The 54,080-nt window shown below is 65.0% G+C and carries 57 protein-coding genes (2 of these 57 running past the window's edge); 31 read left to right on the forward strand and 26 right to left on the reverse strand.

The window, feature by feature from the left end:
- From ACU8HS_RS03195 to ACU8HS_RS03205, 3 genes are all read left to right on the forward strand, one after another.
- A protein-coding gene (locus ACU8HS_RS03195) for a methyl-accepting chemotaxis protein (protein WP_112573447.1) crosses the window boundary here: on the forward strand, nt 1-675 show its 3' portion. Its footprint begins 432 nt before the window's first position; 675 of the gene's 1,107 nt are visible here — the last part of the coding sequence; its start codon lies beyond the left edge, outside the window; the stop codon is at nt 673-675.
- Nucleotides 676-859: 184 nt separating this feature from the next.
- A complete protein-coding gene (gene pepN / locus ACU8HS_RS03200; RefSeq protein ID WP_113412478.1) occupies nt 860-3,508 on the forward strand; it encodes an aminopeptidase N in 2,649 nt (882 codons plus the stop codon).
- A 204-nt stretch (nt 3,509-3,712) separates the two neighbouring features.
- Nucleotides 3,713-6,028, forward strand: a complete 2,316-nt coding sequence (locus ACU8HS_RS03205) for a PAS domain-containing sensor histidine kinase (RefSeq protein ID WP_112706328.1) — start codon at nt 3,713-3,715, stop codon at nt 6,026-6,028.
- A 235-nt stretch (nt 6,029-6,263) separates the two neighbouring features.
- On the opposite strand, the gene ACU8HS_RS03210 is transcribed toward ACU8HS_RS03205, so the two are convergent.
- The 4 genes from ACU8HS_RS03210 to ACU8HS_RS03225 all read right to left on the reverse strand — a co-directional run bounded on the left by ACU8HS_RS03210 (nt 6,264) and on the right by ACU8HS_RS03225 (nt 13,109).
- The gene (locus tag ACU8HS_RS03210) at nt 6,264-9,221 is read right to left on the reverse strand and encodes a bifunctional [glutamine synthetase] adenylyltransferase/[glutamine synthetase]-adenylyl-L-tyrosine phosphorylase (RefSeq protein WP_447015385.1); all 2,958 of its coding nucleotides are present in this window, start codon (nt 9,219-9,221) and stop codon (nt 6,264-6,266) included.
- An 81-nt stretch (nt 9,222-9,302) separates the two neighbouring features.
- Nucleotides 9,303-10,709, reverse strand: a complete 1,407-nt coding sequence (locus ACU8HS_RS03215; protein WP_112573455.1) for a sensor histidine kinase — start codon at nt 10,707-10,709, stop codon at nt 9,303-9,305.
- The gene (locus ACU8HS_RS03220) at nt 10,706-11,452 is read right to left on the reverse strand and encodes a response regulator transcription factor (protein WP_447015386.1); all 747 of its coding nucleotides are present in this window, start codon (nt 11,450-11,452) and stop codon (nt 10,706-10,708) included. The genes ACU8HS_RS03215 and ACU8HS_RS03220 overlap by 4 nt, the downstream gene beginning before the upstream one ends.
- Nucleotides 11,453-11,549: 97 nt before the next feature.
- Nucleotides 11,550-13,109: a Do family serine endopeptidase gene (locus ACU8HS_RS03225; RefSeq protein ID WP_447015387.1), complete on the reverse strand. Its 1,560-nt coding sequence runs from the start codon at nt 13,107-13,109 to the stop codon at nt 11,550-11,552.
- 242 nt (nt 13,110-13,351) lie between these two features.
- Between ACU8HS_RS03225 and ACU8HS_RS03230 the strand changes: the two genes are divergently transcribed.
- The 4 genes from ACU8HS_RS03230 to ACU8HS_RS03245 all read left to right on the forward strand — a co-directional run bounded on the left by ACU8HS_RS03230 (nt 13,352) and on the right by ACU8HS_RS03245 (nt 15,080).
- Entirely contained in the window at nt 13,352-13,699 is a 348-nt protein-coding gene (locus tag ACU8HS_RS03230; protein ID WP_112706325.1) for an ArsR/SmtB family transcription factor, read from the forward strand.
- Between the two features lie 96 nt (nt 13,700-13,795).
- A complete protein-coding gene (locus ACU8HS_RS03235; protein WP_113500837.1) occupies nt 13,796-14,272 on the forward strand; it encodes an SRPBCC domain-containing protein in 477 nt (158 codons plus the stop codon).
- A gap of 5 nt (nt 14,273-14,277) precedes the next feature.
- The gene (locus ACU8HS_RS03240) at nt 14,278-14,694 is read left to right on the forward strand and encodes a VOC family protein (RefSeq protein WP_113500838.1); all 417 of its coding nucleotides are present in this window, start codon (nt 14,278-14,280) and stop codon (nt 14,692-14,694) included.
- The gene (locus tag ACU8HS_RS03245; protein WP_112754258.1) at nt 14,691-15,080 is read left to right on the forward strand and encodes a DoxX family protein; all 390 of its coding nucleotides are present in this window, start codon (nt 14,691-14,693) and stop codon (nt 15,078-15,080) included. Before ACU8HS_RS03240 ends, ACU8HS_RS03245 begins: the two co-directional genes overlap by 4 nt.
- A 38-nt stretch (nt 15,081-15,118) precedes the next feature.
- Here ACU8HS_RS03245 and ACU8HS_RS03250 read toward each other — a convergent pair whose 3' ends face one another.
- The 8 genes from ACU8HS_RS03250 to ACU8HS_RS03285 all read right to left on the reverse strand — a co-directional run bounded on the left by ACU8HS_RS03250 (nt 15,119) and on the right by ACU8HS_RS03285 (nt 22,631).
- On the reverse strand, nt 15,119-15,616 hold the full coding sequence (locus tag ACU8HS_RS03250) for a cytochrome c-type biogenesis protein (RefSeq protein WP_447015388.1): 498 nt from the start codon (nt 15,614-15,616) through the stop codon (nt 15,119-15,121).
- Nucleotides 15,617-15,931: 315 nt separating this feature from the next.
- Nucleotides 15,932-17,926, reverse strand: coding sequence for a heme lyase CcmF/NrfE family subunit (locus ACU8HS_RS03255; protein WP_447015389.1), 1,995 nt, complete (start codon nt 17,924-17,926; stop codon nt 15,932-15,934).
- On the reverse strand, nt 17,923-18,465 hold the full coding sequence (gene ccmE / locus ACU8HS_RS03260; RefSeq protein WP_447015390.1) for a cytochrome c maturation protein CcmE: 543 nt from the start codon (nt 18,463-18,465) through the stop codon (nt 17,923-17,925). The genes ACU8HS_RS03255 and ccmE overlap by 4 nt, the downstream gene beginning before the upstream one ends.
- Nucleotides 18,462-19,616, reverse strand: coding sequence for a c-type cytochrome biogenesis protein CcmI (gene ccmI / locus ACU8HS_RS03265; RefSeq protein WP_447015391.1), 1,155 nt, complete (start codon nt 19,614-19,616; stop codon nt 18,462-18,464). Before ccmI ends, ccmE begins: the two co-directional genes overlap by 4 nt.
- Nucleotides 19,617-19,715: 99 nt before the next feature.
- Nucleotides 19,716-20,144, reverse strand: a complete 429-nt coding sequence (locus tag ACU8HS_RS03270; RefSeq protein WP_112573156.1) for a hypothetical protein — start codon at nt 20,142-20,144, stop codon at nt 19,716-19,718.
- Between the two features lie 120 nt (nt 20,145-20,264).
- Nucleotides 20,265-21,668, reverse strand: coding sequence for an ATP-binding protein (locus ACU8HS_RS03275; RefSeq protein ID WP_112573158.1), 1,404 nt, complete (start codon nt 21,666-21,668; stop codon nt 20,265-20,267).
- Complete coding sequence (locus ACU8HS_RS03280; protein ID WP_112573160.1) at nt 21,658-22,329, reverse strand: response regulator transcription factor; 672 nt, start codon at nt 22,327-22,329, stop codon at nt 21,658-21,660. Before ACU8HS_RS03280 ends, ACU8HS_RS03275 begins: the two co-directional genes overlap by 11 nt.
- Before the next feature lie 53 nt (nt 22,330-22,382).
- Nucleotides 22,383-22,631, reverse strand: a complete 249-nt coding sequence (locus ACU8HS_RS03285; protein WP_112573162.1) for a hypothetical protein — start codon at nt 22,629-22,631, stop codon at nt 22,383-22,385.
- A 274-nt stretch (nt 22,632-22,905) separates the two neighbouring features.
- On the opposite strand from ACU8HS_RS03285, the gene ACU8HS_RS03290 reads away from it, so the two are divergent.
- Nucleotides 22,906-24,120, forward strand: coding sequence for an MFS transporter (locus ACU8HS_RS03290; protein ID WP_447015392.1), 1,215 nt, complete (start codon nt 22,906-22,908; stop codon nt 24,118-24,120).
- 434 nt (nt 24,121-24,554) lie between these two features.
- Here ACU8HS_RS03290 and ACU8HS_RS03295 read toward each other — a convergent pair whose 3' ends face one another.
- Complete coding sequence (locus tag ACU8HS_RS03295) at nt 24,555-24,866, reverse strand: Dabb family protein (protein WP_112705397.1); 312 nt, start codon at nt 24,864-24,866, stop codon at nt 24,555-24,557.
- A gap of 133 nt (nt 24,867-24,999) precedes the next feature.
- On the reverse strand, nt 25,000-25,647 hold the full coding sequence (locus ACU8HS_RS03300; RefSeq protein WP_447015393.1) for a hypothetical protein: 648 nt from the start codon (nt 25,645-25,647) through the stop codon (nt 25,000-25,002).
- 157 nt (nt 25,648-25,804) lie between these two features.
- On the opposite strand from ACU8HS_RS03300, the gene ACU8HS_RS03305 reads away from it, so the two are divergent.
- Nucleotides 25,805-25,939, forward strand: a complete 135-nt coding sequence (locus ACU8HS_RS03305) for a hypothetical protein (RefSeq protein ID WP_377313128.1) — start codon at nt 25,805-25,807, stop codon at nt 25,937-25,939.
- 82 nt (nt 25,940-26,021) lie between these two features.
- Here the strand turns inward: ACU8HS_RS03305 and ACU8HS_RS03310 are convergent, their stop codons facing one another.
- The 4 genes from ACU8HS_RS03310 to ACU8HS_RS03325 all read right to left on the reverse strand — a co-directional run bounded on the left by ACU8HS_RS03310 (nt 26,022) and on the right by ACU8HS_RS03325 (nt 29,423).
- Nucleotides 26,022-26,588, reverse strand: a complete 567-nt coding sequence (locus ACU8HS_RS03310) for a TetR/AcrR family transcriptional regulator (protein ID WP_112573171.1) — start codon at nt 26,586-26,588, stop codon at nt 26,022-26,024.
- 16 nt (nt 26,589-26,604) lie between these two features.
- Nucleotides 26,605-27,066, reverse strand: coding sequence for a nuclear transport factor 2 family protein (locus ACU8HS_RS03315; RefSeq protein ID WP_112757892.1), 462 nt, complete (start codon nt 27,064-27,066; stop codon nt 26,605-26,607).
- 207 nt (nt 27,067-27,273) lie between these two features.
- Nucleotides 27,274-27,642 carry a DUF983 domain-containing protein gene (locus ACU8HS_RS03320; RefSeq protein ID WP_112573175.1) on the reverse strand — a complete coding sequence of 123 codons (369 nt, stop codon included), beginning with the start codon at nt 27,640-27,642 and terminating at the stop codon, nt 27,274-27,276.
- Between the two features lie 377 nt (nt 27,643-28,019).
- A complete protein-coding gene (locus tag ACU8HS_RS03325; RefSeq protein ID WP_447015394.1) occupies nt 28,020-29,423 on the reverse strand; it encodes an aminotransferase-like domain-containing protein in 1,404 nt (467 codons plus the stop codon).
- 400 nt (nt 29,424-29,823) lie between these two features.
- On the opposite strand from ACU8HS_RS03325, the gene ACU8HS_RS03330 reads away from it, so the two are divergent.
- The 9 genes from ACU8HS_RS03330 to ACU8HS_RS03370 all read left to right on the forward strand — a co-directional run bounded on the left by ACU8HS_RS03330 (nt 29,824) and on the right by ACU8HS_RS03370 (nt 37,786).
- A complete protein-coding gene (locus ACU8HS_RS03330; RefSeq protein WP_113427328.1) occupies nt 29,824-30,306 on the forward strand; it encodes an MSMEG_0572/Sll0783 family nitrogen starvation response protein in 483 nt (160 codons plus the stop codon).
- A 61-nt stretch (nt 30,307-30,367) separates the two neighbouring features.
- Entirely contained in the window at nt 30,368-31,408 is a 1,041-nt protein-coding gene (locus tag ACU8HS_RS03335) for a Nit6803 family nitrilase (RefSeq protein ID WP_447015395.1), read from the forward strand.
- Nucleotides 31,335-32,453, forward strand: a complete 1,119-nt coding sequence (locus ACU8HS_RS03340; protein ID WP_112568736.1) for an MSMEG_0568 family radical SAM protein — start codon at nt 31,335-31,337, stop codon at nt 32,451-32,453. Before ACU8HS_RS03335 ends, ACU8HS_RS03340 begins: the two co-directional genes overlap by 74 nt.
- A complete protein-coding gene (locus ACU8HS_RS03345) occupies nt 32,450-32,992 on the forward strand; it encodes an MSMEG_0567/Sll0786 family nitrogen starvation N-acetyltransferase (protein WP_112568734.1) in 543 nt (180 codons plus the stop codon). Before ACU8HS_RS03340 ends, ACU8HS_RS03345 begins: the two co-directional genes overlap by 4 nt.
- Entirely contained in the window at nt 32,992-33,969 is a 978-nt protein-coding gene (locus ACU8HS_RS03350; RefSeq protein ID WP_447015396.1) for a sll0787 family AIR synthase-like protein, read from the forward strand. Before ACU8HS_RS03345 ends, ACU8HS_RS03350 begins: the two co-directional genes overlap by 1 nt.
- Nucleotides 33,966-35,360 (forward strand): MSMEG_0565 family glycosyltransferase, encoded by a 1,395-nt coding sequence (locus ACU8HS_RS03355; protein ID WP_447015397.1) that lies wholly within the window; start codon nt 33,966-33,968, stop codon nt 35,358-35,360. Before ACU8HS_RS03350 ends, ACU8HS_RS03355 begins: the two co-directional genes overlap by 4 nt.
- Nucleotides 35,353-35,640, forward strand: coding sequence for an MSMEG_0570 family nitrogen starvation response protein (locus ACU8HS_RS03360; RefSeq protein ID WP_112568728.1), 288 nt, complete (start codon nt 35,353-35,355; stop codon nt 35,638-35,640). The genes ACU8HS_RS03355 and ACU8HS_RS03360 overlap by 8 nt, the downstream gene beginning before the upstream one ends.
- 14 nt (nt 35,641-35,654) lie before the next feature.
- Nucleotides 35,655-36,926 carry an MSMEG_0569 family flavin-dependent oxidoreductase gene (locus ACU8HS_RS03365; RefSeq protein WP_112568726.1) on the forward strand — a complete coding sequence of 424 codons (1,272 nt, stop codon included), beginning with the start codon at nt 35,655-35,657 and terminating at the stop codon, nt 36,924-36,926.
- 2 nt (nt 36,927-36,928) lie between these two features.
- Entirely contained in the window at nt 36,929-37,786 is an 858-nt protein-coding gene (locus tag ACU8HS_RS03370) for a Pnap_2097 family protein (RefSeq protein ID WP_447015876.1), read from the forward strand.
- On the opposite strand, the gene ACU8HS_RS03375 is transcribed toward ACU8HS_RS03370, so the two are convergent.
- Complete coding sequence (locus ACU8HS_RS03375) at nt 37,764-39,203, reverse strand: aminotransferase-like domain-containing protein (RefSeq protein WP_447015398.1); 1,440 nt, start codon at nt 39,201-39,203, stop codon at nt 37,764-37,766. The two genes, ACU8HS_RS03370 and ACU8HS_RS03375, sit on opposite strands and share 23 nt — an antisense overlap.
- 88 nt (nt 39,204-39,291) lie before the next feature.
- On the opposite strand from ACU8HS_RS03375, the gene ACU8HS_RS03380 reads away from it, so the two are divergent.
- From ACU8HS_RS03380 to ACU8HS_RS03395, 4 genes are all read left to right on the forward strand, one after another.
- Entirely contained in the window at nt 39,292-40,155 is an 864-nt protein-coding gene (locus tag ACU8HS_RS03380) for a DMT family transporter (RefSeq protein WP_447015399.1), read from the forward strand.
- A gap of 106 nt (nt 40,156-40,261) precedes the next feature.
- Nucleotides 40,262-40,945, forward strand: a complete 684-nt coding sequence (locus ACU8HS_RS03385) for a glutathione S-transferase family protein (protein ID WP_447015400.1) — start codon at nt 40,262-40,264, stop codon at nt 40,943-40,945.
- On the forward strand, nt 40,945-41,289 hold the full coding sequence (locus ACU8HS_RS03390) for an ArsR/SmtB family transcription factor (protein WP_112568716.1): 345 nt from the start codon (nt 40,945-40,947) through the stop codon (nt 41,287-41,289). Before ACU8HS_RS03385 ends, ACU8HS_RS03390 begins: the two co-directional genes overlap by 1 nt.
- On the forward strand, nt 41,289-41,750 hold the full coding sequence (locus ACU8HS_RS03395) for an SRPBCC domain-containing protein (protein ID WP_112705410.1): 462 nt from the start codon (nt 41,289-41,291) through the stop codon (nt 41,748-41,750). Before ACU8HS_RS03390 ends, ACU8HS_RS03395 begins: the two co-directional genes overlap by 1 nt.
- Here ACU8HS_RS03395 and ACU8HS_RS03400 read toward each other — a convergent pair.
- Nucleotides 41,737-42,357: an ABATE domain-containing protein gene (locus ACU8HS_RS03400; protein ID WP_112568712.1), complete on the reverse strand. Its 621-nt coding sequence runs from the start codon at nt 42,355-42,357 to the stop codon at nt 41,737-41,739. The two genes, ACU8HS_RS03395 and ACU8HS_RS03400, sit on opposite strands and share 14 nt — an antisense overlap.
- A 161-nt stretch (nt 42,358-42,518) precedes the next feature.
- Here ACU8HS_RS03400 and ACU8HS_RS03405 point away from each other — a divergent pair, with 161 nt between their 5' ends.
- Genes ACU8HS_RS03405 through ACU8HS_RS03420 form a run of 4 tightly spaced genes read left to right on the forward strand, consistent with a single transcriptional unit; the run spans nt 42,519 to nt 45,548 of the window.
- The gene (locus ACU8HS_RS03405) at nt 42,519-43,229 is read left to right on the forward strand and encodes an alpha/beta fold hydrolase (RefSeq protein ID WP_112757904.1); all 711 of its coding nucleotides are present in this window, start codon (nt 42,519-42,521) and stop codon (nt 43,227-43,229) included.
- A 25-nt stretch (nt 43,230-43,254) separates the two neighbouring features.
- Nucleotides 43,255-43,857 carry a TMEM175 family protein gene (locus tag ACU8HS_RS03410; protein ID WP_447015401.1) on the forward strand — a complete coding sequence of 201 codons (603 nt, stop codon included), beginning with the start codon at nt 43,255-43,257 and terminating at the stop codon, nt 43,855-43,857.
- A 55-nt stretch (nt 43,858-43,912) separates the two neighbouring features.
- Entirely contained in the window at nt 43,913-44,752 is an 840-nt protein-coding gene (locus ACU8HS_RS03415) for an alpha/beta fold hydrolase (protein ID WP_447015877.1), read from the forward strand.
- A 25-nt stretch (nt 44,753-44,777) separates the two neighbouring features.
- A complete protein-coding gene (locus ACU8HS_RS03420; protein ID WP_113413650.1) occupies nt 44,778-45,548 on the forward strand; it encodes an SDR family oxidoreductase in 771 nt (256 codons plus the stop codon).
- Nucleotides 45,549-45,552: 4 nt separating this feature from the next.
- On the opposite strand, the gene ACU8HS_RS03425 is transcribed toward ACU8HS_RS03420, so the two are convergent.
- From ACU8HS_RS03425 to ACU8HS_RS03435, 3 genes are read right to left on the reverse strand one after another with little or no spacing between them, the layout of a single operon-like run.
- Complete coding sequence (locus ACU8HS_RS03425) at nt 45,553-45,927, reverse strand: VOC family protein (protein WP_447015402.1); 375 nt, start codon at nt 45,925-45,927, stop codon at nt 45,553-45,555.
- A 7-nt stretch (nt 45,928-45,934) separates the two neighbouring features.
- Nucleotides 45,935-46,348: a DUF1801 domain-containing protein gene (locus ACU8HS_RS03430; protein ID WP_447015403.1), complete on the reverse strand. Its 414-nt coding sequence runs from the start codon at nt 46,346-46,348 to the stop codon at nt 45,935-45,937.
- 11 nt (nt 46,349-46,359) lie between these two features.
- Entirely contained in the window at nt 46,360-46,800 is a 441-nt protein-coding gene (locus ACU8HS_RS03435; protein WP_113500515.1) for a DUF1801 domain-containing protein, read from the reverse strand.
- 166 nt (nt 46,801-46,966) lie between these two features.
- On the opposite strand from ACU8HS_RS03435, the gene ACU8HS_RS03440 reads away from it, so the two are divergent.
- Entirely contained in the window at nt 46,967-48,589 is a 1,623-nt protein-coding gene (locus ACU8HS_RS03440) for an ABC-F family ATP-binding cassette domain-containing protein (RefSeq protein WP_112705417.1), read from the forward strand.
- A gap of 272 nt (nt 48,590-48,861) precedes the next feature.
- Here the strand turns inward: ACU8HS_RS03440 and ACU8HS_RS03445 are convergent, their stop codons facing one another.
- Entirely contained in the window at nt 48,862-49,818 is a 957-nt protein-coding gene (locus tag ACU8HS_RS03445) for an SDR family NAD(P)-dependent oxidoreductase (protein ID WP_447015404.1), read from the reverse strand.
- Nucleotides 49,819-49,919: 101 nt separating this feature from the next.
- On the opposite strand from ACU8HS_RS03445, the gene ACU8HS_RS03450 reads away from it, so the two are divergent.
- Nucleotides 49,920-50,840, forward strand: coding sequence for an AraC family transcriptional regulator (locus ACU8HS_RS03450; protein WP_447015405.1), 921 nt, complete (start codon nt 49,920-49,922; stop codon nt 50,838-50,840).
- Between the two features lie 146 nt (nt 50,841-50,986).
- The gene (locus tag ACU8HS_RS03455; RefSeq protein WP_112568784.1) at nt 50,987-51,892 is read left to right on the forward strand and encodes a S1C family serine protease; all 906 of its coding nucleotides are present in this window, start codon (nt 50,987-50,989) and stop codon (nt 51,890-51,892) included.
- 22 nt (nt 51,893-51,914) lie between these two features.
- On the opposite strand, the gene ACU8HS_RS03460 is transcribed toward ACU8HS_RS03455, so the two are convergent.
- Together ACU8HS_RS03460 and ACU8HS_RS03465 are read right to left on the reverse strand one after the other, a co-directional pair.
- Nucleotides 51,915-52,643, reverse strand: coding sequence for an esterase family protein (locus ACU8HS_RS03460; RefSeq protein WP_447015406.1), 729 nt, complete (start codon nt 52,641-52,643; stop codon nt 51,915-51,917).
- Complete coding sequence (locus ACU8HS_RS03465) at nt 52,640-53,608, reverse strand: acetylxylan esterase (RefSeq protein WP_447015407.1); 969 nt, start codon at nt 53,606-53,608, stop codon at nt 52,640-52,642. Before ACU8HS_RS03465 ends, ACU8HS_RS03460 begins: the two co-directional genes overlap by 4 nt.
- A gap of 197 nt (nt 53,609-53,805) precedes the next feature.
- Here ACU8HS_RS03465 and ACU8HS_RS03470 point away from each other — a divergent pair, with 197 nt between their 5' ends.
- Nucleotides 53,806-53,958, forward strand: coding sequence for a hypothetical protein (locus tag ACU8HS_RS03470; protein ID WP_162706916.1), 153 nt, complete (start codon nt 53,806-53,808; stop codon nt 53,956-53,958).
- A 1-nt stretch (nt 53,959) separates the two neighbouring features.
- A protein-coding gene (otnK, locus tag ACU8HS_RS03475; protein WP_112705422.1) for a 3-oxo-tetronate kinase crosses the window boundary here: on the forward strand, nt 53,960-54,080 show its 5' portion. It continues 1,142 nt past the right edge of the window; 121 of the gene's 1,263 nt are visible here — the first part of the coding sequence; it begins with the start codon at nt 53,960-53,962; its stop codon lies beyond the right edge, outside the window.

The following is a 54,080-nucleotide window of genomic DNA, read 5'->3' on the forward strand; positions in this document are numbered from 1 at the left end:
CTGTGGCAGGCGCTGCAGGAGCCGGAGAAGGATCGGATCGCCTTTGCGGCCGAACGGCTCGGCGTCATCAACCGCTTCTACACGGTCTATCTCGATCTCGTCATGACCGACCTTTCAGGCCGGGTGATCGCATCGGCCAACCCGAATTTCCAGCGCAAGATTTCCGGCGCCTCGCTGGCCGGCGATCCCTGGTTCCGGGCCGCGGCCGGCTGCGCTTCCGGCGACGACTATATTGTCGACGAAGTCAAACCCAGCCTTCTGCACGACCAGCGCCACGCGCTGGTCTATGCGACCGGCATCCGCCAGGGCGGCAAGGTGGACGGCAAGCTCATCGGCACGCTCGGCGTCTATTTCGACTGGCAGAACCAGGGCCAGGCGATCGTCGAGAAGGAGGCGAACCTGCCGCCGCAGCTGGCGGAAAAGACCACCGTCATGCTGCTCGACGGCGCAAGCCGGGTGATCGCCTGCACCAATCCGGCCATGCTCTTTACCCATTTCGCGCTTGCCAATCCCGCCGGCCAGGCCAAGGGCAGCTATTACGACAATAGCGGCTCGATCGTCGCTTTCGCCCGCACGCTCGGCTACGAGGATTATGACGGGCTCGGCTGGTACGGCGTCGTGGTGCAGCAGACCGAAAGCGATGTTGCGATCAAGAACGCCCTCAATCTCAAATAGCAATCTTCCCGCCTGCGCTGCGGCGCCGGCAATAGGGCGACAATAAATTGGCTGTGAACTTCGCGTTCGCGGCCAATTTGCTTTAACTTTAGTTCAGACTTTAATGTAATTATGGCGGCCAGATTTCAGCAGAGCGCGCCCGCCTCTGTATTCGGCCATTGTCTAATAAAGGTCTTCAGGCAACATGCGAACAGATACCGGCCAGGTCATCAATCTGGCAGATTACCGCCCAACCGATTTTGTGCTGGAACGCGTCGACCTGACCTTTGAACTGGACCCGACGGAAACGAAGGTGGAAGCCCGGTTGATCTTCCACCGCCGCGAAGGCGCCGACGCAGCCGCCCCGCTCGTCCTCGACGGCGACGAACTCACCCTTTCCGGCCTTCTCTTCGACCAGACCGAAATGGCGCCGGAACGCTATACGGCGACGGCCGAAAGCCTCACGATCCGCGACCTGCCGGAAACGGCGCCCTTCGAAATCACCGTTACCACGCTCATCAACCCCGAGGCCAATACGCAGCTGATGGGCCTTTACCGCACCGGCGGCATCTATTGCACGCAGTGCGAGGCCGAGGGCTTCCGCCGCATCACCTATTTCCCCGACCGGCCGGACGTGCTGGCGCCCTTTACAGTCAACATCATTGCCGACAAGGACGCCAACCCGCTGCTTCTGTCGAACGGCAATTTCCTCGGCGGCGCGGGCTACGGCCCCGGCAAGCATTTCGCCGCCTGGTTCGACCCGCATCCGAAGCCGAGCTATCTCTTCGCGCTGGTGGCCGGCGATCTCGGCGTCGTCGAAGACACGTTCACCACCATGTCCGGCCGCGAGGTCACGCTGAAAATCTATGTCGAGCACGGCAAGGAGCCGCGCGCGGCCTATGCGATGGACGCGCTGAAACGCTCGATGAAGTGGGACGAGGAGGTGTTCGGGCGCGAATACGATCTCGACATTTTCATGATCGTCGCCGTCTCCGATTTCAACATGGGGGCCATGGAGAACAAGGGCCTCAACATCTTCAACGACAAATACGTGCTTGCCGATCCCGAAACGGCGACCGATGCCGACTACGCCAATATCGAGGCGATCATCGCGCATGAATATTTCCACAACTGGACCGGCAACCGCATCACCTGCCGCGACTGGTTCCAGCTCTGCCTCAAGGAAGGGCTGACGGTCTATCGCGACCACGAATTCTCCTCCGACCAGCGCTCGCGCCCGGTCAAGCGCATTGCCGAAGTGCGCCACCTGAAATCCGAGCAGTTCCCGGAAGACGGCGGCCCGCTCGCCCATCCGGTGCGCCCGACCAAATATCGCGAGATCAACAATTTCTACACGACCACGGTCTACGAGAAGGGCAGCGAAGTCACGCGCATGATCGCGACCCTGCTCGGGCGCGAGACCTTCAAGAAGGGCATGGACCTCTATTTCGACCGCCATGACGGGCAGGCCGTCACGATCGAGGATTTCGTCAAGTGCTTCGAGGATGCGAGCGGGCGCGACCTCACCCAGTTCTCGCTCTGGTACCATCAGGCCGGCACGCCGCTCGTCACCGCCTCCGGCAGCTATGACGCGGCGGCCAAGACCTTCAGCCTGTCGCTGGAACAGATGATCCCCGCCACGCCCGGCCAGCCGAACAAGGAGCCGATGCATATTCCGCTCAGCCTCGCGCTCTTTGCCGAGGACGGGGCGAAGATCGAGCCCGCCTCCGTCGACGGCGCCGAATATGCCGGCGAGGTGCTGCACCTGACGGCGCGCGCGCAGACGGCCGTCTTCCACGGCATCGCCTCGCGCCCGGTCGTGTCGATCAACCGCAGCTTCTCGGCGCCGATCAACCTGCATTTCGACCAGAGCCCGGCCGACCTGGCGCTGCTTGCCCGCCACGAGACGGACCATTTCGCCCGCTGGCAGGCGCTGACCGATCTGGCGCTGCCGAACCTGCTGAAAGCGGCGCGCGACGCCCGCGAGGGCGGCACGATCGCCTGCGAGCAGACCTTCGTCGATACGCTGGTTGCGGCCGCCGCCGACGAAAGCCTCGAACCGGCCTTCCGCGCCCAGGCGCTGGCCTTGCCGAGCGAATCCGACATTGCCCGCGAACTCGGCAGCAATATCGATCCCGACGCCGTCCATGCCGGCCGCCAGGCCATCACCAGGCAGATTGCCGAGGCCGGCAAGAAGACCTTCGCCGCGCTCTACGACGCGATGGTCACACCGGGCGACTTCAGCCCGGATGCGAAGAGCGCCGGCCGCCGGGCGCTGCGCAACGCGGCGCTGACCTACCTTTCCCATGCCGAGGGCACGCCGGCGCGCGCCAAGGCCGCCTTCGACGGCGCCAACAACATGACCGATCTCAGCCATGCGCTGACGATCCTCGCCCATCGTTTCCCCGACAGCGCGGAAGCGAAGGCGGCGCTCGAAACCTTCCGCGGCCGGTTCGCCGAAAACGCGCTCGTCGTCGACAAGTGGTTCGCCATCCAGGCCGGTATTCCGGGAGCCGGCGCGCTCGACCGCGTCAAGGCGCTGATGGAAAACCCGCTGTTCAAGCACACCAACCCGAACCGCGTGCGCTCGCTGATCGGCACTTTCGCCTTCGGCAATCCGACCGGCTTCGGCCGCGCCGACGGCGAAGGCTACCGCTTCCTCGCCAGCCAGATCCTCGACATCGACCAGCGCAACCCGCAGCTTGCCGCGCGCCTGCTGACCTCGATGCGTTCCTGGCGCGCGCTGGAATCGATGCGTGCCGACCACGCACGTTCGGCCCTTGTCGAAATCGAGCGGGCGGCCAACCTTTCGACCGACGTTCGCGACATCGTCGAGCGCACGCTCAAGGGGTGATTTGCCGCCGGTGATTTGCCGCCCGGCTGTTCCCAGACTGCGGGACGGCCGGGGGCGGCACCGGCGAATCCCTTTGAAAAACCAGCAATCACAAATGGTTAACAAATTTTTACCATCAGCTCTGGACAAGGCGAATCACGCATGATTCCATATGTGTAATTCGAGCGAGCGGCGCGCGAATCACACGAGGGACAAGGTTCAGGCATGATGGACGTGCGGCGGGCAACCGCGGCCGAAGGGCGGCTGCGTGTCGATTTTGGCGGGCTCAAAGCCTGGCGCGACAGCCTGTCCGGTCAGGCTGCGAAGGCGCCCGAGCCCTTGCTGCGCCATCTGCCCAAGGCAGAGCTTCTCTTGAAGCGGACGATCCCGGTTCTCATCGTCGCCTTCCTTGCCGTCGTGGCGGCCTCGCATTTCTTCGGCATGGTCAGCGAATATAGCCGCATGGAGGCCTCGGCCCGCCATGCGACGGCGCTTTCGGCGGCGACGGCTGCCGCCGTCTTTGCCGATGCGAGCGATCTCTTCGACGGCGGCAATGCGGCGGAAGCGCAGGCGCGGCTTGCGAAATTCCTGCCGCAGGACCGGCTGGAAAACGGCGCCTTCGTGCTCCTGGTGCAGGCGAGCGGCAAGGTGTTTGCGGCAACGGCGGCGGGTGCGGCCTATGTCGGCGCCGACGTCTCGGCCCTCTTCCCGGAAATCTCGGCGATCCGCCGCTTCGGCGACCGCACGGACGTGATCGAAACGAGCATCGGCGGCGAGCTGCACTATGCCGAAATCTCGCTGATGGGCACGGCCGGCGGCTATATCGTTTCGGCCACCTCGCTCAACGAGATCAACCGCCTGTGGCGCGAGGAGCTGACGCTCAACGTCACGCTGTTTGCCGGCATTTCCTCGATCCTGCTCGTCATCCTCTACGCCTATTACATGCAGGTGAAGCGGGCGCGCGATGCCGACGACATCTTCCTGGAATCCAATCTGAGGGTCGAGACGGCGCTGTCGCGCGGGCGCTGCGGCCTCTGGGATTTCGATTTCCACAGCCGCGAATTCTTCTGGTCGCGCTCGATGTACGACATGCTCGGCCTTGCCGGTTCCGACAAGACGATGAGCTTTGCCGACGCGGCCCGCCTGATGCATCCGGAAGACAACGGGCTGCACGAGATCGCCCGCGCCATCGCCAAGGGCGATTCCGGGCAGGTCGACCAGATCTTCCGCATGCGCCACGCGGCCGGCCACTATGTCTGGATGCGCGCCCGCGCCCAGGTGATCCGCAGCCATTCCGGCCGCGTGCACATGATCGGCATCGCCATGGACGTGACCGAGCAGCATCGGCTCGCCCAGCGCTACGCGGAAGCCGACCAGCGTCTGGCCGACGCCATCGAATGCACGTCCGAAGCCTTCGTGCTGTGGGACAAGAACGACCGGCTGGTCATGTGCAACGCCCATTTCCAGCAGGCCTACGGGCTGCCCGACAGCGTGCTGGTGCCCGGCACCGAACGCTCGGTCGTGCATGCGGCCGCGGCCCGACCGGTCATCGAGCGGCGCATCGCCGATGCCGACGGCTCCGGCTATTCGCGCACGACCGAAGTGCAGCTTGCCGACGAGCGCTGGCTGCAGATCAACGAGCGGCGCACCCGCGACGGCGGCCGCGTCTCCGTCGGCACAGACATCACGCCTTTGAAGCGGCATCAGGAGCGGTTGCGCGAATCCGAGCGTCGCCTGATGGCGACGATCAACGATCTCTCCGCCTCGCGCCAGACGCTGGAAACGCAGAAGGCGGAGCTTTCGACCGCCAATTCCAACTATCTCTTGGAGAAGGAACGCGCCGAAGCCGCCAACAAGGCGAAATCGGAATTCCTGGCCAACATGTCGCACGAGCTGCGCACGCCGCTCAACGCCATTCTCGGATTCTCGGAAATCCTGCTGAACCAGATGTTCGGCCCGCTCGGCTCGGCCAAATACAACGAATATGCGCGCGACATCCACGACAGCGGCAAGCATCTCTTGAACGTCATCAACGACATTCTCGACATGTCGAAGATCGAGGCGGGCCACATGCCGCTGTCGCGCGAGCGCATCGACCTTGCGCCGCTTATCGAGGAGAGCCTGCGGTTCACCGCCATTCCGGCGGCCGAGAAGAACATCGTGATCGAGCAGCGCATCTCCTCGGGCATGACGCTGATGGCCGACCGCCGCGCCATGAAACAGGTGCTCCTGAACCTGCTGTCCAATGCCGTGAAATTCACCAACGAAGGCGGGCGCATCGCCGTGCGCACCCGCCGCGTCGCCGACGGCGTGACGGTGACGATCGCCGATACCGGCATCGGCATCCCGCGCGGGGCGCTGACCAAGATCGGCCAGCCCTTCGAGCAGGTGCAGAGCCAATATGCCAAGAGCAAGGGCGGCTCCGGCCTCGGCCTTGCCATTTCCCGCTCGCTGACGGCCCTGCACGGCGGCAGCATGAAGATCCGCTCGCGCGAGAGCGTCGGCACCGTGATCTCGCTGCGGATTCCCGACCACGGCTGAGGCAGGCAACATCTTTTGTTCCGGCGCAATTCCGGACGCAAAACCGCTTCACACTTTTGCTGGAATTGCTTTCTTTCTCCGCAATTCCGAACGCAAAACCGCTTCACACTTTTGCTGGAATTGCTTTCCTTCTCCGCAATTCCGGGCGCAAAACCGCTTCACACTTTTGCTGGAATTGCTTTCTTTCTCCGCAATTCCGGACGCAAAACCGCTTCACACTTTTGCTGGAATTGCTTTATGCCTTCACCACCGTCTGGAAGACCTTGCGGACGGCTTTGGACAGCCGTTTCACCTCGCCCTCCAGGGTCTTGATATCGGGGCAGTCTCCCGCGCGGCACACGAGTTCGGTCAGGCCGGCCGGCGCGTCCTTCGGATCGAAGAGGCCGTCGATGCACAGGCGGATGAGCTGCGAAAGCTCCGTATAGAGCGTGAAAGCCTCCAGGCAGGTATCAAGGTCGGCAGGGCTCATCAGCCTGTCGCCGAGCGCTTTCAGGGCCGCGCCCGTGGCAAGGCCGTTGACGCCGCTGTCGACGCCCTTTGCCGGCGCGATCAGCGCGAGATACTGGGCGATGAACTCGATATCGATGACGCCGCCGGCAATGAGCTTCAGGTCCCAGCCGTTGTCGGGCGCCTTTTCCTTCTCGATCAGCTCGCGCATTTCGGCGACGTCATGGGCCACCTTGGCGATATCGCGCTTCTTCGAGAGCACGTCGGCAATGATGTTTTCGGCCTCGCCGATCAGGCTTTTGTCGCCGCAGACCAGCCGGGCGCGGGAAAGCGCCATATGCTCCCAGGTCCATGCCTCCTCGCGCTGGTATTTGCCGAAGGCGTTGATGCGGGTGGCGACCGGTCCCTTGTTGCCGGAGGGGCGCAGGCGCATGTCGACGTCGTAGAGTATGCCCTCGGCGGTGGGGGCGGAGAAGGCGGCGATCAGACGCTGGGTGATGCGGGTGAAATAACGCGTCGCATCGAGCGGCCTGGCGCCGTCGGATTCGGCCGATGCGTCGTCGTAGTCGTAGAGCAGGATGAGGTCGATATCCGAGCCTGCCGTCAGTTCGAAACTGCCGAGCTTGCCCATGCCGGCAATGGCGATGCGCCCGCCGGGATAGTTACCGTGGGCCGCGCGGATCTCGGTCAGAACCGCGTCGAGGGCGGCTTCGATGATGAGATCGGCAAGATGGGTGAAGGCGCGCGCGGCCATATCGCCGTTGATGGCGCCGGTCAGCAGGCGGATGCCGATCAGGAAGCGCTGTTCGGCGGCGAAGATGCGCAGCCGGTCCAGCAGCTCCTCATAATGCCTGGCCTGCAGCAGCGAGGCTTTCAGCCGCTCGCCGAGATAGGCGCGGGTCGGCAGCTCGGCCATCAGGCCGGGGTCGAGCATGCCGTCGAAGACATGCGGGCGAGCGGCGATCACTTCGGCAAGCTTCGGCGCCGAGGACATGATGTTGACGATGAGAAAGAGCAGCGCCGGGTTGCTGCCGAGCAACGAGAAGAGCTGGATGCCGGACGGCAGGCCGGAGAGGAAACTGTCGAAACGCAGCAGCGCCTCGTCGGCCCGCTTGCTCTCGCCGAAGACGCGCAAAAGCTCCGGTATCAGCTCGGTCAGCCGTTCGCGCGCCTCGACCGACTGGGTGGCGCGGTAGCGGCCGTAATGCCAGGTGCGGATGATGCGGGAAATATCCGAGGGCCGCTCGAAGCCGAGTTTCTTCAGCGTCTCCAGCGTATCGGGATCGTCGCCCTGGCCGGTGAAGACGAGATTGCCCGAACCGACGGAAAGCTTGGTTTCCTGCTCGAAGAGATCGGCATAGTGCCGCTCGACCTTGCGCAGAACCTCGACCAGCCGCTCGGAAAAACTCGGCGTATCGGTAAAACCCGACAGGAAGGCGATGCGCTTCAGTTCCAGGTCGGTCTCCGGCAGGAGATGGGTCTGTTCGTCGCGCACCATCTGGATGCGGTGCTCGACATCGCGCAGGAACCAGTAGGCCTCGGTCAGCTCGTCGCGGGTTTCAGCGTCGATCCATTTGGCCTTGGCAAGCTCGGCCAGCGTCTCCTCGGTAACGCGCGAGCGCAGCGCCGGCATGCGCCCGCCGGCGATCAGCTGCTGGGTCTGCACGAAGAATTCGATCTCGCGGATGCCGCCGCGCCCGAGCTTGACGTTATGGCCCTTGACGGCGATGGCGCCGTGGCCCTTGTGGGCGTGGATCTGCCGCTTGATGGAGTGAATGTCGGCAATGGCCGCGTAATCGAGATATTTGCGGAAGACGAAGGGAACGAGGCCGCGCAGGAACTGTTCGCCGGCGGCGAGATCGCCGGCGACGGGACGGGCCTTGATGAAGGCCGCCCGTTCCCAATTCTGCCCCCTGCCCTCGTAATAGATCATGGCGGCATCGACGGGGATGGCGAGCGGCGTCGAGCCGGGGTCCGGCCGCAGCCGGAGATCGGTGCGGAAGACGTAACCGTCGGCCGTGCGCTCCTGCAGGATACGCACCAGCCGCCGCATCATGCGCGGGAATATCTCGATCGCGTCGTCGGGATCGGGCACGATGCCGGCCTCCTCGTCGAAGAAGACGACGAGGTCGATATCGGAGGAATAGTTGAGCTCGCAGGCGCCGAGCTTGCCCATGCCGAGCACGATCAGGCCGGAACCTTCGCTGGGGGCGGCGGCATTCTTCAGTTTCAGCTTGCCGCTCTCATGCGTCGCAAGCAGCAGGTGGTCGATGGCGGCCTTGACCGAAGCCTCGGCAAGCGCGCTCAGCCAGGCGGTCGTCGCGCGGCCGTCGAAGATGCGGGCGAGATCGGCAAGGGCGACCAGGAAGGCCACCCGGCGCTTGACGATGCGCAGCCTGCTCATCACCTGGCTTTCGCCCGGCACGTTTCCGTCGCTGTCCGGTTTCCAGCAGTCGCGCGCCTCGGCAATCAGCGCCTCGATCTGCGGCTCCAGCGGATCGCTGATAGCCGACGCCAGGATGGCCGGATCGAGACTGGCGATTTCGCGCAGGTAGGGAGAGAGTGTGAGGACCGCGGCGACGAAATCGCGAAGCGGCCCTTCGGCCTTCAGCATGCCGGCGACGGCGGGCTCGCTCCTGCCGATATCCTGCAGGTCGGCGAGCGCCGATTTCAGTTCCGTCTGGTTCAGCGGGCGCAGAAGCCCTTCCGCAACATCCTTCAGGCCGTGCTTCGATCTGGTCAGCATCTGCTCTCCCTGCCATGCCGCATTGCGACAGTAAACTAGGGCCTCAAGGCAAAAGCGCCAATATGAAAATCATCAGGAAAATCAGGCCGCGCGTGCAGGGAATACCATGCTGACGGTGAGGCCGGGGCGTTCGGCATGGCCGGGCTCGGTGTCGGAAAGCTCCAGCGTGCCGCCATGCAGTTCCATGATCGCTTCCACCAGCGAGAGGCCGAGGCCGGTGCCTGGCTTCGAGCGGCTTTCGTCCAGGCGCACGAAACGCTTCAGCACGTCCTCGCGCCGGTTGGCCGGCACGCCGGGGCCGTGATCGGCGACGGAAAGGCAGATGCCGTCGGGGCGGCGGGCGAGCCTGACCGAGACGGAGCCCGCCCCTTCGGCATCGGCGGAATATTTGATGGCATTGTCGAGCAGGTTGAAGATCGCCTGGCCGATCAGTTCGCGATTGCCCTGGATCTCGATGCCGGGCTCGATCTCCGAGGTCAGCGCCATGCCGGCCTCGTCGGCGACGGGCTCGTAGAGTTCGGCGCTGTCGGCGACGATGGCCGACAGTTCGATCGGCGACATTTCGGCGGCGACGGAACCGGCTTCCACGCGGGAGATCATCAGCAGCGCGTTGAAGGTGCGGATCAGCTGGTCGGATTCGGAAATGATGCCTTCCAGCGCGCTGCGCCGCACCTCGCCGTCCTCGATATCGAGCGCATCGGCGGCCTTGTTGCGCAGGCGCGTCAGCGGCGTCTTCAGGTCGTGGGCAATGTTGTCGGAGACCTGGCGCAAACCTTCGTTCAGCTTTTCGATGCGTTCCAGCATGTTGTTCAGCGAGACGGAAAGCCGGTCGAACTCGTCGCCCGAGCCGCCGACCGGCAGGCGCTGCGAGAGATCGCCGGCCATGATCTTCTTGCCGGCATCAGACATGCGATCGATGCGTTTCAGCGCGTTGCGGCCGATGCCGAACCAGATGATGATGGCGCCGAGACCCATGATGGCGAGCGCGATCATGAGCGCCTGGCGCACCAGCACGCGGAAACGCTCGGGCTCGCCGAGGTCGCGGCCGATCAGCACCCGCAGGCCGTTGTCGAGGACGAAGATGTTGGCGATCGCCATATGCCGCACGACGCCGCTATCGGTGTAGCGCTGATACATGAAGGGCACCGAGGTCCAGCCCTGCTCCTCGAAAACGCCGGGCTGCACGGAGGCGACGTTGCCGGCAAGGATATCGCCCGAAGGGCCGGCGATGAGATAGAGATTGGCGCCCGGCTGGCGGGCGCGGCGTTCCATCGTGCGCAGGAGCAGGTTCATGCCGCCGGCATCATAGGCGCGCTGGACCTGCGTGACTTCCTGGGCGACGGCATCGCGGATCTGGCCGGAGAGCAGCCGCTCGGACATCGCCGTCACGTAGAAGACGAGCGTGGCGGCGCAGATGGCGAAAAGCAGGATATAGAGGGCCGAAAGGCGGACTGCGGTGGATTTGAAGAGAACCCAGAAACGGCTCATCCCTCATCCTTGATCATGTAACCCGCGCCGCGGATCGTCTTCAGCAGCGGCTGGCTGAAGTCCTTCTCGATCTTGGAGCGCAGGCGCGAGACATGCACGTCGATGACATTGGTCTGCGGATCGAAATGGTAATCCCAGACATTTTCCAGCAGCATGGTGCGGGTGACGACCTGGCCGGCATTCTTCATCAGATATTCCAGCAGGCGGAACTCGCGCGGCTGCAGCGGGATTTCCTTGCCGCCGCGGCGCACCTCATGCGAGAGGCGGTCAAGCTCGAGATCGCCGACGCGGTAGATCACGTCCTGATCCGGCGTGCCCTTGCGGCGGCCGAGCACTTCGACGCGGGCGAGCAGCTCGCTGAAGGCATAGGGCTTGGGCAGGTAATCGTCGCCGCCGGCGCGCAGGCCCGTCACGCGGTCGTCGACCTGGCCGAGGGCGGAAAGAATGAGGACGGGCGTGTGGATGGCCTTGCGGCGCAGCTCGCTGATGACGGAAAGACCGTCGCGGCGCGGCAGCATGCGGTCGATGACGATGACGTCATAGGTATTTTCCGAGCCCATGAAGAGACCGCTTTCGCCGTCGCTCGCATGGTCGGCGACGATGCCCGCCTCGCGAAAGGCTTTCGTGAGATAGACCGCCGCTTCCAGATCGTCTTCGATGATGAGAATCTTCATGCTGCCGACATTACCCGCCGGCTGCGTTTCGGCAAGGCTCAAAGCGTCTTCCTGGTGTGCGGAGGTCATTGCAGGCGTCCTTCGAAGGTGAAGAATTCAGCAGGCTTGCGGAATTGAGCCGCGCGGGTCCTGCCCGCGCGGCTCCTGCCTTTGTTCAGGCGAAGGCTCAGCCCTGGCCGTTGATCGGCAGGGCGACGAAGCGGCTGCCGTCCTTGGACTGGATCTGGAACAGCGCGCGGGTGCGGCCGTCCTTCTTGGCCTGGTTGATGACGCGCACGACATCGTCGGCGCTGGAGACTTCCTGGTTGTTGACCGAGGTGATCGTCTCGCCTTCCTTGATGCCCTTGTCGGCGGCATCCGAATTCGGATCGATGGCGGTGATGGCAAGACCCTTGCCGTCTTCAGCCGGGCCGACCGTCAGGCCGAGATCGGCCAACGCCTTTTCGGAAGCCGGCGGCTGGGCCTGATCCTGCTGGTCGCCGTCATCGCCGGCGGAAGCCTGCTGGTCGGCCGGCAGCGTGCCGAGTTCGACGGTCACGGACTGGGCCTTGCCGGAGCGCCATACGGAAAGCTCGACCTTGCTGCCCGGCGCCATGGCGCCGATGCGGCGGCTGAGATCGCGGGCATCCTTGACCGGCTCGCCGTTGACGGCGGTAACGACGTCACCGGCCTTCATGCCGGCCTTCTGGCCGGGCGTGCCATCCTGGGCGGAGACGACGAGCGCGCCATTGGCTTCCGAGAGGCCGAGCGAATCGGCGATATCCTTGGTGACGGGCTGGATCTGCACGCCGAGATAACCGCGCGAAACCGTACCGTCCTTCATCAGGTCGGCCACGACATCCTTGGCGGTGGAAGCAGGGATCGCGAAGGCGATGCCGACGCTGCCGCCCGACGGCGAGAAGATCGCGGTATTGATGCCGACGACCTGGCCGTTGAGGTTGAAGGTCGGGCCGCCCGAGTTGCCGCGGTTCACGGCTGCGTCGACCTGCAGGTAATCGTCATAGGGGCCGGAGCCGATATCGCGGCCGCGGGCCGAGACGATACCGGCCGTGACCGTGCCGCCGAGGCCGAAGGGGTTGCCGACGGCGACAACCCAGTCGCCGACGCGGACCTTGTTGTCGTCGGCCCAGTTGACATAGGTGAACTTGCGGCCCTTGCCGTCGACCTTCAGGACGGCAAGATCGGTGCGCGGGTCCTTGCCGATCAGCTTGGCGTCAAGCTCGGTGCCGTCGTTCAGCACGGCCACGAAGGCCGAACCGTCGGACACGACGTGGTTGTTGGTGACGATATAGCCGTCCTCGGTGATGAAGAAGCCCGAGCCCTGGGCGACCGGACGCATGCGGCCGGGACCGCCCGGCTGGCCGAAGCGGCGCTGCTGGTTCTGGCCCTGGTGGCCCTGTTCGCCGAACTGGCGGAAGAAGGGTTTCAGCGCATCCGGCAGGTCGTCAAAGCCGCGGCCGTTGAAATCGAAGGAGAAACCGTCGCCATCGTCGGAGGCCGGCTTGACGCGGCTTTCGACGCGCACGGAAACGACGGCCGGGGAAACGGCGTCGACGACATTGGCGAAGCTCGGAACCGAGGGGGACTGGACATTGACGGCTTCGGCGTAAGAACGGGAGATCTCGACAGGGATGCCGGTTGCGAGTACGGCGGCTGCCAGACCGGCAACGGTGGATGCCTGAAGCACCGTTTTGAGGGACGGACGTCCGCGGAAATTTTTCAGCATAAGAGCACCTTCTCTTCTTGTTCAGACCTTCGTTCCGGCGGTGCCGGATCAGTGATGACCGAGATATAGGACGCCGCACCTTACTGCGAACTGTCCAGCCCATGAAAAATTCGTAATGTGCGAATAATCTTTGACCACTCGCCACATGGGCGAGGCCGGCAGGCTGCGCCTTATTTAACCGATCGGTTGACAGACGGGTTTACAGCCTGTATTTAACCAGCAAGTTACATACGAGGCCGACCATGGAAACCGACAGGCTGAGCGCCGCCCTTGCTGCCCTTGCAGACCCCACGCGCCGGGCGATCATCGCGCGGCTGGCCGAAGGCGAGGCTTCGGTCAACGAGCTGGCCGCCCCTTTCGAAATGAGCCTTCCGGCCGTTTCGAAACATCTGAAGGTGCTGGAAAAGGCCGGCCTCATCAGCCGGGGCAAGGAAGCCCAGTGGCGGCCGGCGAGGCTCGAACCGCTGGCGATGAAGAGCATTGCCGACTGGCTGGAGCAATACCGGCGCTTCTGGGAATCGAGCTTCGACCGGCTGGACGGCTATCTGCAGAACATCCAGAGGGCCGACGACAGCGGCCCGCGCAACTGAGCGTCAGCATCGGACCGGAAAGCGTGACGCGGTTTTCGGAACATCCGATGCCGGAAGAGACCGACCACGCAATTTCAACCGGACAGGGGGAGAAACATGGCCGATCAGCTGTCGCGCCCCACATTGCATATGCAACGGATTTTCGATGCGCCGCGCGCGCTTCTATGGGCGGCCTGGACGCGACCGGAGATGGTCGTCGCCTGGCTCGGCCCGGTGGAATGGCCGGCGGTCAGCGTCGTGCAGGACCTGCGTGTCGGCGGCGCCTATCGCGCCTGCCTGAAGAATGCCGAGGACGGACGGCTGCTGTGGCAGAGCGGCGTCTACAGGGAGATCGAGGAGCCCGCGCGCCTTTCCTTCACCTTCCAGTGGGAGGGATCGCACGAGGATGGCGAACCGGTCGTGACCCTCGTGACCGTTCTCTTCGAGGAACTGGCCGACGGGCGCACGCGGATGGATTTCACCCATGCGGAGCTGAAATCCGAGGAGAGCCTTGCCGGGCATCGCTACGGCTGGGAAAGCACGTTCGGCAGGCTGGAAAGCTGGATTGCACGTCGGGCACAACAAAGGGAGTGAGGATCATGAAACTGGTGACGAATCTCGTTTTCAAGGGCGAATGCCGGCAGGCTTTCGAATTCTACGCCAAGGTGCTCGGCGGCACGCTGACGGGCATGCACACGTTCGCCGAGGCGCCCGGCGACATGCCGATCGATCCGTCCTTCAAGGACAAGATCATGCATGCTTGGCTCGATGTCGGCGACCAGTCGCTGATGGGCTGCGACGCGCCTCCCGGATACCAGGAGGACATGGGCGGCTTCAGCGCCACCTATCACAGCCAGGATGCGGCGGAAGCAAAACGCGTCTTCGAGGCGCTGTCGGAAGGCGGCAAGGTGACGATGCCCTTCAACGCCACCTTCTGGTCGCCGGGCTTCGGCATGTTCACCGACCGTTTCGGCACGCCCTGGATGGTCAACACGATCCCGGCGGGCCAGCCATGACGGGCGGCGCCATGATCTGGACCGGCCGCGTCCTGACCGGGCTTTTCGCGCTCTTCATGCTCGGCGCGTCGATCGCCCCCAAGCTGCTTGGCCTGCCGGTCGCCGAGGAAACGATGACCGCACTCGGCTGGCCGAACGGCTATGTGCCGATGATCGGCCTGATCGAGCTTGCCTGCCTCGTGCTCTACCTTATCCCGCAGACGAGCGTTTTCGGCGCGGTGCTGATGATGGGGCTGCTCGGCGGGGCGATGGCAACGCAGATCCGGGCGGGAAGCCCGCTCTTCAGCCATATATTGTTCAGCATCTATCTCGGGCTGTTCATGTGGGGCGGGCTGTGGCTGCGCGATCCGGCGGTCCGGGCGCTGTTTCCCTATCGCAAGGCCTGAGCATCGGCCGATCCGCCGTGAATGCGGCGGAACGGTTTCTATTTCTCCAGAAGCTCGGCAAGCCGTGCCTGCTCTTCGTCGGTGAGCTTGCTGCCGGTCGGCTTGCCGGCGCGCCTGCGGGCAAAGACGATGAGGGAGACGCCGCCGGCAAGGATCAGCAGCACCGGGGCGCCCCAGAGCAGCAGCGTGCGCAGGCTGACGCGCGGCTTCAGGAGCACGAACTCGCCGTAGCGCGAGACGATATAGTCCAGCACCTCCTCGTCCGTATCGCCGTCGGTGATGCGCTCGCGCACGAGAAGGCGCAGGTCTCTGGCAAGATCGGCATTGGAATCGTCGATCGACTGGTTCTGGCAGACCATGCAGCGCAGCTCCGCCGACAGCGCCCGTGCCCGGGCTTCAAGGGCCGGGTCGGCAAGCACCTCGTCCGGGTTGACGGCGAAGGCGGACATTGGGGCGAAAAGGACGACCAGGATGAGGAGGAGCCGGGAGAGCAGCTGCAACGCTAGCGGGGCACGCCGAACCTCTCCTCTCCTCATTCCTGTCCTCGGACTTGTTCCGGGGATCGTCACAGGAATCCAGTCACGGCGCGTCTGCGGCGTGACTGCATCATGCGATGCAGAGGAAGAGTCTCCCGTGCCCAAGGACTTGGGCACGCTGGATTCCTGTGACAGGCACAGGAATGAGGGAAGTTGGGGGAAGCGCCTCATTCCACCGGCTCCATTGTCGGTGCTGCGGCCTTGGCTTCGCCCCCCTGCCCGGGGCGCCCACAGACAGGCGCCGAACCTCTCCTCCTCATTCCTGTCCTCGGACTTGTTCCGGGGACAGGAACGAGGGAAGTTGGAGGAAGCGCCTCATTCCGCCGGCTCCATTGTCGGTGCTGCGGCCCTGGTCTTCGCCTTCCGGCTCGGGGCGCCGACCCGCAGGCGCCGGTCGCTGAGCGAGACGAAACCGCCGAGCGCCATGACCAGCGCCCCGCCCCAGATGCACAGGATGAACGGCTTCCACCAGATGCGCACGACGATGCCGCCGTCATGGGTGGCGTCGCCGAGCGAGACATAGAGCTGGCTGAGGCCGAAGGTCAGGATGCCGGCCTCCGTCGTCGGCATCTGCCTTGCGGTATAGAGCCGCTTGGCCGACCAGGTATCGGCGACTTGCGCGCCGCCGCGGCGGATCGAGAAATGGCCGCGGTCCTCGGTATAGTTCGGGCCGGTCGCCGGCTGCATGCCGTCGAAGACGATGCCGTAGCCGCCGGCCTCCGCCGACTGGCCGGGCTTCATCTCGATCACATGCTCGGTCGCAAACGTGGTGACAGTGACGATGCCGAGCACGGTGATGCCAAGCCCGGCATGGGCAAGCGCCGTGCCGAAGGCCGAGCGCGGCAGGCCGGAGAGCCGCCGCCAGGCGATATCGGCCTTCACCTTGCCGATGCCGGCGCGGTACCAGAGATCGGCAACGGCGCCCAGGATCAGGAACAGGCCGGCGGCAAGGCCGAGCACGGCCATGACCGGGCCGCCATGTTCGAGATAGAAGAAGACGAGCGCGGCGGCAAAGGCGAGAGCGGCCACGACATAGAGCCGCTGCAGGGCGCCGAGCAGGTCGCCGCGCTTCCAGGCCAGCAGCGGCCCGAAGGGCACGACGACCAGAAGCGGCGCCATCAAGAGGCCGAAGGTCAGGTTGAAGAAGGGCGGGCCGACGGAGATCTTGTCGCCGGTCAGCGTTTCCAGCACCAGCGGATAGAGCGTGCCGGTCAGAACCGTGCCGCAGGCAACCGTCAGGATCAGGTTGTTGACGACGAGCGCGCCTTCGCGCGAGATCGGCGCAAACAGGCCGCCGGCCGAGAGCAACGGGGCGCGCAGGGCAAAGAGCGACAGCGCCCCGCCGATGAAGACCAGCAGGATGCAGAGGATGAAGACGCCGCGGCTCGGGTCGCTGGCAAAGGCATGCACCGAGGTGAGCACGCCCGAGCGCACCAGGAAGGTGCCCATCAGCGACAGCGAGAAGGTGAGGATGGCAAGCAGCACCGTCCAGATCTTCAGCGCCTCGCGCTTTTCCATGACGAGCGCCGAATGCAGAAGTGCTGTGCCGGCAAGCCAGGGCATGAAGGAGGCGTTCTCCACCGGGTCCCAGAACCACCAGCCGCCCCAGCCGAGTTCGTAATAGGCCCAGTAGGAGCCCATGGCGATGCCGAGCGTCAGAAAGGTCCAGGCGGCCAGCGTCCAGGGCCTGACCCAGCGCGCCCAGGCCGCATCAATGCGCCCGTCAAGAAGGGCGGCGACGGCGAAGGAGAAACAGACCGAGAAGCCGACATAACCGAGATAGAGCAGCGGCGGATGGATGGCGAGGCCGACATCCTGCAGCACCGGGTTCAGGTCCCGGCCCTCGGCCGGGGCCGGATCGAGGCGCAGGAACGGATTGGAGGTCAGCAGGATGAAGAGGATGAAGGCGACCGAGATCCAGGCCTGGACGGACAGGACATTGGCCTTCAGCGTATCGGGCAGGTTGCGGCCGAAGAGCGCGACCAGCGCGCTGAACAGCGACAGGATCAGGAGCCAGAGCATCATCGAGCCCTCGTGATTGCCCCAGACGCCGGAATATTTGTAGATCAGCGGCACCAGCGAATGCGAGTTCTCCCAGACGTTCTTCACCGAGAAGTCGGAGACGACATGGGCATAGGTCAAGACGCCGAAGGAGAAGGCGACGAGGGCAAAGAGCAGGACGGAGCCGAGCGGGGCCACGTCCATCATCGCAACATCGCCGCGGCGCGCGCCGATGGCCGGCACCAGCGACAGCACGATTGCCGTGGCAAGCGCCAGAACCAGCGCGTAATGGCCGATCTCGATAATCATGGCGTCGCCTTCGCTTCCTGGCCGCCGGCTTGCTGGCCCGTCGCTTCCTGGCCCGTCGCCCCCTGGTCCTTGGCGTCCTTGCCCTGCGGGGCGGCGCCCTTGCCCTCTTCCCACAGGCCCTCGGCCTTCAGCTTGTCGGCCACTTCCTTGGGCATATAGGTCTCGTCATGCTTGGCCAGCACGGTATCGGCGGTAAAGATATTGCTGCCGGCCTCGAACGATCCTTCCGTCACCACCCCCTGCCCCTCGCGGAACAGGTCGGGCAGGATGCCCTGGTAGCGCACGTTGACGATCTCACCGCTCGGATCGGTCACGGCAAACCGCACGACCGAGCCCTCGCCGCGCAGCACGCTGCCGGCGCCCACCAGCCCGCCGAGGCGGATGCGGGTGCCGGGTGCGACCGGGTTGCCGGCGAGATCGCCCGGCATGTAGAAATAGGCGACCGACTGGCTGAAGGCGAACAGCACGAGCAGCACGGCGGCGGCGATGAAGCCCATGCCGCCGGCAATCACCGCCAGGCGTTTCTGCTTGCGCGTCATTCCGTCAACCCCTCCGTGGCGATGCCGAGTTCCCTGGCCAGCGCCAGCAATTGCCGGCCCTCGTTCCCGGAGGCCGGGAAGGCGGCCAGGCCGCGCTTCAGCGCGTCTGCTGCGCGATCCTTGTCGTTCAATACGGCGTAGGAGCGGACAAGGCGCATCCAGCCCTCGAAATTGTCGGGATCGACGGTCAGTCTGGCATCGAGGCTTTCCACCATGCCGCGGATCATCTGCTGGCGCTCGCCGCTGCTCATCGTCCCGGCCGCCGCCACGTCCTCGGCCGTCGGGCCACCCGGCGCGGCGGAGCCGGCGGCCGGCGGGGCGGCAGGCGCAGACGCCGTGCCGCCGTTCCGGGCGATATGTTCGTTGACCAGCGCCAGCCAGGGCGCATCGGCCGGCGACTGCTTCGCCAGCGCCTCGAAGGCGCCGCGCGCCGCCTCCGCCTGTCCCGCCTGTTCCAGGCTCAAGGCAATGTAGAAGCGGGCGCGCGGGTTGTCGGGCTCGAGGGCCAGCGACTGTTCCAGCGCCTTGCGCGCATCCTCGGTCACGACACCTTCGGCAGTCGCCATCAGCGTTTCGGCAAGGCCGTCGAGACGCGCCGGGCTCGGGCCGAGCAGGCGGATGGCGTTGCGATAGGCGGCCTCGGCATCGGACAGGCGCATGGTGCTGAAATAGATCGGCGCCAGCACGTCCCAGCCCCGGCCGTCATCGGGGTTCTGGGCCAGATGCCGCTCGGCCTTGGCGACGAGGACGGCCATGTCCCTGCCGGGATTGGCAAGGCGGGCTTCCAGCGGCTGCGACGGCAGGCCGGGCCTGCCGGTATTGATATAAAGACAGAGCCCGACGACCGGCAGGAGCAAAACGATGAAGGCTTCCGCCAGCCGGTGGCGGCGCGCCGGCTGGCGCGCCTCGGCGGGGGAAGCACCGGAAACGGCGATCAGGCGCCGGCCGATCTCGGCGCGGGCGTAATCGGCCTCGTCGGCATTGATCAGGCCGCCCGCAAGGTCGCGGTCGAGTTCGCGCAGCTGGTCGCGATAGACGGCCGCTTCGCCGGCGCGCGTGTCCTCCACCGCCTTTGCCCGACGCAAAAGAGGGTAAAGCAGGATGACGGCAACCGCCGCCGTCAGGACAGCCACGAGAATCCAGAACAGCATATCGGCCCAAATACTTGAAGCGCGCCCTCATTCCAACTGCCAATGCCGGAATGACGAAGATTTGAGGCTTTTGGCCGCAAGCGGGGCCGGCGGGCAGGCTCAGCCGAGCGGCGACCAGGTGCCGTTCTCGTTGCGACAGGCAACGCCGCGCGCCAGCGCATCCTTGCCGTCGGCCGTCACCGTATGGGTGTACTGGCGGCAGTTCTGCGAGCCGACCTGATAGGGGGCGGCGGCCACGACGCTGCCCTTGGCATCCCGGCCGGTCCAGGTGACGGGCTGGCCGACGGCCGCACCTTCCAGCGCGCGATATTCGGCCTCCAGCGCCCGCTGCCTGTCGCTGTCGCCGAGCTGCACGCCGGTGCGCCCGACAATGCCGCCCTGCAGCGCGGAGATGAAAGCGGCCGAGGCCGGCGGCTTGCTGGCGCCGAAAAGGCCTCGCGAGGTGGCGCCCTTCGTCGTCGTGCAGCCAGAGAGCGCGACGGCGACGAGAAGGGAGGAAACGATCATGCCTTGCGAACGTAGAGTCATTGCAATCGAACCACGATCAGGGGTGGGAGTTCAGCCGATCGAAGTGCAGCGTCCCCGTGTCAGCATTAAGGCAAAGCATGCTATACATTTGCCACTATCTTTGTGACATCAAGCAGTTGCTCATGCAACATCCTTTGTCACACCCGGCAGGATAAGCTTGGCTTTCAGCCCGCCCCACTCGCCGCGCGAAAGCTCCAGCCGGCCCTGGTACTCGTTGGAAATCTCGGTGACGATGGACAGGCCGAGGCCGGTTCCGGGCTTGCTTTCGTCCAGCCGCCGGCCGCGCTTCAGCGCCTCGCGGATCTGGTCAGGCTCCAGGCCGGGGCCGTCGTCCTCGACGGAAAGCTCGACCCAGTGCTTGCGGGCGCTCGCTTCGGTTCCCCGCACGTCCTCGCCGGCTTCGACGGCCTGAAGGCGCACCTTGCTTTTGGCGAAACGGGCGGCGTTTTCCAGGAGGTTGCCCACCGTCTCCTCCAGATCCTGCTGCTCCATGGCGACGGCCAGATGCGGCGGCTGCACGATCAGCTCGAATTCGGTCTCGACGTTCAGGCGGCGCATGACGCGCACCAGCCGCTCCAGCGCCGGCTCGGCATCGGTTCTGGCCAGCACGGATTCGCGCTGGGCGGCGATGCGGGCGCGGTTGAGATAGGATTGCACCTGCCCCTGCATGGCCTCGGCCTGATTGCGCACGAGGTCGCCATGCGACCGGTCGAGCACGCGCGCCTCGTTGAGCAGCACGGCAATCGGCGTCTTCAGCGAATGGGCGAGATTGCCGACCTGCATGCGCGCCCGCTCGACGATGCGGCGGTTGCTGTCGATCAGCGCATTGACCTCGTTGGCAAGCGGCAGGATTTCGCGCGGGAAATCGCCCTTCAGCTGCTCGCTTTCGCCGGCGCGGATGCGCTCGAGGGCGGCGCGCGCCTTGTCCAGCGGCTTGAGGCCGTAGAGAATGGCGAGCGCATTGACGATGAGGCTGCCGACGCCGAAGCCGGCGAGCGCCAGATAGAGCCGGTGGGAAAAATTGCGCACGTCGTCTTCCACGACATCGACATTGCCGGTGACGCGGAAGCGGGCGGCGCGGCCGTCGGTATCGAGCACGACTTCGGTTTCGGCCACCTGCACGCGGTTTCCGGAAGCGTCCGTCACCTGGTAATAGCGCTCGTAATTCTTGTCGAAGGGCGCTTCGACCACCGACAGGACCGGAATGGTCGCCGAGCCGAGCGAGGGCGAAACGAGCGGCGCGGTCGTATAGGTGCCGAGCGGCTCGACCACCCAGTACCAGCCGGTCTTCGGCTGGGCGAAGCGCAGGTCGCCGAGCTGCGGGCTGCCGGACAGCGCGCCCTGATCGCCGATCGTCACGGAATTGATGACATTGTAGAGCTGGGCGCGCAGCAGGTCCTGAAAGCCGCGTTCGGCGCTGCGCCTGTAAAGCGTCGAAATCAAAAGCCCGATCACCACCAGCGCCACCGTCGACCAGACCGTGGTCAGAAGCAGCACGCGTGCGGTGAGCGACTTAATTCGCATTGGTCGGCGCTTGGATGCGGTAGCCGAGACCGCGCACCGTTTCGATCAGATCGACGCCCATCTTCTTGCGCAGGCGGCCGACGAAGACCTCGATCGTATTGGAATCGCGGTCGAAATCCTGATCGTACATATGTTCGACCAGCTCCGTGCGGGAGACCACCTCGCCCATGTGATGCATGAGATAGGCAAGCAGGCGGTATTCGTGCGAGGTGAGTTTCAGCGTCACACCGTTGACGATCGCCTTCGAGGTCTTGGTGTCGAGCCGCACCGGGCCGCAGACGATTTCGGAGGAGGCATGGCCGGCGGCGCGGCGGATGAGCGCGCGGATGCGGGCGAGCACTTCCTCGACATGGAAAGGCTTGGTCACGTAATCGTCGGCGCCGGCGTCGATGCCGGCCACCTTGTCGCTCCAGCGGTCGCGGGCGGTCAGGATCAGCACCGGCACGGTGCGGCCGGCGCCGCGCCATTTTTCCAGCACGGTCACACCGTCCATTTCCGGCAGGCCGATATCGAGGATGATGGCGTCATAGGGTTCGGTATCGCCGAGGAAGTGGCCTTCCTCGCCGTCGAAGGCCTGATCGACCACATAACCCGCCTCTTTCAGCGTGTCGCTCAGCTGCCGGTTCAGATTGACGTCGTCTTCGACTACCAGAATGCGCATCGCTTCGCCTTCTTCCGCTGCAAATCACTGGAACCTTGATAAGCCGATTCCGCTTACATCGGAACCTTTACCGTTACCTTGCGCGGACGCTGGCCGTTACCCTGGACGAGAACGGTTATGATGCAGACATTGCCCACCGGCTGCACGGAAAGAAGCTGGCCGCCGGTCTCGTCCACGACCTGCTGGGCTGCGGCGCTGCAATCGCCCGCCACACGCAGGACAAGCGTGTGCGTATCGTCCGGTGAGGGCGCCGAAACCGCCAGGCCGGCGGCCAATGCTGCGACGCTCAGAGGAGAGGCCATGTGCTGTGCTTTCAATGTAATGCCAACGTGCTGAGACTATGTACTCAAGCGACCTGAATGGCAAATGAATGCACGGTAATGAAGGTTTTTTAGAACAATTCTCGACTATTGCGCGAAATATACATGAATTCCGAACGATACGGCTAAGGTCTTCTGCCGCCGCGAAAATCCCGGCGTCCGGCAGACGCGTGCCGGATCTGTCCGGCCGCACCTTTCCCCGTCTGGTTGAATCTGCTATCGCTGCGGCCCCTTCATCCGTTCCATCTCCGGGTCCATGCAGACATCATTCCCGCTTCGTACGGCGCAGACAGTTGGCGTGCTCGCCGTCACCCAGCTGATCGGCTGGGGCACGACTTTCGACATGCTCGGCGTCATGGGCCGCGTCATCGCGCCCTCGCTCGGGCTGCCGAACGAGGCGATCTTTGCCGGGCTGACGGTCATGATGGTCATCAGCGCCTTTGCCGGCCCGGCCACCGGGCGCTGGCTCGGCCGCTACGGAGCAGCAAGGGTGCTGGCCGCCTCTTCGGTCATCATTGCGGCCGGCCTGCTGCTGCTTGCCGCCGCCGCCAACATCGCCGTCTATGCGCTCGCCTGGGTCGTGATCGGCTTCGGCGGCGCGCTCGGCCTTTCGGCGCCCTGCTATACCGCCGTCGTGGAGCGCGAGGGCGCCAACGGCAAACGCGTCATCGCCATCCTGATGCTGTTCACCGGCCTTTCGGCCACCATCTTCTGGCCGATCCTGACGCTGCTCAACGACAATTTCGGCTGGCGCGTCACCTTCCTCGTCTCGGCCGGCCTGCACTTCTTCGTCTGCCTGCCGCTGCATCTCTTCGGGCTGCCGAAGCCGGTGGCGGCGCACACGCAGGGGACCGGCGCCGAAACGCCGCCGGTGGAGCTTTCGCCGGCCGACCGGCGCAGGGCCTTCATGCTGATTGCCGTCTTCACCACGCTCTGCACCTTCGTCACCTTCGGCGTGTCGCCGTCGCTGATCGAAATCTTCCGCCAGTCGGGCGCCTCGCCGGCGCTTGCCCTGCAGCTCGGCTCGGCCCGCGGCGTCATCGGCATTTCGGCACGTGCCCTCGACATGCTGCTCGGCAGACGCGGCAATCCGATCCTGACCTCGGTCATGGGCGTCAGCCTGATGCTGTTCAGTTTCCTGACGCTCTTCGTGCTGCCGCCGTCGACGCCGCTGCTCGTCACTTTCGTGCTGCTCTACGGCTTCGGCTCCGGCGTGCTGGCGGTCGCCCGCGCGCTGCTGCCGCTCGCCCTCTTCTCCGCCGCCGACTACGGGCTGCAGGCGGCCCGCCTGTCGATGCCGCAGAACCTCGCCAATGCGGTGGCGCCCGTCGTCTTCACCGCCATCCTCGACCGGGCCGGCGCCGGCCCGACGCTTGTCACCTGCGCGGCGCTGGCGGCCATCGCGCTGGTTTTCGTGATGATGCTTTCGGCGCTGGTGCGCGGCGCAAGGGCGAGCGCACAGCCGGCCTGACAGCCCGTGACCCCGGCAGCGGCAGCCGCCGATCCGCCAAGCTTCTGAATCATTTACGACTTTTTCTTCCGAACCTGCATCCGGCAGTTCACAGCCCGGTTCAGCTGCGGTCGAAGGCCGTTTTGGCCTTCTTCTAACCCATTGATCCTGAATAAGAATTTCGTTTAGTGTAGCAAAAGTGCCGTTTTTTCGGGCTAAGTCATTGATTCTGAATAAGTGATCCACAAACCCTCAAAAATACGCATAAAGAAATTCAAAATCGGGGAACGCGGGCTCCGAACGAAATTTTTTATAAAAGTTTTTTCGCCTGTCAGCATCACTTATTCAGAATCAATGACTTAGCCGAAGAATGACTGCACTGCCGGTACACTGAACGGAATAGTTATTCAGATTCAAGGGGATAGGCCGCCGCAGGGGCGGTGCGGCCGCTGCCGTCAGTCCTGCAGGGGGCGTGTGACGGCCCTGGCGCTGTCGAAATCGGCCGCCGTCCTGGTGTCGCGCAGCGGTTTGACCGTGCGGGTGGAGCGATCGTAATCGGGATGCGCCTTGTAGGCGGCGAGCGCTTCCTCGCTCTCGAATTCGCCATAAACGACGAAATCGACCGCGTTGCCCCACTGGTCCGTCTTGACGTTTTCGCCGATTTCCAGCTTCAGCGCGTGCGGGATGCCGGTCAATATCGAAAGCCCCTTGCGCACCGCCTCGCGGTTTTGCTCCGGCACGGTGAAGAAGACGATATGGCGGATCACGCGGAATACTCCTGTGGGACGTCTACAGGCCCGAAAGCTCTTGGGGCCTGAAGCTTTGGACCCGCCGGGCGATAACACGCGCCGCCCGCGCCTTCAACAGGGCCACAATGCCGCGCCGCCGCGTGGCGATCGTTCAGACCGGCTTGCGGCGCTTGCGCCCCTTGTTTTCGCGCATGGCGGCGAGGAACGTCCGGCCGTAGTCGGCAAGCTTTTCGGCCCGGTCGGTGCCGTTGACGATGCGGCGCGCATTGACCCAGTCTTCCCTCTCGGCGTTGAAATGGTCGCAGAGCCGATGGCCGGTGAAGCTGCCGCGCAGCATGCCCTCGACCAGGATCGTCACGGCCGGCGCCATTTCCATGGCGCGGTCGGGCCGGGCGACGAGATCGATGCCAGTGACCTCGCTCATCGCCTCGTAGTTCCGCTTGTGGGTGAGCTGCACCAGGCCGCGGCCGAGCCAGCACTTGCCCTCCTCGTCGGCGCGCCAGTAGGGCGACTTCACCCAGGAGAGCCGGCCGGCGGCGAAAGCGGCCTCGAGGATCTCGACGGCGCGCGAATCGCTTTCCGCCAGCGTCTCGCGCACAGGCTGCATCGTATAGGCGGTCTCATGAAAGGCGGTCGCCAATATATAGGCCAGCCAGCGCCGATCTGCGGTAGCCAGATTCGCGTCCCAGTAGTCAAGGATGGCGTTCATGCCTTCGATCCGGGCAGGGTTAAGGCTGCCCTTGAACAGCGAGCGGCTTACGCTGCGAAAGAAGAATTGCCGATCGAGCGAGACAGTCATGATACGCTTCCTGCAGGTCCTTTGTGGTTAACGTCCGCTTAATCGATTGAAATTAACTAAATCGTTTCAAGTGTGACGCCGGTTCATTTACACGCAGATTTTATTGTGCGATGCATCAATTCGTAACCACACCCTTGCTGAGGAAGAGAGGTATACGATGCAAACCACCGCAGAAACTCCGACCAAGATCCCCCAGCACGTCGTCGACCAGATGGAAAACGAGTGGCGCCAGGTCCGCACGCAGCGCGAGAATCCGCGCCCGGTCAGCCTGCCCTCCCGGAACGACGCCTAAACACAATCCTGACGGGTGAGGGCGTCATGGCCCCCTCACCCGCTTGCGGCATTCGCTCCGCTGCCGGGGCGGCGGCCATAACCTATCTTCCAGGTTGCGCCGCAGCCAGCCTGCCGGCCAGCCGGTCCAGCGTTCTTCGAAACATTTCCGTGTCGTCAAGCGCCCGCGAGAGCACCAGCGCGCCCTGAATGCCGGATACCGCCTCCTCGGCGGCGGCAAGGGCCGCAGCCTCGCCGCAGCCGGCGCGGACCAGCGCCCGGCGCAGCGCCTCGATCCAGCGGACGAAATAATCGCGGATGGCGGGCGAGAAGCGCTCGCGGGTTTCGTCCAGCGCAAAGGCGCCGACGAGGCAGATGCGGCGGCCGGAGCGGAAATAATCCATCACGTTCGCCCACATCGCATCGATCGCCGCGGCCGCGTCGTCGCGGCGCAGGGGCTCGTAGACGGCGCGTTCGAACCAGACGTCGACATCGGCAAGGACGGCGGCCGCCATCTCCTCCTTGCCGCCGGGGAAGAAGTGATAGAGGCTGCCCTTGCCGATGCCGGTGCGCTCGGTAATGCGGCTCAGCGTCGTGCCCTCGTAGCCGAGCTCGCGGAAGATCTCGGCGAGCAGCGGCACGATATCGGCACGTTCATAAACGGTTTTCACGCGTCACCCCGGGGCCTCAGAGGCCGAGGTCGGAAAGGCCCGGATGGTCGTCGGGCCGCCGGCCGAGCGGCCAGTGGAACTTGCGATCCGATTCCCGGATCGGCAGATCGTTGATGCAGGCGAAACGGCGCTGCATCAAGCCCTCGGCGTCGAATTCCCAGTTCTCGTTGCCATAGGAGCGGAACCAGTTGCCGCTGTCGTCGTGCCATTCATAGGCGAAACGCACGGCGATGCGGTTGTCGGTGAAGGCCCAGAGCTCCTTTATCAGCCGGTAATCCAGCTCCTTGGCCCATTTGCGGGTCAGGAAGGCGACGATCTCGGCGCGGCCGGTGACGAATTCGGCGCGGTTGCGCCACCGGCTGTCCGGCGTGTAGACGAGCGAGACGCGCTGCGGATCGCGGCTGTTCCAGCCGTCTTCGGCAAGGCGGACCTTCCGGGCTGCGGTTTCCTCGGTGAAGGGGGGAAGCGGTGCGGGCATGCCTGGTCTCCTTGGTTGATCTGTACCTTTCGCTCCACATTGTACCGATTGGTACAATCTGCACAAGAGACTTGGACAGCCGTTTCCTGCGGCATTTTGGCGTCGCAGAACGACCGCCGCCCGAGCAGCAAAAAGGCCGCCCGACGGTGCGAGCGGCCTTCAGACGCAGAGACCAGGGTGTCCCGCGTGATCCTTGATTGCCCGAGATCAGGCAAGCCTGCCCTCTTCCGCCTTGTAGAAATACTGGCTTGCGACCAGCCATCCCTTCAGCGGCCTCAGCGGCGGAATGCAGGTGGCGAACATGAAGGGACCAGTGACCAGAAGCTGGACCCAGAGCGGGGCGGAAAAGGCCACTTCCAGCCACACGCCCAGGAGCACGCTCGGCACGCAGGCGAAGCAGATGACGAAAAAGGCCGGGCCGTCGGCCGGGTCGGCGAAGGAATAATCCAGCCCGCAGACTTCGCATTCCTTCTTGAGCGTGAGGAAACCCTTGAACATATGCCCCTGTCCGCAGCGCGGGCAGCGGCCCCGGATGCCGGTCTGCATCGGAGGGAGCGGAGGATATTCGGTGTCCATGGCGATCTCGCTTTCGGCGTTGCGGGGCATTGGGAGAATCCATTCAATGCCGATTATTGTATGCATACAATATAATTACATTGAAAGCGGATTGCCAGTCCATTCGTCAGAATGACGCAGCGATTTTGTGGGCTGGGTTTACGCGGTTTGGCGGCGGCGGGATTTGTCACCGCTGGAACAAGTTTGCGCGCTCGCCAAAACCCCTCCCCAACCCCTCCCCACAAGGGGGAGGGACTAACCCGTGGCACCGCATCACCCAGCTAGAAACACTGAAGAAGTGAGGGCGAGTGCAGCAGGTTAAGCCCCTCCCCCTTGTGGGGAGGGGTTTGGGGCGGGGTCTTTATAGATTGAATTGAAGCGGAAGGCGGACCAGCGGCTCAAAAAAACGAAGCCGACATTTCCGGCGGGCCTTCGAGCGCGTGGGCCATGAAGTCCAGCGCGCCCTTCAGCCTCTCGCGGCCAATCGGGCCGCCGAGGCAGACGCGCACGGCTTCGGCGGCCGCCCCTTCCACCGTGAAGGCGTCGCTTGCCACCACGCCGATGCCGGAGGCGCGCATGTGGCTGCCGAAGGTGGAGCGGGTCCAGCCGTTGGTGAGCGGCAGCCAGATGTTGAAGCTGATCGGATCGGCCCTGTAGCTGCCTTCGGGCAGGATATCGGCCACCATCTGCTGGCGCGCGCCCGCCTCGGCGCGGATGAAGCGCAGGATCGCGTCTGCCGTGCCGTCCTCGATCCAGCGGGTGGCGAGCGCCACGGTCATCGGCGAGGCCATGACGGTGTTGGCGCGCATGGCGCTGACGAAGGGCCAGATCGCCTTGGTATCCGGCGCCACGACATAGGCAAGGCGCAGGCCGGCGCCGATGCATTTGGCAAGGCCGCCGATATGCCAGGTAAGATCCGGCGCGATTGCGGCGAGCGGCGGCGGGCCGTGCAGCGGGATGAAGCCATAGGCGTCGTCCTCGACGACGGGCACGTGATATTTGCGGGCGACGGCGGCGATCTCCTCGCGGCGCTTTTCCGGAATGGTCAGCGTCAGCGGGTTCTGCAGGGTCGGATTGAGATAGAGCGCCTTCGGGGCCAGACGCTCGCAGGCTTCCGCGAAAGCATCGGGCAGGATGCCCGCCTCGTCCATCGGCAGGCCGGAGAGGTTGAGCCGCAGCTGGGCGGCGATCGAGCGCATGCCGGGATAGGTGATGTTTTCCGACAGCACGGTCTCGCCGGGCTTTGCCAGCAGGCCGAAGATCGCCAGCAGCGCCGGATGGGCGCCGGGGGTGACGAAGATGCGCTCCTGCGAGGGCACCAACCCGCGGCGGCTGAGCCAGGCGGCAGCCGCCTCCTTGTCCATGCCGGAACCACCGAAACCCTGGTAGCGCAGCAGCGGAATGAGATTGGTCGCCACCGCCGACATGCCCTCGCGCATGCGGGCGATCAGGTCCTGATCGTCGGGCTCCGGCGGCAGGTTCATCGAAAAGTCGACGACGGAGGCGCGGCGCGGATCGGGCGCGGCATCGGAGGCGAAGCCGCGCCGCTCGCGGTCCTGCCCGCCGGTGACGAAGGTGCCGCGGCCGACATGGGAGTCCACCAGGCCGCGCTTCTGCGCTTCCACATAACCGCGCGCGACCGTGGTGAAATCGATGTTGAGGCGCCTGGCGAGCTCACGCTGCGGCGGCAGCCTGTCGCCCACAGCCAGCACGCCGCTTCTCAGATCCATTTCGATGAGATCGGCAATCGCCATGTAACGGGGGCTGGAGGAGCGGGCAAGGTCGGGATGCCAGTCTTTCATTTCATGATCCGCAATTCGTGATCGGCGCAGAAGGGATTCCTGATGACATTGACCGTATATTGTTGCATGATCCCGCTGTCACGCAAAAACGTCGGCCGACAGGAGCCTGACGGATGACCGAATGCCGCATTTGAGACTGGCATGTTCCGCGGCGCGGAAAACCTCCCTATATTGACAGCACATTGATTGCATTCATTTCATTCACATTTGCATTCATTTTTTGCACGAAAATGCTTGCCAAATCGGCGTCAATTTCAACTCACCTCCGAATTGAATGCATAATTGAATGCTTTTAAGCATGAATTGACTGCTATTTGTGCAAAGTCAATTTGGCACGGTGCTTGCAATTCAATGGCTGTACCCCGCGACAGGGGCCTGACTTCAAACACAGGAGCCATTCATGCCCGCAGTTACCGCACCGGCCCACGCAGATGGAGACTTCTTCGTCGATTACGAGGAGAAGGTCTTTGAAGACGTCCAGGCCAAGGAGGGCGAGAAAGCCCTCATCACCTTCCATACCGTCGCCTTCGAAGGCTCGATCGGCCTTGTGAACCTGCTGCAGGCCAAGCGCCTGAAGCGCAAGGGCTTCGAAACATCCGTGCTTCTCTATGGTCCCGGCGTCACACTCGGCGTGCAGCGCGGCTTTCCCAAACTCGGCGCGGAAGCCTTTCCCGGCCATCTGAACTTCAACAACCAGATCAAGGGCTTCATGGAAGAAGGCGGCAAGGTCTATGCCTGCCGCTTCGCGCTGCAGGCGCTCTATGGCCATGGCGAGCAGTCGCTCATCCCCGGCATCCGCCCGATCAGTCCGCTCGACGTGCTGGACATGATCCTGATCCACCGTCGCGACGGCGCCTTCATCCTCGACACCTGGACGCTCTGACCTGCGGGAGCGAACCCTTCTCCCCGGCGGGGAGAAGGGGAAAGCAAAGAAGGATTTCGCCATGGAAAAGAAAATGACCGTCCGGGCCGCCGCCGCGCAGATCGCGCCGGACCTGACCTCGCGCGAAAAGACGCTTGCGCGCGTGCTGGAGACAATAACCGAGGCGGCTGCCAGGGGTGCCGAGATCGTCGTCTTTCCGGAGACCTTCGTTCCCTGGTATCCCTATTTCTCCTTCGTGCTGCCGCCGGTTCTCTCCGGCCGCGAGCATCTGCGCCTTTATGAAGAGGCTGTCACCGTTCCGAGCGCGGCCACCGATGCGGTCGCGGCGGCGGCCCGCGAGCACGGCATCGTCGTGGCGCTCGGCGTCAACGAGCGCGATCACGGCTCGCTCTACAATACCCAACTGCTCTTCGATGCCGACGGCCGCCTCATTCTCAAGCGCCGCAAGATCACGCCGACCTATCACGAGCGGATGATCTGGGGCCAGGGCGACGGCTCAGGGCTTTCGGTGGTCGAAAGCCGCATCGGGCGGCTCGGCGCGCTGGCCTGCTGGGAACATTACAATCCGCTCGCCCGCTATGCGCTGATGGCCCAGCACGAGGAAATCCACATCGCCCAGTTTCCCGGCTCGATGGTCGGGCCGATCTTTGCCGAGCAGATGGAGGTGACGATCCGCCATCATGCGCTGGAAAGCGGCTGCTTCGTCGTCAACGCCACCGGCTGGTTGAGCGACGAGCAGATCGCTTCCATCACGCCCGACCAGGGCCTGCAGAAGGCGCTGCGCGGCGGCTGCATGACCGCCATCATCTCGCCCGAGGGCAAGCATCTGGCGCCGCCGATCACCGAGGGCGAAGGCATCCTGATCGCCGATCTCGACATGGGCCTGATCACCAAGCGCAAGCGGATGATGGATTCGGTCGGCCACTATGCCCGCCCGGAACTGCTGCATCTCGTCATGGACGGCCGCGCCACCCAGCCGATGGTCGGCTCCGCACATTCCTTTGAAACAGACACAGGGACCAAAAGCGATGGACAATACGACGTTTCTGCCGACCGAGACGCTGATCAACGAGTTGCAGTCCTTCGGAGCCAGGCTGGTTGATCCCAAGGCCGGGCACGAGAGCCGCCGCGGCGGCGCCGGCCCGTCCGACCACAAGGCGCTGACCATCGACGGCATGACGGTGATGGTGCCGGTCCATACCGCGCCGGCCTTCGAAAGCCCCTATCTGGTGGAAAAGCCCGACGAGGCCGGCAAGAGCCGCATCAGCCGCGACGGGCGCGTGCTCGGCGAAGTCTCCTTCCCGCTGCGCCCGCGCTTCTACGAGCGGTCTACCGCCGACGGCATCCCCTATTCGCAGATTGCCGTGCTGCACGGGCGCGACGTGCTGGCGACCACGGTGCTGCAGACCTGCATCCGCTACCAGAGCCGCACCAAGACCTGTCAGTTCTGCGCCATCGGCCAGTCGCTGGCGGCCGGCCGCACCGTCGCCCACAAGACGCCACAGCAGCTGGCGGAAGTCGCCAAGGCCGCCGTCGAGCTCGACGGCGTCAAGCATATGGTGATGACGACAGGCACGCCGAAGGGGCCGGATCGCGGCGCTTCGATCCTTGCCGACAGTGCGCGCGCCATCAAGGCCGCCGTCAACCTGCCGATCCAGGCGCAGTGCGAGCCGCCGGAAGACGACATCTGGTTCTCGGTCATGAAGGAAGCCGGGGTCGATGCGCTCGGCATGCATCTGGAAGTCGTCACGCCGGAGCTGCGCGAACGCATCATGCCCGGCAAGGCGCAGGTGCCGATCTCGAAATACATGGCTTCCTTCAAGGCCGCCGTCGAGGTGTTCGGACGCGGCCAGGTCTCGACCTATATCCTCGCCGGCCTTGGCGACACGCGCGAGGCGATCCTCGATATCTGCGAAAAGCTGGTTGTAACAGGCGTCTATCCCTTCGTCGTGCCCTTCGTGCCGATTTCGGGAACGCCGCTCGAAAGCCATCCGGCGCCGAAGCCTGATTTCATGCATTCGATCCTCGGCCCGCTCTCGAAAATGCTGGTCGACAGCGGCCTGAAGGCCGTCGACATCAAGGCCGGCTGCGGCAAGTGCGGCGCCTGCTCTGCCCTTTCCTCCTATGAAAGGATGCTGAGCAAATGATGCTGGAACCCTTCCCGCCCTATCGCGCCAGCGAATTCCAGGTGAAGTTTTCCACCTCCGACTGGGAGCGGCAGGAAGCGCATGCGCTGCGCCGCGCCGTCTTCTGCGAGGAGCAGAGGATTTTCGAGAGCGACGACCGCGATGCGACCGACGATCACGCCATCCCGATCGTGGCGCTGTCGATGATGGGCGTTGCGGCCGACCGGGTGGTCGGCACCGTGCGCATCCATCAGGAGGAGCCCGGCCTCTGGTGGGGTTCGCGGCTCGCCGTGCATGAGGATTTCCGCAAGATCGGCGCGCTGGGTGCCACGCTGATCCGGCTTGCCGTCTCCTCGGCCAATGCGATGGGCTGCCACACGTTTCTTGCCAATGTGCAGGTGCAGAACGGGCTGCTCTTCCGCCGGCTGCACTGGGAGGTGATCGAGGAATTCGAGGTCTACGGCAAGCCGCATCTGAGGATGAAGGCGGATCTTGCCTGGTATCCGCCCTGCCCGACGCCGGAAACCGGGCTGGTGGCGCTTGCGAAGAAGGCGGCGTGATGAGCGGCAGGATCGACATCAGGGCGCTCGCCGCCAAACTTTCGGCCTCCTCCGGCATCGCCGCCAAGGCGGATATCGGCACGGTTGCCGCAAGCCTCGGCCTTGCCGGCCAGCCGGTGGCGGTGGGTGACGATTGCGCGGCCCTGCCCGATGGCGACGGCTACCTGCTTTTTGCCATCGAGGGCTTCATCAACGAATTCGTCGCGGCCGATCCGTGGTTTGCCGGCTGGTGCGGGGTGATGGTCAATATTTCCGATGTCGCCGCCATGGGCGGCCGCCCTCTCGCCGTCGTCGATGCCGTCTGGGCGAATGGCGAGGCGGGTGCTGCCCCCGTGCTCGAAGGCATGCGGGCGGCGGCCAGCACCTTCGGCGTGCCTGTCGTCGGCGGCCATACCAATATCCGCACCGATCGCGGCCAGCTCTCGGTCGCCATTCTCGGCAGGGCGAAAAAGCTGCTGACGAGTTTCGATGCGAAGCCCGGCGACGTGCTGATCGCCGCGATCGACCATCGCGGCCGCTATCGCGAACCTTTCAGCAACTGGGAAGCGGCAACCGATGCGCCGCCCGCCCGGCTGCGCGGCGATCTGGAGATCCTGCCCGAGATTGCGGAGGCCGGACTGGCGCTCGCCGCCAAGGATATCAGCCAGGGCGGCATTGTCGGCACGGCGATCATGCTGGCGGAATGTTCCGCTGTAGGCATCGATATCGATGTTCCGGCGATCCCGCTGCCGGATGGCGTGGCGCTGGAGCGCTGGCTCGCCACCTTCCCAAGCTTCGGCTACCTGATCTCCACCGCGCCCGAAAAGGCCGATGCGGTGATCCTGCGTTTTGCCGCGCGCAACATCAGCGCGGCCGTGATCGGCACTGTCAAAGCCGGCAGCGAAGTGGCGATAACGGATGGCGCCGACCGTATCGTGATCCGCGATCATGCCGAGACGCCGCTGCTGCAGCTTGGCCGGCGGGAGGATGCCGCATGAGCCGGCCGCTGCGCATCGCCATGCTCTCCCACTCCACCAACCCGCGCGGCGGCGTGGTGCATGCCATGCAGCTTTCCGAGGCGCTGGCCGCTCTTGGCCATGAGGTGGTTCTGCATGCGCCGGATGCCAAGGGGGCGGGGTTCTTCCGCAAGCCGGCCTGTGGCGCGGTGTTGGTGCCGGTTGCGGCCGTTTCTCCCTTCTCCCCAGCGGGGAGAAGGTGGCCCGAAGGGTCGGATGAGGGGGCCGCGGACGTAGAGTCTGCCTCTCGCCTGCCGCTCGAGGCGTCGCTTCGCTCCGCCCCCTCATCTGCCCTGCGGGCATCGACCGGAGTTGAGTCACTGGTCTCAACCCGTCCTTCGGACCCCCGCGGGGGAGAAGGGGGAGCAGGTGGCGCTGCCTCTGCCACAACCAGCAGCGTGAGCACTGAAGTCGCAACATCCGAGATGACCGCGATGGTCGAGCAGCGGATCGCCGATTATGTCAGGTACTTCGAGACCCCCGCCGCCCGCGACTTCGATATTTTCCACGCCCATGACGGCATTTCCGGCAATGCGCTGGCAACCCTGAAGGAACGCGGGTTGATCCCGCGCTTCGTCCGCACCGTGCACCACATCGACCAGTTCGCCGATCCCAGGCTGATGCAGCTGCAGGACCGTTCCATCGACCGGGCCGACCTGTTCTTCACCGTCAGCTGGATGTGGCGCAGGACGCTCAAGGAAAGGCGCGGCATCGACTCCACCGTCGTCGGCAACGGCGTCGATACCGGGCGTTTCTCGCCCGCCGTGGATGCCGGCGCGCTGCGCGGCAAACTCGCCCTGCGCGACGGCCCTGTTTTCCTCGCCGTCGGCGGCATCGAGGCGCGCAAGAATACGATCGCCATGCTCGAAGCCTTCGGCCAAGTGCGCGCGATCCGCCCGGACGCGCAATTCGTCATCGCCGGCGGTGCTTCGCTTCTCGATCATCGCGGCTATCAGGGCGAATTCCGCGCCGTGCTTGCCTCGCTCGGCGAACATGCGGCGGCCGTCCATATCCTCGGCACCGTTGCCGACGCGGACATGCCCGCACTTTACCGGCTGGCCGATACGCTGGTCTTCGCCTCGGTCAAGGAGGGTTTCGGCCTCGTCGTGCTGGAGGCGATGGCGAGCGGCGTGCCCGTCGTCGTCTCCTCGATTGCGCCTTTCACCGAATATCTCGGCGCCGACGACGTCGTCTGGTGCGATCCGCAGAATTCCGCCTCGATCGCGGAGGCCATGGCGATCTCGCTCATGCCGCCGGTGCGTGCGGGGCTTATCCCGCGCGGGCTCGACCTTGCCGCCCGCCACAGCTGGCAGCGCACGGCTGCCGCCCATCTCCAAGCCTACGAGACATTGAAGGAGCCTGCCCATGCCTGAAATGCGTTTCGTCATCGCCTGGCCGGATGGCCGCGAGGAGACCTGTTATTCGCCCTCGCTCGTCATCCGCGATTTCTTCGAGGAGGGCCAGACCTATCCGATCCGCGATTTTCTCGACCGCAGCCGCAAGGCGCTGACCATCGCCAGCGACCGGGTGGAGGCGAAATACGGCTATCCCTGTTCGCTCGCCCGCGGCCAGCTTGCCCGCATCGAGGAGGCGGGCAGCCTGTTTCTTGCCGATGCCGATGCCCGCGTGCGCTGCGAAAGCTTCATTCTCTGAAAGGAACCCGACCCATGACCTTTTCCCTCAAGCCGCATTACAGCGCCGTCGTCATCGGCGGCGGTCAGGCCGGGCTTTCGGCCAGCCACTATCTCCAGAAACACGGCATCGACCATGTCGTCTTCGAGAAAAAGACCGTGGCGCATAAATGGAAGAACGAGCGCTGGGACGCCTTCTGCCTGGTGACGCCGAACTGGCAATGCCAGCTGCCGGACCACCCCTATGACGGCGATGATCCGCATGGTTTCATGGTCAAGGACGAGATCATCGCCTATGTCGACCGCTTCGTGAAGAAAGTGAACGCGCCCGTGCTGGAAGGCACGACGGTCACCTCGCTGGAAAAGGCCGGCGATCTCTTCCGGCTGTCGACCTCGGCGGGGGCGCTGACCGCCGACAGCGTCATCATCGCCACCAGCCTCTACAGCGCGCCGGCGATCCCGCGCGCCGCCGAGCGCCTGCCGGACGATATCCTGCAGATCCACACGGCCGATTACCGCAATCCCGGCCAGTTGCCTGACGGTGCGGTCGTCGTCGTCGGCTCCGGCCAGTCCGGCTGCCAGATCGCCGAGGACCTGCATCTGGCCGGCCGCAAGGTGCATATGGTGACGGGCAACGCGCCGCGCTGCGCCCGCTTCTACCGCGGCCGCGATGTGGTCGACTGGCTCGCCGATGTCGGCCAGTACGACATTACCGTCGAGCATGACGGCATGACCAAGAAGAAACACGATACCAACCACTACCTCACCGGCCGCGACGGCGGGCGCGATATCGACCTGCGCAAATTCGCGCTGGAGGGCATGTCGCTCTATGGCCGCATGGAGGGCGTCTCGGGCGGGCGCATGCTGTTCGAGCCGAACCTGAAAGCCAATCTCGACAATGCCGACCGGGTCTATAACGGCATAAACGCGCTGATCGACCGGCATATCGCCGAAAAGGGCATCGATGCGCCGCCGGCCAGCGTCTATACGCCGCTCTGGGAACCGCAGGGCGAGCCGACCGAGCTTGACCTCAAGGCGGAAGGTGTCACCTCCGTCATCTGGGCGACCGGCTTTTCGCCCGACTGGTCCTATGTCGGCCTGCCGATCTTCGACGGCACCGGCTATCCGGTGCAGCGGCGCGGCGTGACGGGCATCGACGGCGTCTATGTGCTCGGCCTGCCCTGGCTCTGGACCTGGGGTTCCGGCCGGTTCCTTGCCGTCGGCAAGGATGCCGAGCATGTGGTGAACCACCTTGCCGGCCATCTCGAGGCCGCCCGTCCTCTCCTGAAACAGGCGGCCAGCGCTTGAACATGAATGTCGCGATCCTCGATTTTCATCCGCCTGCTCCATCCGCGCGCGAACTGATGGAACAGGCGCTTGCGCCGCACATGCTCATCGGCATGCCGCACCTGACGCCCGCGGGCCTTTCGGAGACCTGGGCGATGAAGGAACTCGGGCATCGCCATTGGCTGATGCTCGCGCGCCATCTCGGCATGGGGAATGCCGATTTCCGCACACCCGATGGCGGCGAGGCCTATGCGGCGATCTGCGCGACCTCGCTGGAGCAGGCGAATTTCGGCACAGTTCGCGCCAACGACGTGCTGACGATCCGTTCGGTGCTTTCGCCGGTCTCGCGCACGCAGGTTTCCACCCGTCACCGGCTTTTCGTGCATGGCGGCCTGATCGGCGAGGTGGAGCTGATCTCCACCTTCGTCTGCCGCATGCGGGAGGGCGACAATTATTCGATCGCCCGCGTTCCCCTGCCCGGCATGGCGGCCACCGTGGAGGATAATGCGCTGGCGAGGACGGCGGCGGCGTTGCGCGCCGGCACGCTGGAGACGCATTTCGGCCTGCCGGCCAATCCGGTCAAGGCACTACGCGGCTTCCGCTTCGAGCCGGATGTGTCGCAGGAATTTAACGGGGCCGGGCTGTTCTATTTCGCCGAATTCCAGGCGCTCGCCGATCGCGCCTTTGGGCGATGGTTTCCGGAGCTTTCGCACGTGTCCCGGCGGGAGATCTTCTTTTCCGGTAACATCCGGGTTGGCGAAGCCGTGCGGGTGGAGTTGATGGGACTATCCCCCGACCGGCTGCACGCCTTCTGCCGGCTGCGGCGGGAACAAGACGGCAAGGTGATCGGCAAGGCCTTCATGGAGTGGCGGGCCGGCTGATCGACGCCTGCCTCAGCGCATCCCGCAGCACGTCAAACACCCTGTTGTCCAGCGTCTGGGAGACGTTGAAGCGCATGAAGCCGGTGGCCGATTGCGAGAGGCTGAAGGCGTTGCCGGGTGCCAGCACGACATTGCGGGCGAGTGCGGCGCGCGCCACGGCTGCGGCATCCAGGCCATCCGGCAGGTGGCACCAGAGGAACATGCCGGCCTGCGGCTCCAGCCAGGGGCGGATACCCAGGGTCTTCAGCCGCGTTGTGACCTCGAACATCGCCCTGGCGAGACGGCTGCGCAGGCCGTCGGCATGTTTGCGGTAGCTGCCGTCGCTGAGCACGCCGAGCACCAGTTCGGCGGAGAGCCGGGCGCCGCCGAAGGAGGTGGCGATCTTGAGGTCGATCAGGCCTTCGATCCATTCCGGCCGCGCGGCGATGAAGCCGCAGCGGGCGGCGGCCGAGAGGGTCTTGGAAAAGCTGCCGATATGGATGACGCGGTCGAGCCCGTCGAAGGCGGCAAGGCGCGGGGCCGGCGTCAGTTCCAGATCGGCGAAAATATCGTCCTCGATGATGGTGAGGCCGTGCTGTTCGGCAAGCTTCAGGAGCCGGTGGGCCGTGACCGGCGAGAGCGTGGCGCCGGTCGGATTGTGGATGGCGGAATTGGTGATGTAGAGGCGCGGCCGGTGCTCGGCAAGTGCGGCGGCGAAGCGCTCGATATCGGGGCCTGACGGCGTATAGGGAACGCTCACGACCTTGGCGCGATGGGCTCTGAGCAGTGCATGGAAATTGAAATAGCAGGGATCGTCCACCAGCACGGTATCGCCGGGCTCGATCAGGAAACGGCAGAGGAAATCGATCGCCTGCGTGCCGGATTCGGTGAGCATGACCTGATCCGGCGAAGCTTCGATGCCGCGCTCGGCCATGCGGCGCGCGATCAGCTGGCGCAGGGGCTTGAGGCCGAGAGGGGCGCCGTAATCGGAAAGGCTTGCGGCATCGGCGCGCGACAGCGAGCGCAGCGCCCGGCGGATCGCCTCTTGCGGCAGCCATGCCGGCGGCAGCCAGCCGCAGCCGGGCTTGAGATCGCTTTCGTCCGCCTCCAGCGATTGCCGCGACACCCAGAAGGGATCGACCGCGCGGTCGAGCTTCGGGCCGATATCGGCAAGCGACAGCGGTGCCGTGTGGCTGGCGACATAGAAGCCGGAGCCGGGGCGCGAGAGGATCGCGCCCTCGGCCACCAGCCGCTCATAGGCATCGACCACGGTGGAGGCCGAAACTTTCAAGCTTGCCGAGAGGCCGCGGATCGAGGGCAGCCTGGCGCCGGGGGTCAGGCTGCGGGCGGCGATGCGCTGGCGGATGGTGGCCATGACCATGCCGACGCGGGTGTTTGCCTGTCGCTGCTCGTCCATCCGTACTGGTCCCCTCACCATAACAGTTTGCGCAAACTGTACCGAACTGTGGCTGGCAGCGCCAGTGCGAACAACGGATAAACACGGGACGAACAAGAGGAGTGCCCGCATGGATCGCACGGCGACCGGATGGATCAATGGTTTTATCGGCGTGCTGATCTTCAGCGGCTCGCTGCCGGCCACGCGTGTCGCCGTCATGCAGCTCGACCCGGTTTTCCTGACGGTGGCGCGCGCGGCGATCGCCGGCGTGCTGGCGCTCTGCCTGCTGCTCGTCTTCCGCGAGAAGCGGCCGTCGCGGCAGGATCTCGTCTCGCTCGTCGTCGTGGCGCTCGGCGTCGTCGTCGGCTTTCCGCTGCTGACGGCGCTGGCGCTGCAGCATGTGACCTCGGCGCATTCGATCGTCTTCATCGGCCTGCTGCCGCTGGCGACCGCGATCTTCGGCGTCATCCGCGGCGGCGAGCGGCCGAAGCCGGCCTTCTGGCTGTTTTCGCTGCTCGGCAGCGCGCTGGTGGCGGGCTTTGCGCTGGCGCAGGGGCTGACCGCCTCGCCCGTCGGCGATGCGCTGATGCTGGCCGCCGTCATCGTCTGCGGGCTCGGTTATGCCGAGGGCGCGCGACTGTCGCGCCGGCTCGGCGGCTGGCAGGTGATTTCCTGGGCGCTGGTCGTTTCGCTGCCGGTCATGCTCGTTGCCGCCATCGCCTGGCGGCCGCCGTCCTTTGCCGAGATCCAGGCGCCGGCCATGCTGGGCCTTGCCTATGTCTCGCTCTTCAGCATGCTGATCGGCTTCGTCTTCTGGTATCGCGGCCTGGCGCAGGGCGGCATCGCCGCCGTCGGCCAGCTGCAGCTCTTGCAGCCCTTTTTCGGCCTGGCGCTGGCCGCGACACTGCTGCGCGAAACGGTGAGCCCGTCCATGCTGGCGGTGACGGTCGCCGTCATTCTCTGCGTGGCCGGCGCGCGCAGGTTTGCGAAATAGGCGCGGCCCACGCACATCGCCATAAAACTTTCCATATCTGGAAAGCATCTTGCGGAATGACGGGATCGGAGATATAGTTTCCACAATTGGAAACCATAGGTGCTCCATGACGCTGACCCTTTACCTGCATCCGCTCGCCTCCTTCTGCCACAAGGTGCTGATTGCGCTTTACGAAAACGGCACGGATTTCGACAGCCGGATCGTCGATTTTGCCGATGCGGGTTCGGCGGCGGCCCTCTTCGACAAATGGCCGGTCGGCAAGATCCCGATCCTGCAGGACGAGGCGAACGGGCGCACGATACCGGAAACGAGCATCATCATCGAATATCTGCAGGCCCGCTATCCGGGGCCGGTGCGGCTGCTGCCCGAGGACCCCGAGGCGCTGCTGCAGGTCCGGCTGTGGGACCGGTTCTACGATCTCTATGTCAGCGTGCCGATGCAGAAGATCGTCACCGACAGGATCCGGCCGGCCGGCGCGCATGATCCGCACGGGGTCGGCGAAGCGCACGCGATGCTGGACCAGGCCTACGGGATGATCGAGGCGCAGATGAAGGGGCGGCCCTGGGCGACGGGCGACACGTTCACCATGGCCGATTGCGCGGCCCTGCCGGGCCTGTTCTTTGCCTCCATCGTGCATCCGTTCGAGGCGGGGCGGCCGGCGCTTTCCGCCTATCTGGAGCGTCTGCTGCAACGGGCTTCCGTCAAACGCGTGCTGACCGAAGCCCGGCCCTATTTTTCGATGTTTCCCTACCGGGAGGCGATGCCGGCGCGTTATCTCGAGGCATTCTGATGGCAGAACCGGCGTCAGCCGAATTCGACCGGATGTTCCAGGCGCTTGCCGATCCCTATCGGCGCGGCTTCGTGGAGCAGCTTGCCAGGGGGCCGGCCTCCGTCACGGAACTGGCGGAACCGGCCGATGTCGGCCTGCCGGCGGTGCTGAAACACCTGCGCATCCTGGAAGAAAGCGGCATCGTCGTTTCGCAAAAGGTGGGGCGCGTGCGCACCTATCGCATGCAGGAGCAGGCTTTCGGCGCCATCAACCGCTGGATCGAGCAGCGCCAGGCCGAGATGCACGCCGCCTTCGACCGGCTCGCGCTTCTGATGGCAGAAACTCCCGAAGAGAGGGATCACTGATGGGTGCCAGCGTCAATCACCGCACTTTCGTCATCGAGCGCGACCTGCCGGGCAGCGTGGCGCATGCCTTCCGCTTCTGGTCGGACCACCGGCTGAAACGGCGCTGGACCGCCTGCCATGACGACTGGCAGGTGACGGAGGACCAGTTCAGCTTCGAGGCGGGCGGCGGCGAGCGTTTGACATGGCGCATGCCCGACGGAACCGAACAGGCGATGCGCGCCTATTTTCTCGAAATCCATCCGCGCGAGCGCATCGTCTATGCCTATACGATGCTGACGGCGGGCAGGAACATTTCCTCCTCGCTGGTCACGGTGGAATTTGCCGGGCGCGGCGCCACGACGCGGATGACCTACACCGAACAGGCCGTGTTCGGCGAGGCGAGCGACGGCGATATCAGGGAAAGCGGCACCGGCATCGGCTTCGACCGGCTTGCCGAGGAAATGAGGGTTACGCCTGCCTGACCCGGTCGCGGTGCGCGGCCTGCTTGGCGCGGTTGCCGCACATGGCCATGCTGCACCAGCGCCGGCGGTGGCCACGGGTGTGGTCGGCAAAGAGCAGCGTGCAGACAGGCCCTTCGCAGGCCTTCACATTGGAAAAATCCTCGGTGCAGACGAAGCGGCCGATCGCTTCGCCGACCGGTAGCAGCAGGGCTTCCGGCGAGCGCCATTTGCGCATCGGCTGAAAGTCGAAAATCTCGCCCGCCTCCGTCCGGCGCGTGACGACGCGGCCGAACCCCTCGTCGCGTTCGAGCAGGCGGTTTAAGGGCTCGAGCTCGGCCAGCGCTTCCGGCTTCAGCGGCTTTCCCTTGTGCGCGCGCACGAAAGCGCGGAACCACTCACGCAGGTTCCGCGCCTGATCGGCGACCTTGTCGAGCTCTCCCGGCAAGGCCTGGGCCTGCAGGCTTTCGATGGTTTCGCGCGAGACCAGCCCTGCCTGTTCCAGCCAGCGCAACAGGCCCTGCCCGTCCTCGATCCAATCGACAGGGGTGTCGACCGGGGTCGCCACCGAATTCAGGAAATCGAGCGCCAGCGCGTCGCCCAGAAACAGGGCGGGAGAGTGCTTGTCCATCACAGGTCCTATTCCGACTGCCGCCCAGGGGAGCTTTGGCAGTCCGCTTCAAATCGTGACTCATGTGTAACCGATCAAATGGCTGTTGACAAGTTACGCCATCTGGGAGTAACCATTCTGCATCGCTTTAAACGGTTACGTACCGAAAGAGGAGAAAACCGATGCCGTCGCAGCCGAAAGATCAGCAGACCATGAATATCGTGCTCGTCCACGGCGCCTGGGCCGATGGATCGGGCTGGGCCAAGATTATCGCACCGCTTGCCGCCGAAGGTTTTTCCGTGACCGCAGCACCGCTGCCGCTGACCTCCTATGGCGACGACGTGAAAGCGCTCGACCAGGCGCTTTCGCGGCTGGCCGGGCCGGTCGTCCTTGCCGGCCACGCCTATGCCGGAGCGGTTATCGGCGGGGTGCGCAACGACAATGTGAAGGCGCTGGTCTATGTCGCAGCCCTTGCCCCCGACGAGGGAGAGACGGTGGCCGACGTCTTCTATCGCGGCGAGCCGGATGCGCGCGCGCCGCAATTGGCGCCGGACGGCAACGGCCTGATCCACTATCCGCGCCAAGCCTTTGCCACGGCCTATGCGCAGAATGCGGCGGCGGACGAACTGGCGGTGCTTGCCGCCGTGCAGCGGCCGATCTCGCCGGCCTGCATCACGGTGCCGGTCGGCCGGCCGCTCTGGAAGGATCGCCCGTCCTGGTTCCTGGTGGCGCAAGACGACCGGATGATCGCGGCGGCCAACCAGCGCTTCATGGCCGGGCGCATGGGGGCGGCGCAGCGGCCCTTCCCGGTGGACCATACGCCGATGGTGACGGCGCCGCAGCCGGTGCTGCAGGTCCTGCGCGAAGCGGCGGCAGCCGCAGCCGCTGCCTGAATCCAGCTTTCGAGGAGAGAAGCAGATGCGCGAGCACAAGGTTACGACGGAACGCGTCGGCGCATTTTCGGACGGCATGATCGCCGTCGTCATCACGCTCATGGCGCTGGAACTGAAAGCGCCGGAGGAAGCCACGCTCGGCGCCATCCTGGCGCTGTGGCAGACCCTGTTCAGCTATGGCCTGAGCTATCTGTTCATCGCGATCATCTGGGTCAACCACCATCACCTGCTGCGGCTGGTGCGTTATGCCTCGCCGCAGCTCATCTGGATCAATTTCGCCCACCTGTTCCTGGTCTCGCTGCTGCCGTTCACGACGGCCTGGATGGCGCGCACGAACCTTTCGCCGGTTCCGGTGGCCGCCTATGCCGCCGTATTCGTGCTGGTCAACATCGCCTACCTGCTGTTCGAGCGGGAAATCCTTGCCCATGCCGATGCCGGCGACGTGCCGGAGGAGGCGCGCAGGCTTGCCCGCCGGCGCACCTGGCTGGGGCTCATGACCTTTGCCGCCGCGGGGCTCGCCGCCCCTCTGCTGCCGCTTCTCGGTTTCGCGCTGATCTGCTCGGCCCTCCTGCTCTACCTGCGGCCCGAAGCGTTCAGGCGGCGGCAACGGCAGGGCGGCGGCCGCTGAGGCCCCGTCCCGGCCCCTGAAATTGCCAACCATGCCAACAGAAGGAAACATGACGATGACCGATATCCGCTACCGCACCACCGCCGTCGACGGCCTGAAGATCGCCTATCGCGAGGCCGGCACAAAGGGCGCCCCGAAACTGCTGCTGCTGCACGGCTTCCCGACGTCGGGCCATATGTTCCGCGACCTCATCCCGTTGCTGGCCGACCGCTACCACATCATCGCCCCCGACCTGCCGGGCTTCGGCCAGTCGGACGATCCGGTGACGAACAGTTTCGACAGCATTGCGCAGACGATCGACCGCTTCACCGAGATCGTCGGCTTCGACCGCTACGCCGTCTATGTCTTCGACTACGGCGCGCCGACCGGCCTGCGGCTGGCGGTGAAACATCCCGAGCGCATCACGGCGATCATCTCGCAGAACGGCAATGCCTATGAGGAGGGCCTGAGCGAGGGCTGGAACCCGATCCAGGCCTATTGGCAGAATGCGACGGAAGAAAACCGCAACGCGCTGAAGGCGTTCCTGCGGCCGGAGACGACGGCCTGGCAATATACGCACGGCGTTGCCGATCCGGACCGGGTCTCGCCCGACGGCTATTCGCTCGACAATTTCTACCTGTCGCGTCCGGGCGCCGAAGCGGTGCAGCTCGACCTGATGGGCGATTACAAGAGCAACGTGGCGCTCTACCCGGCCTTCCAGGATTATTTCCGCACCCACAGGCCGCGCTTCCTCGCCGTCTGGGGCAAGAACGATCCCTTCTTCCTGCCGCCGGGGGCGCAGGCCTTTGCCCGCGATATTCCCGATGCCGTCATCAAGTTCTTCGACACCGGCCATTTCGCGCTCGAAACCCATGTCGACGAGATTGCGGCCGCAATCCGCGATTTCCTTGGCTGAAACAGAAGCAAACAGGAGAGATACCATATCCGACAGGATCGCTATCGTTACCGGTGCCAGCCAGGGCATCGGCCAGGCAACCGCCATCCGCCTTGCGAGGGATTTTTCCGGGCTCGTGCTCGTTGCCCGCAACAAGGCCAATCTTGCCGAAACCGCCAGGGAAGCCGAGGCCGCCGGCGCCAGAACGCTCGTCGTCGATGCCGATCTTGCCGAGCCGGCGGCAGCACAAGCCGTCGTCGACAGGGCGCTTGCCGCTTTCGGGCGCATCGACGCGCTGCTCAACATTGCCGGCGCCGTGCCGCAGATCGACCTGTTCGAGATGACGGACCGGCAATGGGAGGACGGCATGGCGCTGAAGCTGCACGGGGCGCGGCGGCTGACCGTCGCCGCCTGGCCGGCGCTCAAACAGGCGAAGGGCTCCGTCGTGCTGATGTCGGGCAATTCGGCCGTCTTTCCGAAGGCGGCCTATGCGGCGGTCGGCACGATCAACGCGGCGATATCGGCGCTCGCCAAGGCCTTTTCCGATCGCGGCATCGAGGACGGCGTGCAGGTCAACAGCGTGCTGCCCGGCCCGGTGATGACCGGACGCCGCCGCAGCTATCTGGAGCACTGGGCGCCGCTGCACGGCATGACCGTGGCAGAGGCGACGGCGCGGTTTCCGAAGGAGGCCGGCATTGCCCGCTACGGCGAGCCGGAAGAGATCGCCGAGCTGATGGCCTTCCTCGTCTCGCCCGCCGCGCACTGGATGACGGGCGCGACCTTGCGTATGGATGGCGGCGAGGTGAAATCCGTCTGACGGCCTAACCGGAGGTGACGCAGAAATTGTTGCCTTCCGGATCGTTCAGCACGGTGTAGGCGGACGCCTCCCGCACGAAGGTCGCGCCCAGGGATATCAGGCGCGCGACCTCCCTTTCCCGGTCGGCGGCGGCGATATCCAGATGCACGCGGTTGCGGGCCGGGCGCTCGCCGCGGCGAAGATGGAAACAGAGGCGCGTTCCGGGTCCCTCGACCAGCACGACCGGGTCGGTTTCCGGCGTCAGCCCGAGTGCCGCAAGGCGGGCGATTTCGTCCTCGTCGTAGGGCAGCAGCGCGTAGCCATCGAGCGCTTCGGCCCAGAAGCGGGCAACGCGCGCGGGGTGGTCGCAATCGATGACGATTTCCTTCAGCCGGCCCATCGGTTTCTCACGACCTGCGCGCCGTGTTCAGCGCCACGGCCGCCTGCACCAGCGCCTTCAGCGCCGCCTCGTCGATCGCCTCTCCTTCGCGAATATCGATTGCGCGGCGCGTATTGCCTTCGAGGCTGGCGTTGAACAGGCCGGCGGGATCGTCCAGCGAGGCGCCCCTGGCGAAGGTGAGCTTGACGACGGCCTTGTAGGTTTCGCCGGTGCAGATGATGCCGGCATGTTCCCAGACCGGGACGCCGCGCCATTTCCACGTCTCCTCGACCTCCGGGTCGGCCTGCCGGATGACGGCACGCACGCGGGCGAGCGTTTCGCCGCGCCAGTCGCCGAGTTCCGCGATCCTGGCGTCGATCAAGTCGGAGGGCGAGGCCTGCCTGAGTTCCGTTTCCTTTTTCGTCGTCGCCGCTTTCTTCATCGTCACTCTCCTTACATTTTCTCGCCTGGCAGCAGGCTTGCCTGCTTGACCCAGTCGGCAAGCTGCGCCTCGTCGATCGGGTCGTTCTCGTGGATATGGACGTAACGCGTCTGCGCCGTCCGGGATTCTTCCGGCGGCACCGGCTGCAGGGCAGCGCCGCGGAAGAAGGCCAGCTTGACGTATCTGTCGAAGCAATGGATGGACAGGAACCAGCCGTCGCCCTTCATGCCGTAGAGCGGCGAGTTCCATTTGACGGCCTTCTCCGCTTCGGGGACGGTGCGCATGATCAGCGCGTCGAGGCGGCGGCCGACCTCGCTTTTCCAGCCGGGCATGGCGGCGATATAGGCCTGCACCGGGCCGTCGCCAAAACCCTTGGCGATCTGCGGATTGCCGCCGGACAGAAGCTTCGGTTGCGCCGGTCTTGCGGGCCTGCCGGGTGTCTTGTCGGTCATGGGCGCCTCCCTCTGCGGGATAATAAGGAAGGACGCCTCGATTTCCAGTCGTGCGGAATGGACACAGGCTGCAAAGATCACAGCTTCATGACGCGGAAAACCTGCGACACGGGCGAAAACCCGTGGCATAAGGGCGCCAAAATTCTCCCGAGCTTTCACGTCAGACATGATCCGTATCGAAAATATCAGCAAGCAGAACAGCCACCGCATCCTCTTCATCGAAGCCACCGCCGCCCTCAACCGCGGCGAAAAGATCGGCCTCGTCGGCCCGAACGGCGCCGGCAAGACGACGCTTTTCCGCATGATCAACGGCGAGGAACTGCCGGACGAGGGCCAGGTCTCCGTCGAAAAACATGTGACCATCGGCTATTTCAACCAGGATGTCGGCGAAATGTCCGGCCGCAGCGCCGTTGCCGAGGTGATGGAAGGTGCCGGCCCCGTCAGTATCGTCGCCGCCGAGCTGCGCGAGCTGGAAGCAGCCATGTCCGATCCCGAGCGCATGGACGAGATGGACGCGATCATCGAGCGTTACGGCGAGGTGCAGGCGCGCTACGAGGAGCTGGACGGTTATGCGCTGGAAGGCCGGGCGCGCGAGGTTCTGGCGGGCCTGAGCTTCAGCCAGGAAATGATGGACGGCGATGTCGGCGCGCTTTCGGGCGGCTGGAAGATGCGCGTGGCGCTCGCCCGCATCCTGCTGATGCGCCCGGACGTGATGCTGCTCGACGAACCGAGCAACCATCTGGATCTCGAAAGCCTGATCTGGCTGGAGGAATTCCTCAAGACCTACGAGGGCGCGCTGCTGATGACCTCGCACGACCGCGAGTTCATGAACCGCATCGTCACCAAGATCATCGAGATCGATGCCGGCTCGCTGAACAGCTATTCCGGCGATTACGGCTTCTACGAGCAGCAGCGGGCGCAGAACGAGAAGCAGCAGCAGGCGCAGTTCGAGCGCCAGCAGGCGATGCTGGCCAAGGAGATCAAGTTCATCGAGCGTTTCAAGGCGCGCGCCAGCCATGCCTCGCAGGTGCAGAGCCGCGTCAAGAAGCTGGAAAAGATCGAGCGCGTGGAGCCGCCGAAGCGCCGCCAGACGGTGGCTTTCGAATTCCAGCCGGCGCCGCGTTCGGGCGAAGACGTCGTCAACCTCAAGAACGTGCACAAGAAATACGGCAGCCGCACGATCTATGAGGGGCTGGATTTCATGGTCCGCCGCAAGGAGCGCTGGTGCATCATGGGCGTCAACGGTGCGGGCAAATCGACGCTGCTGAAACTGGTGACGGGCACGGCCGAGCCGGATGCCGGCACGGTGACGATCGGCGCCAGCGTCAAGCTCGGCTATTTCGCCCAGCACGCCATGGACCTGCTCGACGGCGAGCGCACCGTGCTGGAATGGCTGGAGGATTCCTTCCCGCTGGCCGGGCAGGCGCCGCTGAGGGCGCTGGCCGGCTGCTTCGGCTTTTCGGGCGACGACGTGGACAAGCGCTGCCGCGTGCTTTCGGGCGGCGAAAAGGCCCGCCTCGTCATGGCCAAGATGCTGTTCGACCCGCCGAACTTCCTGGTGCTCGACGAGCCGACCAACCACCTCGACCTCGACACCAAGGAAATGCTCATCAAGGCGCTCGCCGATTTCGAGGGCACGATGCTCTTCGTCTCGCACGACCGGCATTTCCTGGCGGCCCTTTCCAACCGCGTGCTGGAACTGACACCCGACGGCATCCACCAGTATGGCGGCGGTTATACCGAATATGTCGAGCGCACCGGCTACGAGGCGCCCGGCATCCACGCATAGAGCGTTCCGTTTTTCTTCGAACAACGAAATGCTCTATGCGCCTGTTCTGCGCAATTCCGACGCAGAACCGCTACGCACTTCTGCTGGAATTGCTGTGCCCCTGTTTTACGCAATTCCGGACGCAGAACCGCTGCGCACTTCTGCTGGAATTGCTGTGCCCCTGTTTTACGCAATTCCGGACGCAGAACCGCTACGCACTTCTGCTGGAATTGCTGTGCCCTTGTTTTACGCAATTCCGGACGCAGAACCGCTACGCACTTCTGCTGGAATTGCTATGCCCGCCTGAAGGCATCTACGCCGGTCAGTTCCGCCGAGAGCGCCCAGAGGCGGGCCGCCTCGCCGGGATCGACGGCATAGGCGCGCACGCTGGTTTCCGCGCCGTCGTCGGAGACGGATGCGATATCGCAATCGGCGCAGTAGAGGCCGCCGAGCCCTGCAAGCTGCGGCGAGGTGGCCGCCCAGACCTGGGTGGCGGCGCCCTGCTCCGGCGTCTTGAACGTCGGGTCGGCGAGATTGCCGTCGGCGTCGATCCAGCCGGCGGCGACCATATCCGCCTTCTCCAGATGCCGCTGCAGCGGCGTCAGGATCTTGCCGGGATGCAGCGAGAAGGCGCGCACGCCGGCATCGCGGCCCAGGCGGTCGAGATGCACGGCGAAAAGTGCGTTTGCGGTCTTTGCCTGCCCGTAGGCCTGCCAGCGGTCGTAGCCATTGGCGAAGTGGATATCGTCCCAGCGGATCGGCGTGATGCCGTGGGCGGCCGAGGAGACGGAGACGACGCGGGCTCCCCCTGATATTGCCGGCCAGAGGCGGTTGACGAGAGCGAAATGGCCGAGATGGTTGGTGGCGAACTGCGCCTCCCAGCCCGGCCCGACCGGCGTTTGCGGGCAGGCCATGATGCCGGCGCTGTTGATGACCATATCGGCCTTGCGGCCGGAGGCGACGAAGCGCCCGGCGAACCGCCGCACGCTGTCGAGATCGGCGAGATCGAGCCTGTCGACCTCGATATTGGCGATATCGGAGAGTGCCCTGGCCGCCGCTTCCGGCTGGCGCGCGCCGACGAGCACATGGGCGCCGGCCCGCGACAAGGCTTTCGTCGTTTCCAGCCCGAGGCCGGAATGGCCGCCGGTGACGATGGCCAGCCGGCCTGCAAGATCGATGCCTTCGAGCACGTCGTCGGCCGTCGAGCGGGGGCCGAAGCCGGAACCGATCGGGTGTTGCGCCTTTTCCATAAAAGTCTCCTTTCTGCTTCCGGCCGCAGGGTAAGGCGGTGGCGCCCATACGATCCATGCGTTAAAGTCCATGATATGTTTGCGATCGTCCGGATTTTGCCATGAACTCCCCTTCGGTTGACCCGCTCTCCGATGTGCTGGCGCTGCTGAAGCCGAAAAGCTACGTCTCGCTCGGGCTCGATGCCGGCCGCGACTGGGCGATCGATTTTCCGCCGCCGCAGGGCATCAAGTTCAACGCCGTTCTTTCCGGCGGCTGCTGGCTGGAGGTGGACGGGGCCGAGCCTGTCAGGCTCGAAGAGGGCGATTGCTTCCTGCTGACGCAGAGCCGGCCTTTCCGGATGGCGAGCGACCGCGGCCTGCCGGCGATCCCGGCCGACGACATCTATGCCCATGCCAAAGACGGGGTGGCGACCTGCAACGGCGGCGGCGCCTTCTTCCTCGTCGGCAGCCGCTTCGGCTTTTCCGGCGCCGGCGCCGGCCTGCTGCTCGGCATATTGCCGCCGGTCGTCCCTGTCAGCGCGCGTTCCGACCAGGCCTCGGTGCTGCGTTTTGCCATCGACCAGATGGCGCGGGAATTGCGCGGCCGGCATCCGGGCGGTTTCCTGATGACCGAGCATCTGGCCCATATCATGCTGGCGCAGATCCTCAGGCTCTATCTTGCGGCACCCGATACGGAAGGCACGGGCTGGCTGTTTGCGCTTGCCGACCGGCAGATCGGCATGGCGATCGGCGCCATGCATGCCGAACCCGCGCGGCGCTGGACGCTGCAGCAGCTGGCCGCCATGACCGGCATGTCGCGCTCCTCCTTTGCCGAGCGTTTCAAGCAGAAGGTGGGCGCCGCGCCGATGGATTACCTGACCCGCTGGCGGATGATGCTGGCGGGCGAGCGGCTGGCCAATGGCAGCGAGCCGATCGGTAAGATCGCGCTTTCGCTCGGCTATGAATCCGAAAGCGCCTTCAGCACCGCCTTCAAGCGGGTGATGGCGCGCTCGCCGCGGCAATACGGCCGCAGGCCGGGGTAAAAGACCGCAGCCGGCGGGTCTTGCAGGATCGCCTGTCGTTTCATACCTATAGAGGGAATGGTATGCGTCCGGCGGCCCCTGCCGGCCCTCGCATCGTTCTGGGCAGCATTCTCGGCCTCCGCGCCGCGCCTTACGAGGATGAAACCATGAATATCGACAGGATTTTACGGTCAGTTGTGGCCGTTCGCGCCTCCATCCCCGAAGATGCCTTTACCGCGAACACGCTGGGCACCCGCCGGGAAGGAAGCGGCGTCGTCATCAGGGAAAACGGGCTGGTGCTGACCATCGGCTACCTGATTACCGAAGCAGACGAAATCTGGCTGACGCGCCATGACGGCAAGGTCGTGCCCGGCCATGCGCTGGCCTACGACCAGGAAACCGGCTTCGGCCTCATCCAGTCGCTGGCGCCTCTCGACCTGCCGGCGCTCGAAATCGGCGACAAGGTCAAGACCAGGGTCGGCGATGCCGTCATCTTCGCCGACGGGCTCGGCGAATTCGTGCAGGCCCATATCGTCGCCAAGCAGGAATTTGCCGGCTATTGGGAATATCTGCTCGACGAGGCGATCTTCATCGCCCCCGCCCACCCCTCCTGGGGCGGTGCGGCGCTCGTCAGCGACGACGGCAAGCTGCTCGGCATCGGCTCGCTGCGCCTGCAGATGGTGCAGGGCGACGAGGTGGCCGACATCAACATGGTCGTGCCGATCAACCTTCTGCCGCCGATCCTCGACGACCTGCTCAACCGCGGCCAGATCGACCGCCCGCCCCGCCCCTGGCTCGGCGCTTTCTCGGCCGAAAGCAACGGCGAAGTGGTGGTCATGAGCGTTGCCAAGGGCAGCCCCGCCGCGCAGGCCGGCCTGCAGCAGGGCGACGTGATCTCGGAAATTCGCGACGGCGAAGTGGACGGGCTTGCCGATTTCTACCGCAAGGTCTGGAAGAGCGGCCCGGCGGGCGCGGAAATCCCGATGCGCGTGCTGCGCAACGGCCGCGAGGCCTGGCTGCGCATCAAATCCGCCGACCGCAACAGTTTTCTCAAGAAGCCGCTGATGCAATAGTGCCGGCGTCCTTGCCGGCATCCTAGATGTAAAGCGGCGCCATCCGCCGCCAGGCCCCGGCGCGGTGCGCCCTGCCGTCCCAGAAATGCAGCTGGTGGCCGACGCCCTTTTCCGCGAGCAGGCGGCTCAGGTGGCGGTTGTTGTCGAGGAAGGGGTCCTCGTTGCCGATGGTCAGCACGATATCGACCTGCCGCAGCTTCTCCAGCCGCCAGCCGGCGGTGAGCCCCGGCAGGAAATGCGTCGGCATGTGGAAATAGACCGTTTCGTCGTAATAGCCCTCGAAGAGATCGGCAAAGGATTCGACCTTCATCGTCAGGTCGTATCGGCCGGAAAAGGCCACCAGCTTGCGGAAGAGATGCGGGTGGCGGAAGACGAGGCTGGCGGCCTGGAAGGCGCCGAGGCTGCAGCCGTGGACGATGGTGCATTCGTGGCCGTTGCGGCTTTCCATCAGCGGCAGGACCTCGTTCAGCACATATTCCTCGAACGCGACATGGCGGCGGATGCGTTCGGCCGGGTGGCGGGCGAAATCGTAGAAGGTCTCGCTGGCAAGGCCCTCGATGCAGAAGAGCTGCAGCTGCCCGGCCTCAAGCTTTTCGGCGAGGCTGGCGACGATGCCGAGATGTTCATATTCCCAAAAGCGCCCTTCCCGCGTTGGGAACATCAGGACTTTGGCGCCGGCATGTCCGAACACCAGAAGCTCCATGTCACGATGGAGCCGATCGCTGTACCAGCGCAGATATTCTCGGTTCATAGACCCCTGAAAAACCGCCCGACTCGCTCACGCAGCGCAGTCTGCTGCACTGCACTATCAGCATAGTCGAAATGGCCGGCGTCCAGGATGAAGATTTCGTTAAATTTTGACTTCGGCAGAGCGTTCGCCACGGCGAACTGACAGGGCGGCGCCACTGCCGGATCGAAGCGTGCGACGGCCGCCAGCATCGGCACGGTGATGCGGGCCGCTGCCGTTGCGGCATCGAAAAGGCGCAGCTTTTCAAAGACATCGGGATGGGTCTTTGCGTATTCCTGCACCGAATGGGCGCTGCCGACGGTCGGCAATGTCAGCCAGCGCTTGCGGTCGCCGAAGGTCGGCACCGTCAGATGGCCGCGCCTGATCCTGCCGTCGAAGGCAATGGCGAGCGCGCCGATGCCGCCGCCGAAGCTGATGCCGCTGTAGCCGATATGGCCGTCGATGGCCGGATAGAGCGCAAGCAGGGCGGAAACCGCGACCCAGACATCCTCGACGCAGCCGCCGATGACGTAACGGTCGGGATCGTCGATCTCGTGCAGCACGTGCCAGGGGGCGTCCGGCGAGATCGGCGGGTGGATGCTGCGCGAGGGCATGCCGCGCAGACAGGGAAAGAGGATGGCCGTCTCCTCCACCGGCAGGTCGAATTCCGGCTGGTCGCGGCCGCCGTAACCGTGGCCGACGATCAGGCCGCGCCGGACTTGCCCCTGGCGGGGCGTCAGCAGCCAGCCGCCGATGGCGATGCCGTCGGTGGAGGTGTAGACGATATCGCGCACCTGCCAGTCCGCATGGGCATCGCCGCTCGGGCTCAGGCGCGGCTCGGGCCGGACCGCGAGCGCCCGGCCATACCGTTTCTGCCAGAAGGCATCGAAGCCCGGCGGGGCTTGCGGCGGGCGGATTGCCTGCAGCCCGGCCAGCGTCATGCCGTAGGTGGGGTCGAAGTCGAAAGGATGGTCTGTCGGGATGCTCATGCGCTTCTGTTGCCGCGAAACGGCGGCCGTCGCAAGGCCCGCGGCCGGTTCCAGCCACAGTCAAACCGGCGGCTGCGGCCGAAATTGCGTGACAGCCCTGCCCGGCTGGTCTTAACTGTCGGGCGCCGCCGGGGCCGACTCGGGCGGCGGCATATCGTGGTCTGCGTTCGTTTCACCGGTCGGAGGGACCGTTTCAAATGAAAATCCTTGTGATCGGCGCGGCCGGGACGAGCGGTCGCAGGCGCGGCCGCGCTCTTGCGCCCGGCTTCACAGCCGGGACATGCCTTGACGACATTATCCGCGTCCGCATCGAGGACGCATTGAACAACAGACTGCCGGAGCCTGCCTGACATGCTGCTTGGAGCCATTGCCGACGATTTCACCGGCGCCAGCGATCTTGCCAATACCCTTGCCCGCGGCGGCATGTCGACGATGCAGTTCGTCGGCCCCGGCCGCGGCAAGGTGAATTGCG

The sequence above is a fragment of the Rhizobium sp. KDH_Rht_773_N genome (assembly GCF_052946295.1).

Bases quoted from the DNA above. Each gene is read 5' to 3' on its own strand.
- pepN (WP_113412478.1), top strand. From the start codon at position 860: ATGCGAACAGATACCGGCCAGGTCATCAATCTGGCAGATTACCGCCCA.
- ACU8HS_RS03205 (WP_112706328.1), top strand. From the start codon at position 3,713: ATGATGGACGTGCGGCGGGCAACCGCGGCCGAAGGGCGGCTGCGTGTC.
- ACU8HS_RS03210 (WP_447015385.1), bottom strand. From the start codon at position 9,221: ATGCTGACCAGATCGAAGCACGGCCTGAAGGATGTTGCGGAAGGGCTT.
- ACU8HS_RS03215 (WP_112573455.1), bottom strand. From the start codon at position 10,709: ATGAGCCGTTTCTGGGTTCTCTTCAAATCCACCGCAGTCCGCCTTTCG.
- ACU8HS_RS03220 (WP_447015386.1), bottom strand. From the start codon at position 11,452: ATGACCTCCGCACACCAGGAAGACGCTTTGAGCCTTGCCGAAACGCAG.
- ACU8HS_RS03225 (WP_447015387.1), bottom strand. From the start codon at position 13,109: ATGCTGAAAAATTTCCGCGGACGTCCGTCCCTCAAAACGGTGCTTCAG.
- ACU8HS_RS03230 (WP_112706325.1), top strand. From the start codon at position 13,352: ATGGAAACCGACAGGCTGAGCGCCGCCCTTGCTGCCCTTGCAGACCCC.
- ACU8HS_RS03235 (WP_113500837.1), top strand. From the start codon at position 13,796: ATGGCCGATCAGCTGTCGCGCCCCACATTGCATATGCAACGGATTTTC.
- ACU8HS_RS03240 (WP_113500838.1), top strand. From the start codon at position 14,278: ATGAAACTGGTGACGAATCTCGTTTTCAAGGGCGAATGCCGGCAGGCT.
- ACU8HS_RS03245 (WP_112754258.1), top strand. From the start codon at position 14,691: ATGACGGGCGGCGCCATGATCTGGACCGGCCGCGTCCTGACCGGGCTT.
- ACU8HS_RS03250 (WP_447015388.1), bottom strand. From the start codon at position 15,616: ATGAGGAGAGGAGAGGTTCGGCGTGCCCCGCTAGCGTTGCAGCTGCTC.
- ACU8HS_RS03255 (WP_447015389.1), bottom strand. From the start codon at position 17,926: ATGATTATCGAGATCGGCCATTACGCGCTGGTTCTGGCGCTTGCCACG.
- ccmE (WP_447015390.1), bottom strand. From the start codon at position 18,465: ATGACGCGCAAGCAGAAACGCCTGGCGGTGATTGCCGGCGGCATGGGC.
- ccmI (WP_447015391.1), bottom strand. From the start codon at position 19,616: ATGCTGTTCTGGATTCTCGTGGCTGTCCTGACGGCGGCGGTTGCCGTC.
- ACU8HS_RS03270 (WP_112573156.1), bottom strand. From the start codon at position 20,144: ATGACTCTACGTTCGCAAGGCATGATCGTTTCCTCCCTTCTCGTCGCC.
- ACU8HS_RS03275 (WP_112573158.1), bottom strand. From the start codon at position 21,668: ATGCGAATTAAGTCGCTCACCGCACGCGTGCTGCTTCTGACCACGGTC.
- ACU8HS_RS03280 (WP_112573160.1), bottom strand. From the start codon at position 22,329: ATGCGCATTCTGGTAGTCGAAGACGACGTCAATCTGAACCGGCAGCTG.
- ACU8HS_RS03285 (WP_112573162.1), bottom strand. From the start codon at position 22,631: ATGGCCTCTCCTCTGAGCGTCGCAGCATTGGCCGCCGGCCTGGCGGTT.
- ACU8HS_RS03290 (WP_447015392.1), top strand. From the start codon at position 22,906: ATGCAGACATCATTCCCGCTTCGTACGGCGCAGACAGTTGGCGTGCTC.
- ACU8HS_RS03300 (WP_447015393.1), bottom strand. From the start codon at position 25,647: ATGACTGTCTCGCTCGATCGGCAATTCTTCTTTCGCAGCGTAAGCCGC.
- ACU8HS_RS03305 (WP_377313128.1), top strand. From the start codon at position 25,805: ATGCAAACCACCGCAGAAACTCCGACCAAGATCCCCCAGCACGTCGTC.
- ACU8HS_RS03315 (WP_112757892.1), bottom strand. From the start codon at position 27,066: ATGCCCGCACCGCTTCCCCCCTTCACCGAGGAAACCGCAGCCCGGAAG.
- ACU8HS_RS03320 (WP_112573175.1), bottom strand. From the start codon at position 27,642: ATGGACACCGAATATCCTCCGCTCCCTCCGATGCAGACCGGCATCCGG.
- ACU8HS_RS03325 (WP_447015394.1), bottom strand. From the start codon at position 29,423: ATGAAAGACTGGCATCCCGACCTTGCCCGCTCCTCCAGCCCCCGTTAC.
- ACU8HS_RS03330 (WP_113427328.1), top strand. From the start codon at position 29,824: ATGCCCGCAGTTACCGCACCGGCCCACGCAGATGGAGACTTCTTCGTC.
- ACU8HS_RS03335 (WP_447015395.1), top strand. From the start codon at position 30,368: ATGGAAAAGAAAATGACCGTCCGGGCCGCCGCCGCGCAGATCGCGCCG.
- ACU8HS_RS03340 (WP_112568736.1), top strand. From the start codon at position 31,335: ATGGACAATACGACGTTTCTGCCGACCGAGACGCTGATCAACGAGTTG.
- ACU8HS_RS03345 (WP_112568734.1), top strand. From the start codon at position 32,450: ATGATGCTGGAACCCTTCCCGCCCTATCGCGCCAGCGAATTCCAGGTG.
- ACU8HS_RS03350 (WP_447015396.1), top strand. From the start codon at position 32,992: ATGAGCGGCAGGATCGACATCAGGGCGCTCGCCGCCAAACTTTCGGCC.
- ACU8HS_RS03355 (WP_447015397.1), top strand. From the start codon at position 33,966: ATGAGCCGGCCGCTGCGCATCGCCATGCTCTCCCACTCCACCAACCCG.
- ACU8HS_RS03360 (WP_112568728.1), top strand. From the start codon at position 35,353: ATGCCTGAAATGCGTTTCGTCATCGCCTGGCCGGATGGCCGCGAGGAG.
- ACU8HS_RS03365 (WP_112568726.1), top strand. From the start codon at position 35,655: ATGACCTTTTCCCTCAAGCCGCATTACAGCGCCGTCGTCATCGGCGGC.
- ACU8HS_RS03370 (WP_447015876.1), top strand. From the start codon at position 36,929: ATGAATGTCGCGATCCTCGATTTTCATCCGCCTGCTCCATCCGCGCGC.
- ACU8HS_RS03375 (WP_447015398.1), bottom strand. From the start codon at position 39,203: ATGGTGAGGGGACCAGTACGGATGGACGAGCAGCGACAGGCAAACACC.
- ACU8HS_RS03380 (WP_447015399.1), top strand. From the start codon at position 39,292: ATGGATCGCACGGCGACCGGATGGATCAATGGTTTTATCGGCGTGCTG.
- ACU8HS_RS03385 (WP_447015400.1), top strand. From the start codon at position 40,262: ATGACGCTGACCCTTTACCTGCATCCGCTCGCCTCCTTCTGCCACAAG.
- ACU8HS_RS03390 (WP_112568716.1), top strand. From the start codon at position 40,945: ATGGCAGAACCGGCGTCAGCCGAATTCGACCGGATGTTCCAGGCGCTT.
- ACU8HS_RS03395 (WP_112705410.1), top strand. From the start codon at position 41,289: ATGGGTGCCAGCGTCAATCACCGCACTTTCGTCATCGAGCGCGACCTG.
- ACU8HS_RS03400 (WP_112568712.1), bottom strand. From the start codon at position 42,357: ATGGACAAGCACTCTCCCGCCCTGTTTCTGGGCGACGCGCTGGCGCTC.
- ACU8HS_RS03405 (WP_112757904.1), top strand. From the start codon at position 42,519: ATGCCGTCGCAGCCGAAAGATCAGCAGACCATGAATATCGTGCTCGTC.
- ACU8HS_RS03410 (WP_447015401.1), top strand. From the start codon at position 43,255: ATGCGCGAGCACAAGGTTACGACGGAACGCGTCGGCGCATTTTCGGAC.
- ACU8HS_RS03415 (WP_447015877.1), top strand. From the start codon at position 43,913: ATGACCGATATCCGCTACCGCACCACCGCCGTCGACGGCCTGAAGATC.
- ACU8HS_RS03425 (WP_447015402.1), bottom strand. From the start codon at position 45,927: ATGGGCCGGCTGAAGGAAATCGTCATCGATTGCGACCACCCCGCGCGC.
- ACU8HS_RS03430 (WP_447015403.1), bottom strand. From the start codon at position 46,348: ATGAAGAAAGCGGCGACGACGAAAAAGGAAACGGAACTCAGGCAGGCC.
- ACU8HS_RS03435 (WP_113500515.1), bottom strand. From the start codon at position 46,800: ATGACCGACAAGACACCCGGCAGGCCCGCAAGACCGGCGCAACCGAAG.
- ACU8HS_RS03440 (WP_112705417.1), top strand. From the start codon at position 46,967: ATGATCCGTATCGAAAATATCAGCAAGCAGAACAGCCACCGCATCCTC.
- ACU8HS_RS03445 (WP_447015404.1), bottom strand. From the start codon at position 49,818: ATGGAAAAGGCGCAACACCCGATCGGTTCCGGCTTCGGCCCCCGCTCG.
- ACU8HS_RS03450 (WP_447015405.1), top strand. From the start codon at position 49,920: ATGAACTCCCCTTCGGTTGACCCGCTCTCCGATGTGCTGGCGCTGCTG.
- ACU8HS_RS03455 (WP_112568784.1), top strand. From the start codon at position 50,987: ATGAATATCGACAGGATTTTACGGTCAGTTGTGGCCGTTCGCGCCTCC.
- ACU8HS_RS03460 (WP_447015406.1), bottom strand. From the start codon at position 52,643: ATGAACCGAGAATATCTGCGCTGGTACAGCGATCGGCTCCATCGTGAC.
- ACU8HS_RS03465 (WP_447015407.1), bottom strand. From the start codon at position 53,608: ATGAGCATCCCGACAGACCATCCTTTCGACTTCGACCCCACCTACGGC.
- ACU8HS_RS03470 (WP_162706916.1), top strand. From the start codon at position 53,806: ATGAAAATCCTTGTGATCGGCGCGGCCGGGACGAGCGGTCGCAGGCGC.